At 65.0% G+C, this 55676-nt stretch carries 57 protein-coding genes and 1 pseudogene (1 of these 58 running past the window's edge); 34 read left to right on the forward strand and 24 right to left on the reverse strand.

The annotated features are described in order from the left end of the window. Positions 1-115: pseudogene (locus KM135_RS19895) on the forward strand (IS5/IS1182 family transposase); the annotation flags it as partial. Between the two features lie 513 nt (positions 116-628). On the opposite strand, the gene KM135_RS18300 reads toward KM135_RS19895, so the two are convergent. Continuing rightward, a complete protein-coding gene (locus KM135_RS18300) occupies positions 629-2203 on the reverse strand; it encodes a peptidoglycan DD-metalloendopeptidase family protein (protein WP_221715520.1) in 1575 nt (524 codons plus the stop codon). Between the two features lie 238 nt (positions 2204-2441). On the opposite strand from KM135_RS18300, the gene KM135_RS18305 reads away from it, so the two are divergent. From KM135_RS18305 to KM135_RS18335, 7 genes are all read left to right on the forward strand, one after another. Beyond that, complete coding sequence (locus KM135_RS18305) at positions 2442-5207, forward strand: helicase-related protein (protein WP_221715521.1); 2766 nt, start codon at positions 2442-2444, stop codon at positions 5205-5207. A 42-nt stretch (positions 5208-5249) separates the two neighbouring features. Continuing rightward, positions 5250-5555 (forward strand): RNA-binding S4 domain-containing protein, encoded by a 306-nt coding sequence (locus KM135_RS18310; protein ID WP_221715522.1) that lies wholly within the window; start codon positions 5250-5252, stop codon positions 5553-5555. 84 nt (positions 5556-5639) lie between these two features. Next, complete coding sequence (gene fdxA, locus KM135_RS18315) at positions 5640-5978, forward strand: ferredoxin FdxA (protein ID WP_221715523.1); 339 nt, start codon at positions 5640-5642, stop codon at positions 5976-5978. Positions 5979-6357: 379 nt separating this feature from the next. Then, positions 6358-6888 (forward strand): CarD family transcriptional regulator, encoded by a 531-nt coding sequence (locus KM135_RS18320; RefSeq protein ID WP_221715524.1) that lies wholly within the window; start codon positions 6358-6360, stop codon positions 6886-6888. A gap of 155 nt (positions 6889-7043) precedes the next feature. After that, the gene (locus tag KM135_RS18325) at positions 7044-7808 is read left to right on the forward strand and encodes a head GIN domain-containing protein (protein ID WP_221715525.1); all 765 of its coding nucleotides are present in this window, start codon (positions 7044-7046) and stop codon (positions 7806-7808) included. Continuing rightward, complete coding sequence (locus KM135_RS18330; protein WP_221715526.1) at positions 7796-8506, forward strand: GIN domain-containing protein; 711 nt, start codon at positions 7796-7798, stop codon at positions 8504-8506. Before KM135_RS18325 ends, KM135_RS18330 begins: the two co-directional genes overlap by 13 nt. 66 nt (positions 8507-8572) lie before the next feature. Continuing rightward, positions 8573-9316 carry a hypothetical protein gene (locus KM135_RS18335; RefSeq protein ID WP_221715527.1) on the forward strand — a complete coding sequence of 248 codons (744 nt, stop codon included), beginning with the start codon at positions 8573-8575 and terminating at the stop codon, positions 9314-9316. Between the two features lie 7 nt (positions 9317-9323). Here KM135_RS18335 and KM135_RS18340 read toward each other — a convergent pair whose 3' ends face one another. Both KM135_RS18340 and KM135_RS18345 read right to left on the reverse strand, forming a co-directional pair. Then, complete coding sequence (locus KM135_RS18340; RefSeq protein WP_221715528.1) at positions 9324-11420, reverse strand: RelA/SpoT family protein; 2097 nt, start codon at positions 11418-11420, stop codon at positions 9324-9326. A gap of 88 nt (positions 11421-11508) precedes the next feature. After that, a complete protein-coding gene (locus tag KM135_RS18345; RefSeq protein ID WP_221715529.1) occupies positions 11509-11838 on the reverse strand; it encodes a CC_3452 family protein in 330 nt (109 codons plus the stop codon). Between the two features lie 145 nt (positions 11839-11983). Here KM135_RS18345 and KM135_RS18350 point away from each other — a divergent pair, with 145 nt between their 5' ends. Genes KM135_RS18350 through KM135_RS18360 form a run of 3 tightly spaced genes read left to right on the forward strand, consistent with a single transcriptional unit; the run spans position 11984 to position 14399 of the window. Further along, positions 11984-12490: a winged helix-turn-helix transcriptional regulator gene (locus KM135_RS18350; protein WP_221715530.1), complete on the forward strand. Its 507-nt coding sequence runs from the start codon at positions 11984-11986 to the stop codon at positions 12488-12490. Between the two features lie 11 nt (positions 12491-12501). Next, positions 12502-13602: a sensor histidine kinase gene (locus tag KM135_RS18355; RefSeq protein ID WP_221715531.1), complete on the forward strand. Its 1101-nt coding sequence runs from the start codon at positions 12502-12504 to the stop codon at positions 13600-13602. Then, a complete protein-coding gene (locus KM135_RS18360) occupies positions 13599-14399 on the forward strand; it encodes a LytR/AlgR family response regulator transcription factor (protein WP_221715532.1) in 801 nt (266 codons plus the stop codon). Before KM135_RS18355 ends, KM135_RS18360 begins: the two co-directional genes overlap by 4 nt. Positions 14400-14488: 89 nt before the next feature. Here KM135_RS18360 and KM135_RS18365 read toward each other — a convergent pair whose 3' ends face one another. After that, positions 14489-14878: a glycine zipper 2TM domain-containing protein gene (locus KM135_RS18365; RefSeq protein ID WP_221715533.1), complete on the reverse strand. Its 390-nt coding sequence runs from the start codon at positions 14876-14878 to the stop codon at positions 14489-14491. A 197-nt stretch (positions 14879-15075) separates the two neighbouring features. Here KM135_RS18365 and KM135_RS18370 point away from each other — a divergent pair, with 197 nt between their 5' ends. Then, entirely contained in the window at positions 15076-16077 is a 1002-nt protein-coding gene (locus KM135_RS18370; protein WP_221715534.1) for an esterase-like activity of phytase family protein, read from the forward strand. 76 nt (positions 16078-16153) lie between these two features. On the opposite strand, the gene rpmB is transcribed toward KM135_RS18370, so the two are convergent. Further along, positions 16154-16447 (reverse strand): 50S ribosomal protein L28, encoded by a 294-nt coding sequence (rpmB, locus tag KM135_RS18375; RefSeq protein ID WP_221715535.1) that lies wholly within the window; start codon positions 16445-16447, stop codon positions 16154-16156. A 209-nt stretch (positions 16448-16656) separates the two neighbouring features. Here rpmB and KM135_RS18380 point away from each other — a divergent pair, with 209 nt between their 5' ends. After that, positions 16657-17115: a nucleoside deaminase gene (locus KM135_RS18380; RefSeq protein WP_221715536.1), complete on the forward strand. Its 459-nt coding sequence runs from the start codon at positions 16657-16659 to the stop codon at positions 17113-17115. Here the strand turns inward: KM135_RS18380 and KM135_RS18385 are convergent. Further along, positions 17083-19113, reverse strand: a complete 2031-nt coding sequence (locus KM135_RS18385; protein WP_221715537.1) for a hypothetical protein — start codon at positions 19111-19113, stop codon at positions 17083-17085. The genes KM135_RS18380 and KM135_RS18385 overlap by 33 nt on opposite strands. 84 nt (positions 19114-19197) lie before the next feature. Between KM135_RS18385 and KM135_RS18390 the strand changes: the two genes are divergently transcribed. Further along, positions 19198-19575 carry a GtrA family protein gene (locus tag KM135_RS18390; protein ID WP_221715538.1) on the forward strand — a complete coding sequence of 126 codons (378 nt, stop codon included), beginning with the start codon at positions 19198-19200 and terminating at the stop codon, positions 19573-19575. A gap of 70 nt (positions 19576-19645) precedes the next feature. Here the strand turns inward: KM135_RS18390 and KM135_RS18395 are convergent, their stop codons facing one another. Beyond that, positions 19646-19867 carry a circumsporozoite protein gene (locus KM135_RS18395; RefSeq protein ID WP_221715539.1) on the reverse strand — a complete coding sequence of 74 codons (222 nt, stop codon included), beginning with the start codon at positions 19865-19867 and terminating at the stop codon, positions 19646-19648. A gap of 186 nt (positions 19868-20053) precedes the next feature. Between KM135_RS18395 and KM135_RS18400 the strand changes: the two genes are divergently transcribed. Next, positions 20054-21037, forward strand: coding sequence for an ArsR/SmtB family transcription factor (locus KM135_RS18400; RefSeq protein WP_221715540.1), 984 nt, complete (start codon positions 20054-20056; stop codon positions 21035-21037). Positions 21038-21041: 4 nt separating this feature from the next. Here KM135_RS18400 and KM135_RS18405 read toward each other — a convergent pair whose 3' ends face one another. From KM135_RS18405 to KM135_RS18415, 3 genes are all read right to left on the reverse strand, one after another. After that, positions 21042-21200 carry an HP1242/YdcH family protein gene (locus KM135_RS18405; RefSeq protein ID WP_246606339.1) on the reverse strand — a complete coding sequence of 53 codons (159 nt, stop codon included), beginning with the start codon at positions 21198-21200 and terminating at the stop codon, positions 21042-21044. A 280-nt stretch (positions 21201-21480) separates the two neighbouring features. Further along, the gene (locus KM135_RS18410) at positions 21481-22191 is read right to left on the reverse strand and encodes a hypothetical protein (protein WP_221715542.1); all 711 of its coding nucleotides are present in this window, start codon (positions 22189-22191) and stop codon (positions 21481-21483) included. 10 nt (positions 22192-22201) lie between these two features. Then, positions 22202-23413 carry a toxic anion resistance protein gene (locus KM135_RS18415; RefSeq protein WP_221715543.1) on the reverse strand — a complete coding sequence of 404 codons (1212 nt, stop codon included), beginning with the start codon at positions 23411-23413 and terminating at the stop codon, positions 22202-22204. A gap of 427 nt (positions 23414-23840) precedes the next feature. Here KM135_RS18415 and sthA point away from each other — a divergent pair, with 427 nt between their 5' ends. Next, the gene (gene sthA / locus KM135_RS18420; protein WP_221715544.1) at positions 23841-25238 is read left to right on the forward strand and encodes a Si-specific NAD(P)(+) transhydrogenase; all 1398 of its coding nucleotides are present in this window, start codon (positions 23841-23843) and stop codon (positions 25236-25238) included. Positions 25239-25422: 184 nt separating this feature from the next. Here sthA and KM135_RS18425 read toward each other — a convergent pair whose 3' ends face one another. The 4 genes from KM135_RS18425 to KM135_RS18440 all read right to left on the reverse strand — a co-directional run bounded on the left by KM135_RS18425 (position 25423) and on the right by KM135_RS18440 (position 29474). Further along, entirely contained in the window at positions 25423-26124 is a 702-nt protein-coding gene (locus KM135_RS18425) for a DUF4893 domain-containing protein (RefSeq protein WP_221715545.1), read from the reverse strand. A gap of 153 nt (positions 26125-26277) precedes the next feature. Further along, positions 26278-27135 (reverse strand): class I SAM-dependent methyltransferase, encoded by an 858-nt coding sequence (locus tag KM135_RS18430; RefSeq protein WP_221715546.1) that lies wholly within the window; start codon positions 27133-27135, stop codon positions 26278-26280. Between the two features lie 58 nt (positions 27136-27193). Then, positions 27194-28819 carry a cation:proton antiporter domain-containing protein gene (locus tag KM135_RS18435; protein ID WP_221715547.1) on the reverse strand — a complete coding sequence of 542 codons (1626 nt, stop codon included), beginning with the start codon at positions 28817-28819 and terminating at the stop codon, positions 27194-27196. Between the two features lie 241 nt (positions 28820-29060). Beyond that, on the reverse strand, positions 29061-29474 hold the full coding sequence (locus KM135_RS18440) for a hypothetical protein (RefSeq protein WP_221715548.1): 414 nt from the start codon (positions 29472-29474) through the stop codon (positions 29061-29063). 433 nt (positions 29475-29907) lie between these two features. Between KM135_RS18440 and typA the strand changes: the two genes are divergently transcribed. Together typA and KM135_RS18450 are read left to right on the forward strand one after the other, a co-directional pair. Continuing rightward, entirely contained in the window at positions 29908-31740 is a 1833-nt protein-coding gene (gene typA, locus KM135_RS18445) for a translational GTPase TypA (protein WP_221715549.1), read from the forward strand. A 133-nt stretch (positions 31741-31873) separates the two neighbouring features. Then, positions 31874-32275 (forward strand): hypothetical protein, encoded by a 402-nt coding sequence (locus KM135_RS18450; RefSeq protein WP_221715550.1) that lies wholly within the window; start codon positions 31874-31876, stop codon positions 32273-32275. Positions 32276-32383: 108 nt separating this feature from the next. Here KM135_RS18450 and KM135_RS18455 read toward each other — a convergent pair whose 3' ends face one another. Both KM135_RS18455 and KM135_RS18460 read right to left on the reverse strand, forming a co-directional pair. Continuing rightward, entirely contained in the window at positions 32384-33004 is a 621-nt protein-coding gene (locus tag KM135_RS18455; protein WP_221715551.1) for a PEPxxWA-CTERM sorting domain-containing protein, read from the reverse strand. Positions 33005-33138: 134 nt separating this feature from the next. Beyond that, a complete protein-coding gene (locus KM135_RS18460) occupies positions 33139-33708 on the reverse strand; it encodes an eCIS core domain-containing protein (protein WP_221715552.1) in 570 nt (189 codons plus the stop codon). Positions 33709-33923: 215 nt separating this feature from the next. Between KM135_RS18460 and KM135_RS18465 the strand changes: the two genes are divergently transcribed. After that, complete coding sequence (locus KM135_RS18465; RefSeq protein ID WP_221715553.1) at positions 33924-34295, forward strand: hypothetical protein; 372 nt, start codon at positions 33924-33926, stop codon at positions 34293-34295. A gap of 58 nt (positions 34296-34353) precedes the next feature. After that, the gene (locus tag KM135_RS18470) at positions 34354-34638 is read left to right on the forward strand and encodes a DUF3297 family protein (RefSeq protein ID WP_221715554.1); all 285 of its coding nucleotides are present in this window, start codon (positions 34354-34356) and stop codon (positions 34636-34638) included. A gap of 30 nt (positions 34639-34668) precedes the next feature. Here the strand turns inward: KM135_RS18470 and KM135_RS18475 are convergent, their stop codons facing one another. Further along, positions 34669-35376 carry a phytochelatin synthase family protein gene (locus KM135_RS18475; protein ID WP_221715555.1) on the reverse strand — a complete coding sequence of 236 codons (708 nt, stop codon included), beginning with the start codon at positions 35374-35376 and terminating at the stop codon, positions 34669-34671. A 29-nt stretch (positions 35377-35405) separates the two neighbouring features. Continuing rightward, positions 35406-36473 carry a DNA replication/repair protein RecF gene (gene recF / locus KM135_RS18480; protein ID WP_221715556.1) on the reverse strand — a complete coding sequence of 356 codons (1068 nt, stop codon included), beginning with the start codon at positions 36471-36473 and terminating at the stop codon, positions 35406-35408. A gap of 101 nt (positions 36474-36574) precedes the next feature. On the opposite strand from recF, the gene KM135_RS18485 reads away from it, so the two are divergent. From KM135_RS18485 to KM135_RS18520, 8 genes are all read left to right on the forward strand, one after another. Further along, positions 36575-37138, forward strand: coding sequence for a peroxiredoxin (locus KM135_RS18485; RefSeq protein WP_221715557.1), 564 nt, complete (start codon positions 36575-36577; stop codon positions 37136-37138). Positions 37139-37244: 106 nt separating this feature from the next. Further along, complete coding sequence (locus tag KM135_RS18490; RefSeq protein WP_221715558.1) at positions 37245-37709, forward strand: thermonuclease family protein; 465 nt, start codon at positions 37245-37247, stop codon at positions 37707-37709. Between the two features lie 342 nt (positions 37710-38051). After that, complete coding sequence (locus KM135_RS18495) at positions 38052-38693, forward strand: PEPxxWA-CTERM sorting domain-containing protein (protein WP_246606341.1); 642 nt, start codon at positions 38052-38054, stop codon at positions 38691-38693. Between the two features lie 173 nt (positions 38694-38866). Next, entirely contained in the window at positions 38867-39454 is a 588-nt protein-coding gene (locus tag KM135_RS18500; protein WP_221715559.1) for an RNA polymerase sigma factor, read from the forward strand. 11 nt (positions 39455-39465) lie between these two features. Further along, positions 39466-40119: an anti-sigma factor family protein gene (locus tag KM135_RS18505; protein ID WP_221715560.1), complete on the forward strand. Its 654-nt coding sequence runs from the start codon at positions 39466-39468 to the stop codon at positions 40117-40119. Next, positions 40119-41303: a S8 family peptidase gene (locus KM135_RS18510; protein ID WP_246606342.1), complete on the forward strand. Its 1185-nt coding sequence runs from the start codon at positions 40119-40121 to the stop codon at positions 41301-41303. Before KM135_RS18505 ends, KM135_RS18510 begins: the two co-directional genes overlap by 1 nt. Further along, a complete protein-coding gene (locus tag KM135_RS18515) occupies positions 41300-42004 on the forward strand; it encodes a TorF family putative porin (RefSeq protein WP_221715561.1) in 705 nt (234 codons plus the stop codon). The genes KM135_RS18510 and KM135_RS18515 overlap by 4 nt, the downstream gene beginning before the upstream one ends. Positions 42005-42072: 68 nt before the next feature. Then, positions 42073-42420, forward strand: a complete 348-nt coding sequence (locus KM135_RS18520) for a hypothetical protein (RefSeq protein WP_221715562.1) — start codon at positions 42073-42075, stop codon at positions 42418-42420. A gap of 210 nt (positions 42421-42630) precedes the next feature. On the opposite strand, the gene KM135_RS18525 is transcribed toward KM135_RS18520, so the two are convergent. Then, positions 42631-44400: a DUF885 domain-containing protein gene (locus tag KM135_RS18525; RefSeq protein ID WP_221715563.1), complete on the reverse strand. Its 1770-nt coding sequence runs from the start codon at positions 44398-44400 to the stop codon at positions 42631-42633. A 174-nt stretch (positions 44401-44574) separates the two neighbouring features. Here KM135_RS18525 and KM135_RS18530 point away from each other — a divergent pair, with 174 nt between their 5' ends. Then, on the forward strand, positions 44575-45084 hold the full coding sequence (locus KM135_RS18530; RefSeq protein ID WP_221715564.1) for a nuclear transport factor 2 family protein: 510 nt from the start codon (positions 44575-44577) through the stop codon (positions 45082-45084). 129 nt (positions 45085-45213) lie between these two features. On the opposite strand, the gene KM135_RS18535 is transcribed toward KM135_RS18530, so the two are convergent. Further along, a complete protein-coding gene (locus KM135_RS18535; RefSeq protein ID WP_221715565.1) occupies positions 45214-45717 on the reverse strand; it encodes a nuclear transport factor 2 family protein in 504 nt (167 codons plus the stop codon). 114 nt (positions 45718-45831) lie between these two features. Here KM135_RS18535 and KM135_RS18540 point away from each other — a divergent pair, with 114 nt between their 5' ends. Both KM135_RS18540 and KM135_RS18545 read left to right on the forward strand, forming a co-directional pair. Beyond that, positions 45832-45993 carry a hypothetical protein gene (locus KM135_RS18540; protein WP_221715566.1) on the forward strand — a complete coding sequence of 54 codons (162 nt, stop codon included), beginning with the start codon at positions 45832-45834 and terminating at the stop codon, positions 45991-45993. Positions 45994-46142: 149 nt separating this feature from the next. Continuing rightward, positions 46143-47273, forward strand: a complete 1131-nt coding sequence (locus KM135_RS18545; protein ID WP_221715567.1) for an aminotransferase class V-fold PLP-dependent enzyme — start codon at positions 46143-46145, stop codon at positions 47271-47273. A 317-nt stretch (positions 47274-47590) separates the two neighbouring features. Here KM135_RS18545 and KM135_RS18550 read toward each other — a convergent pair whose 3' ends face one another. Together KM135_RS18550 and KM135_RS18555 are read right to left on the reverse strand one after the other, a co-directional pair. Continuing rightward, entirely contained in the window at positions 47591-48394 is an 804-nt protein-coding gene (locus KM135_RS18550) for an N-acyl amino acid synthase FeeM domain-containing protein (protein WP_246606344.1), read from the reverse strand. A gap of 455 nt (positions 48395-48849) precedes the next feature. Continuing rightward, complete coding sequence (locus KM135_RS18555) at positions 48850-49389, reverse strand: FxDxF family PEP-CTERM protein (protein ID WP_221715568.1); 540 nt, start codon at positions 49387-49389, stop codon at positions 48850-48852. Between the two features lie 621 nt (positions 49390-50010). Here KM135_RS18555 and KM135_RS18560 point away from each other — a divergent pair. After that, on the forward strand, positions 50011-50196 hold the full coding sequence (locus tag KM135_RS18560; RefSeq protein ID WP_221715569.1) for a hypothetical protein: 186 nt from the start codon (positions 50011-50013) through the stop codon (positions 50194-50196). A 129-nt stretch (positions 50197-50325) separates the two neighbouring features. Here the strand turns inward: KM135_RS18560 and KM135_RS18565 are convergent, their stop codons facing one another. Further along, positions 50326-52113 (reverse strand): ATP-binding protein, encoded by a 1788-nt coding sequence (locus tag KM135_RS18565; protein WP_221715570.1) that lies wholly within the window; start codon positions 52111-52113, stop codon positions 50326-50328. 212 nt (positions 52114-52325) lie between these two features. Between KM135_RS18565 and KM135_RS18570 the strand changes: the two genes are divergently transcribed. Next, positions 52326-53030, forward strand: coding sequence for a hypothetical protein (locus tag KM135_RS18570; RefSeq protein WP_221715571.1), 705 nt, complete (start codon positions 52326-52328; stop codon positions 53028-53030). A 108-nt stretch (positions 53031-53138) separates the two neighbouring features. On the opposite strand, the gene KM135_RS18575 is transcribed toward KM135_RS18570, so the two are convergent. Then, entirely contained in the window at positions 53139-54602 is a 1464-nt protein-coding gene (locus KM135_RS18575) for a transferrin-binding protein-like solute binding protein (RefSeq protein ID WP_221715572.1), read from the reverse strand. 390 nt (positions 54603-54992) lie between these two features. Between KM135_RS18575 and KM135_RS18580 the strand changes: the two genes are divergently transcribed. Then, a protein-coding gene (locus tag KM135_RS18580) for an IS256 family transposase (RefSeq protein WP_221715573.1) crosses the window boundary here: on the forward strand, positions 54993-55676 show its 5' portion. 516 nt of this gene lie beyond the right edge of the window; only the first 684 of its 1200 coding nucleotides appear in the window; the start codon lies at positions 54993-54995; its stop codon lies beyond the right edge, outside the window.

The raw sequence follows: 55676 nt of genomic DNA on the forward strand, positions 1-55676 counted from the left end.
GCGCATGTTCTGTCGCTTCAAAGACTGGCGACGCATCGCCACCCGCTTCGATCGCAACCTCAAAAACTTCATGGGAGCCATCTGCATCGCCGCTGCCGTCATCTGGTGGCTGTAGTGAGTCCGGACCCTAGCTTTCCCGATCCGTCGAATAGCCATGCAGTCTCTACCTGAGTCTGCATTCTGTCATTAGCTTTGGCTACCACAGCCAGTCTACTTTGCCCACCTTGGTCCACGCAACCGTCAGCAAAGAAGTGCGCTTCACCGCGCTTGTACCTATTGTCATCACGATGCCAAACACGCCAATGCCTAGCTTTGGCTGCAGCTTCAAATTCGGCAACCGTTGAGCCGAGAGGGACAATTGTTAGCAGCTTTGAAGTCAACTCTGCTTCACTCGGCCAAGAAACCACGGCTCGGCAGCCGACCAGCGCAAGGAGAAGCAGCGAAATTGTGACCAATCTGATCATGGCGACAAAACTAGTGCTGGCGCAACACCCTCGTCAACGTCCGCTTGCCACCCCAAATCAGTCGTCGCGACAGGACCGGATCCGTCCGTGCGGGCAAGACCATGTTCTGCTTGGATCAAACCACGGCAATCCCTCAGGAGTGCCGTTACAACCTGTTCGGGAGCTCAGCGCGTGCGCGCAGTTCCGCCGCCGGCCTGTGTCGGCTCGGCAGCCGCCGTCGCGACCGGTGCCGCCACAGCCTTGCTGAAGCCCACCGGCAGGCGCTTCAAGTCCGCGAGACGCGAGCGGAACGCCGACAGCGCTGCGCCGGAAAGCTGGGCGACCTGCGTGAACTTGATCGAGGTCGGATTGACCGTCGCGCCGCCGCGATAGAGCTCATAGTGGAGGTGGGGGCCGGTCGAGAGTCCGGTCGAGCCGACATAGCCGATCACCTGGCCGCGCCGGACCATCTGGCCGGAGGCGACCGCGATGCGGCTCATATGCGCATAGCCCGAGCCGATGCCCCCAGCATGTTGCAGCCGGACGAATTTGCCATGTCCGCCGTGCCAGCCGGCATAGGTCACGCGGCCGTCCGTCACGGCGTAAATGGGTGAGCCGTAAGCGGCTGCGAAATCGACGCCGGCGTGCATGCGCCGATAACCCAGCACCGGGTGGAAGCGCTGGCCATAGCTGGAACTCATGCGGCCGGAGACAGGCGCCGCCAGCACGCCGCGCGTCTCGCCCACGCCGGATGCTTCGAACCATTGCTGGCGGCCATCCTGCGTCCACTTCAGCATGTTGATGTCCTTGCCCCGCGCGCGGTCGAGGCCGGCGAAGAGCAGCTGCCCGACTTCGGCCTCGCCGGTGGCGGCGCGGCGATGCGCGACGATGATGTCGAACTGGTCGTCGGAGCCGACGTCCGAGCCCACGTTGAGGCGCGTGGCGAGCACCTTGAGATAGGCCTGGATGCTGGAGGGATCGGCGCCGGCCGCGCGGGCCGCGCGATAGAGGCTGCCGCCGACCTGACCGCGAATGCGCAGCGGTGTGTTGTCCACGGCGATCGGGATCCGGGTCAGCGTGAGCGCGTCGCCCTGCCGGTTGATCTCCAGCGCAAGCTCGAGCCGCGCACGTACCGTCAGCCGGTCGAGCGGTCGCGCGACATTGCGATTGGGACGGCGGCCAAGGATCATGTGGACCCGCGTGCCCGCGGCAATGGAATCCGGATCGACCGCTTCGCCGATCAGCGAGAGCACGGCCCTGGCATCGCGATCACTGACGCCGGAGCGGGAGAGGGTGTGTGCAAAGCTGTCACCGGTGCCGAGGCCCGCGTCGAGCTCGATCTGCGGACGCTCGGGGGTTTCGGTAAGCGGCGCGACCGCGTCGGTCGGCCCCATGCGCAGGCCGCTGTCGCCGCCGAGCGCAGAAGCGCTGATCATCTGCGAGCGATACTGGTCGAGTTGATTGCTGGTGAGCGGACCGGGCACGGCTCCTGGGATCGCGACGACGCCCGGCGCGAGCATGACTGTCGTGGCGCACAACGAAAGGCAAGTGAGGAGACCGCGCCACCAGATGCGGCTGCCGATATTATGGGCGAGATCGGGTGTGAGATCGACCGTCTGTGCCCACTCGCCGATGCGCTCGCGCAGCGTGGCGGGCGCGGCGATGGTTCCGCGCGTGCCGAAGGTCGGCACCGGGCTGTTCAGCCACAAGGTTGCCGTGCTGTCCCCATGGGCCGGGTTGAACTCGATCTTCTGGTACACTGAAATTGTCGCCCCCGAAGGCTTCCTTCGCACGGCCGGTCGCGCTTTTCCGCCAGCCTTGGCGCGATTGTTTGTGAAATGAATTGGTTAAAGTCAAACTAACACGGCATGGCGCCTCCCGTGCGTGCGGCGAGATGTGCGTGGGTGTCGGTCGAGCGCGCGCAGAACGGGAAATTTGTGTCGCTTCGGGATTTGCGCCTTGTCCCGGGCGCCGCCGCGCTCCATGTCCTTGCGGACTATGGCGAGCCGTGCTCATGCTGCCCTGAAGGCCGTGCTCGGGCCGACCAACACCGGCAAGACGCATCTCGCGATCGAGCGCATGTGCGGTCACTCCAGCGGCCTCATGGGCTTCCCGCTGCGCCTGCTCGCCCGCGAGGTCTATGACCGGGTCTGCCGCATCAAGGGATCGGATCAGGTCGCGCTGCTGACCGGCGAGGAGCGGATCGCGCCGCCCAATGCCCGCTATGTGATGGCGACGGCGGAGGCGATGCCGGTGCGCGGCGGCTTCGGCGCATTCAGCGATTTCGCCTTCGTCGGCGTGGACGAGATCCAGCTCGCCGCCGATCCGGAGCGTGGTCATATCTTTACCGATCGGCTGCTGCATGCGCGCGGGCGGGAGGAAACCATGCTGCTCGGCTCGGCCAGCATGGCGCCGCTGGTGCGCAGCCTCGTGCCGGATACGGAAGTCATCTCGCGCCCGCGCTTCTCGACCTTGCGTTATGCTGGTTCCGCCAAGCTCTCGCGCCTGCCCAAGCGCTCGGCCGTCGTCGCCTTCTCCGTGGAGGAAGTCTATCGCGTGGCAGAAATGCTGCGGCGGCATCGCGGCGGCGCGGCCGTCGTCATGGGCGCGCTCAGCCCGACGACGCGCAATGCGCAGGTCGCGATGTTCGAAGCAGGCGAGGTCGATTATCTCGTCGCGACCGACGCGATCGGCATGGGGCTCAATCTCAATGTCGATCATGTCGCCTTCGCGTCGCTGCGCAAATTCGACGGGCAGCGCACGCGCCGCCTGACCGTCGCCGAGATGGCGCAGATCGCCGGGCGCGCCGGGCGTCACCAGAAGGACGGCACGTTTGGCGATATCGGCGCGTCGGATGGCCCGCCGGCCTTCACCGCCGAGGAAGTCGAGCGGATCGAGGAGCATAGGTTCGACCGGATCGACCAGATCTTCTGGCGCGAGGCCGATCTGCCGATGGACGATGTCGATACGCTGATCGAGGCGCTGGAGGAGCGGCCGCATGAGCCGGGTCTGCGCGCAGCCCCCGAGGCGATCGATCTTGCCGTGCTCAAATATCTCGCCGATCTGCCGGACGTGCGCGAGCGGGCGCGCGGGCCGTGGCAAGTCGCGCGGCTCTGGGCGGCCTGCTCGGTGCCCGATTTCCAGAAGCTCGGCCTGGAGCATCATGCCCGCACCATTCATCGGCTCTGGACCTGGCTTAGCCAGGGCAATGGCCATATCCCGCAGGACTGGTTCGCGGGCCAGCTGGCCCGGCTCGATAATGTGCAGGGCGATGTCGACGCGCTGGCCGGGCGAATCGCGGCGGTGCGCATCTGGGCCTATGTTGCGCAGCGCGACGACTGGCTTGCCCAGCCCGCCGAAATGGCGGCGCGGGCCCACGCGCTGGAGGAGCGGCTGTCCGATGCACTGCACGGCGCGCTGCGCCAGCGCTTCGTGGATCGGCGAACGTCCGCTTTGCTGCGGCAGGCCGGGGACCAGCATGCGCTTTTGGCAGTGGACGTGGACAGCACCGGCAATGTAACAGTCGACGGATACAAGATCGGAACGCTGAAGGGTTTTCGCTTTGCTGTCGACCCATTGGCGCGCGCGAATGAAAAGCGGCTGCTTCTGGCCGCTGCCGAACGGAGACTGGGTGCACATTTGAACGAGATGGCGCAGGCATTGCTGGCAGTGGACGACAAGGCGTTCAGCTTCGCCAGCCCTCCGGGCGGAGACGCTCAGATCATCTGGAACGGGCATCCGGTGGCGACGCTGAAGGCGGGCCAGCGCCTGCTCGCGCCCGAACTGGTGCTTGATGCCGGACTATCCGGCCTGGCGCCCGAAATCCAGCAGGGCGTGCGCGAGCGGCTCGGCGTCTGGATCAGGGGCCAGTTCGATCGGCACGTTCCGGCCTTGCTCAAGATGGAAGCGGGTGCGACCGATCCGGCGCTGCCCCCGTCCGTGCGTGCCGTGCTGGCGCAACTCGCCGATGCGGGCGGCATCATGCCGCGCACGCAGCTCGACGAGGCGCTCGGCCAGGTCGCCAAGGAAGACCGCGCGCATCTGCGCAGGGCGGGCGTCGTCATCGGCGTCATGGACCTTTATCATCCCGGCCTCATGAAGCCTGCCGCCGCGCAATGGCGCATGGCGCTGCTGTCGCTGAAGCGCGCCAAGCCACTGGTCGCGCTTCCCGCCGCCGGCGCGGTGTTGCTGCCCGCGAGCGAGGAGCTGGACGAGATCGGCGCGGGCATTGCCGGCTTCCGCAAGCTCGGCGAGTCCTGGCTGCGGCTCGACATGGCCGAGCGGCTGGCACGCGGCGCGCATGAGGCGATCGCCGCCGGCAAGCCCTATGGCGCCGACGATGCGACGATCGTGTCGATCGGCCTCAACGAGGCGAGCTTCCTCGATCTCATGCGCCAGGCCGGCTTCCGTCCCGTCGCCGATGCGGCCGAGGGTGCGCCCAACTGGCAATTCCGCGGACGTCCCAAGCAGCGCCCGCCGCGTCCCGAAGGCGAGCAGCGCCGCCGTCGTCCGCAGGGCGACCGGGCCCAGCAGGGCGATCGTCCGCCGCGCGGCGACCGGCCGGAGCGTCAGGGCCGGCCCGACCGGCCGAAAGGCGACCGTCCGCCGCGCGACGACAAGCGCCCGGATCGTAAGGCCGATCGCAAACCGCGCCCGCAGGATCGCGACCGGGATCGGGATCGCGGCCCGCGCGAGCCGCGCCAGATCGTCGCCACCGGCAAGGCACTGGCGGGGCTCGGCGCCCTGTTCGGCCGGGAGGAATAGTCTCTGGCGGGGGGGAGCGGCGCGGCCACACCCGGTAGCGGGATGGGGCACGGGCCGAGCTTGCGGCTCGACAAATATCTCTGGTTCGTGCGCCTCGCGCCCAATCGATCGAGCGCGCAGGCGCTGGCCGAGCGCGGCATCATCCGGCTGAACGGCCGCCGCGTCGAGCGCTCGCACACGCCCGTGCGCATCGGCGATCTCATCACTCTGCCGCAAGGCAATGTCATCCGCGTCATCCGCGTCGAGAAGCTGCCGGACCGGCGCGGCCCGGCCAGCGAGGCGCAGCTCTGCTACAGCGCGATCACGCCCGGCAGTGCGCCCGCGCCACAGGCCGAGGGCGAAAGCTGAGCTAGGCGCGCGCATAGCCCTTGCCTGTTGACGCTCGCGCACGCCGGGCATATCGCGAGCGCGAATTTAACAGGGAAGACTGCCATGACCTATGTCGTGACCGACGCGTGCATCCGCTGCAAATATATGGACTGCGTCGAGGTCTGTCCGGTCGACTGCTTCTATGAAGGCGAGAACATGCTCGTCATCAACCCGAACGAGTGCATCGACTGCGGCGTGTGCGAGCCCGAGTGCCCGGCCGAAGCGATCCTGCCCGATACCGAGGGCGGTCTCGAGCAGTGGATGGAGCTCAACGCCAAATATTCCGCCGAATGGCCGAACATCACCACCAAGGGCGAACAGCCTGCCGATGCCGACGAGCATAAGGGCGAAGAGGGCAAGTTCGACAAATATTTCTCTGCCGAGCCCGGCTCCGGCAACTGACGGTTCGTCGCGTTAACCGCGCGCGTTCACGCGCGGTTCAGCGGCAATTCAATATACTACGGACAAAGGAGTCGCTATCGCATGACGCGGCTCCCTCGGCTCATTGAAGCCGGTCGGAGAGTATGTGTGGGCTGCCATTGCTGTCGCCCAACGCCACCTATGGTGGTCTGAGATGCAAACAAACGCAACATACCAGTGGTTGCACATTTAGCAGGCTGGTAATTTTGTTACGAATCTGTTAACAGACGATGGAAGCGGCATCCCGCGCCGCTCTGGAGTGATTGCGCATGGCCTACGGCTGGCACCGGATCGACACAATAGCGACGAGTGCCCCGCAATTCAGCCATCATAGTCCAAAGATAAAGAAAGGTTCGCAAGCATGGCTGCAAAAGCGCTGTCCTTCGACGTCGGCGATTACGTTGTTTATCCCAAGCACGGCGTAGGTCGGGTCATCGAGCTGCAGAGCCAGAAGATCGCCGGCATTGATCTGGAACTCTATGTGCTCCGCTTTGAAAAGGAGCGCATGACGCTTCGCGTGCCTACCAACAAGGCCGAGAGCGTCGGCATGCGCAAGCTGTCTTCGGACAAGACGCTTGGCGAGGCGCTTGAGACGCTCAAGGGCAAGCCCAAGGTCAAGCGCACCATGTGGTCGCGCCGCGCTCAGGAATATGAAGCGAAGATCAACTCGGGCGACCTCGTGTCGATCGCCGAAGTGACGCGCGACCTGTTCCGTGCCGACGATCAGCCCGAGCAGAGCTATTCGGAGCGCCAGATTTTCGAGGCCGCTTCCAGCCGTCTCGCCCGCGAGCTGGCCGCGATGGAAGAGGTCGATGAGCAGACCGCGCTCAAGAAGATCCTGCACATCCTCAACGAGGCCGCGCCGAAATATGCGAAGCTCGCCGCCGAGTAATCGTCGCTTCCAGAGCTGATACAATGATATAGGGGCGGCGCCGCGAGGTGCCGCCCTTCTCGTTTGTGCGGGCGACGTCGCTGGGTCTGTACATATGGTCTTGGCGACCTTGCCGACCATCTGTATTAGGCCATCAATACAGTTTGGAGTGTGGCATGAAAGACAAGACCCGCCTCGCGATCACCGGCGTCGTTGCCGCCGGGGCGCTTGCCCTGACGGTCGGCGGGCATGGTCTGAATTTCACCTTCGGCGATGATGAAGGCGGCAAGCACGGTGACGACAGCGGCCCGCAGGTCACCCGCACGATCGAGAATCTCAAGGGTTTCGACGGCGTCACGCTGACCGGCCCGGACGATGTCGTTGTCACCCACGGCAAGAGCTTCCTCGTCGAGGCGGAAGGGGCGAAAGGCGTGATTGATCGCCTCAATCTCTTCGTCAAGGATGGCACGCTCCATATCGAACGCAAGCAGAGCGGGAGCTGGCGTGGACGTGACGACGCGACCGTGCGCGTGACCTTGCCCGCGATCCAGCGCGTGAGGCTCACCGGCCCCGGCGACATGCGGGTCGATCGGCTCGACGGCAAACAGGTGAAGGCGGAGATTACCGGCCCGGGCAATCTTGCTATCGGCGCGATGGATGCCGAGACGGCCGAACTGGCGCTCACCGGCCCCGGCGATCTCACCGTCTCCGGCCGAACGAAGACCGCGAAGCTCAGCACGACCGGCCCCGGCGACATCCTCGCGCGCGATCTCGCGACCGAACGCGCTTCGCTCGACCTGATCGGCACCGGCGATATCGATGTGCGCGCCAGCCAGGGCGCCGACATTTCCATCATCGGCACGGGCGATGCGCGCGTCATCGGCACCGACGCCTGCCGGATCACCAAGACCGGCCCGGGCGACGCACGATGCACAAGCTGATCCCCGCCGCGCTTGCCGTATTGACGGCCTTTGCCGCGCCCGCAAGCGCCGCGACGCGGACCTATATCGTCACCGATTTCGACAATCTGCGCCTCGAAGCGCCGATCGAGGTCGTGGTCACCAGCGGCCGCGGCGTATCGGCGCGCGGCGAAGGCGATGCCAACACGCTCTCGCGCATCGATCTCGCTGTCTCGGCCCGCACGCTCACCATCCGGCTCAAGCCCTCACCCTACGAGGCCCGGCGCGATCGAAACGATGGTCCGGCGAAACTGTTCGTCAGCGTCCCCGTGCTGCGCCATCTCCAGCTTGCCGGCGCCGGCTCGCTCAAGGTCAGTGGCGGGCTCGACAAGCTGCAGGCCGAAATACTTGCCTCGGGCAGCGGCAGCGTCGCCGTGAGCGACATCGCGACGGACCGGCTGGGCGTCGTCCAGACCGGCTCGGGCGCCATCGCGATCACCGGCAAAGCCAAGCGGCTGGACATCCATGTCGCGGGCAGCGGCGCGCTTGCCGCCGGCGCGCTGGCATCGAGCGATCTCGGCGTCCTGCTCGAAGGCTCGGCCACGATCGAGGCCGCGGCGGACCGCAGCGCCAAGATCCTGGCGACGGGACCCGGCAGCGTCACCGTAGCCGGCAAGGCCGCCTGCACGGTCAGCCGCACCGGCAGCGGCTCGGTGCTTTGCGGCGGGAAGAGCTACTGAGCGCGTTTGATGAACTCGTCTCCCAACCTGAAGCGTCACGTTCTAGAGCGGCTGCGGGGGAAGATCATGCTCGCCATTCTAGTCACTTTCCAATCTGCGGCGCTACCAGCCACCACGGGCTGGAGAACTGAGCGGGACCAGATCACGTGCCAGATCAATCGTGACGTTCCGGCCTCGGATCGCGCGGAATGGGTTACGATCTTGCGAGATGCCATCTCGACGACGTTTCATGTCACACTGATCGTGCCGCGGACAGTTCCAATCACTGCCCGTAGTCGCCTGACGATGGTGCGCCCTGGTGATGCGGGCAATTCAGCGTTGGCGTTCAAGCGCGGTCGCTTGGCGGATGGTAGGGCGGTGCTGGAATTCGACACGCCGGTTGATCTCGATCCGACGTTCTCCTTTTTTCTTGATGGCCAGCAGCTTGCGATCGTTGGTGACGAACTCCCTGCGCTCCGGTCGCGTCTCGCGCGTTGCCGCGAAGATCAACTGGTCGGACTAGGGGTCGAGGCTGCTTCCGTCAGTGACACGTTGCAGCCGCCTGTCGGGTCCGTTCGCCCTTGGATCACCAATGATGATATTCCGCCTCGGCCTCTTCCGAAAAGTCGTCGGGGCTATATGATGTGGAAGGTCTTGCCCGATGGCAGAATCAATAATTGCCGCTTCGTGATCTCGCTCGATGATGAGAAGCTCGACAGACGCGTCTGCGAACTGCTTACGCGTCGAGGCGCCTATCAGCGCGGCGCGCGCGACGCTGCCGGCCAACCGGTCGAGACTTGGGACAGCCGTTGGATGATAGTCGTCTATTGAGCCGCCGCTAAACCCGCTCCGCCTGCACCACCGGATCGATCGCGCGCAGCGCCGAAAGAATGCGCGCGACATGGCTCGCATCCTCCACTTCCAGGTCGATCAGGTCGGTGTGGAACGGTCCCTCGCGATTGACGAGTTGCAGGTTGAGGATGTTCGCCTTGTTCACGCCGAAAATGTTGGCGACGGTCGCCAGCGCGCCGGGCTGGTTCTTGACGATCACTTGCAGCCGCGTCGTGCCGCCCTTGGCCTCGCTGTCCCAGCTCAGGTCCACCCAGTCGGCGTCCTGACCGGTCTCCAGCGCCAGGCAGTCGATGGTGTGAACCTCGATCGGCTCGTCCGGTCGGCGCAGGCCGACGATGCGGTCGCCGGGCACCGGATGGCAGCATTCCGAGAGCGTGAAGGCAATGCCGGGCGTCAGGCCGAGGATGGAGACGGCCTGATGCTGGGCCGATTTCTTCGACTTCTTGCCCGGCGCTTCCTCGACGCTGCCGGGCACGAGCGCGTTCAGCACCTCGTCGTCGGAGATGCGGTTCATGGCGATCGCGATCATCAGCGCCGCCTTGTCCTCCAGCTTCAGGCGCTTGATCGCGGCCTTCTCCGCCTTGTCGCCGATCTCGACGACGAGGCGCGAGACGATCTCCTCATAGAGCTTTTCGCCAAGCGCGATCGTCTCGGCGCGCTGCTTCTGGCGGATGAAGCGGCGGATGGCGGCGCGCGCCTTGCCGGTCACGGCGAAGCTCAGCCAGCCGGGTTGCGGCTCCTGCGCGTCGGATTTGAGGATTTCGACCTGATCGCCATTTTCTAGGATCGTGCGCAGCGGCATCACGCGGCCGTTGATCTTGGCGCCGACCGCCTGGTTGCCGAGCTTGGTGTGGACCGCATAGGCGAAATCGACCGGCGTCGATCCCTTGGGGAGCTGCTGCAGCTCGCCCTTCGGGGTGAAGGCGAAGATGCGATCCTGATACATCGCCATGCGCGTATGCTCGAGCAGCTCCTCGGCATCCTGGCTCTGCTCCAGGATTTCGACGAGGTCGCGCAGCCATCCGGCCTGACCGTCGGGCCTGGCGTCGTCCTGCTTGTAGGCCCAGTGCGCGGCGAGGCCGAATTCGCTGTCCCGGTGCATCCGCTCGGAGCGGATCTGGATCTCGATGCGGGCATTCTCGTCGTGGATCACGGTCGTGTGCAGCGACTGGTATCCGTTCCGCTTGGGTGTCGAGATGTAATCCTTGAAGCGCCCGGGCACCATTTTGTAGCGCTGATGGATGAGGCCCAGCGCGCGATAGCAGTCATCGGTGCTGTCGGTGATGACACGGAAGGCCATGATATCGGAGAGCTGCTCGAAGCTGATGTGACGCTCCTGCGTCTTGCGCCAGATCGAGTAGGGATGCTTCTCGCGGCCGGAGACGGTGACGCGCATACCGGCGGTGGTCAATATGGTCTGGAGCTGGCTGGCAATGCGCTTGACCTTGTCCTCGCCGCCTTCCTTGAGCAGCGCGAGCCGGCGCGTGACACTGTCATAGGCGTCGGGCTCCAGTTGCTGGAAGGCCAGCAGCTGCATTTCGCGCATGAAATCATACATGCCGATCCGCTCGGCAAGCGGCGCATAAATGTCCATCGTCTCGCGGGCGATGCGGCGCCGCTTCTCCTCGCTCTTGATGAAGTGCAGCGTGCGCATGTTGTGCAGCCGGTCGGCGAGCTTGACGAGCAGCACGCGGATATCGTCGGACATGGCGAGCAGGAATTTGCGCAGATTTTCCGCAGCGCGCTGGTTTTCGCTCTGCGCTTCGATCTTGCTGAGCTTGGTGACGCCATCGACCAGCCGCGCGACATCGTCGCCGAACAGGCGTTGCACTTCCTCGGTCGTGGTCAGCGTGTCCTCGATCGTGTCGTGCAGCAGCGCCGTCACGATGGTGCGATCGTCGAGGAACAAGTCGGTCAATATGCCCGCAACTTCAATCGGATGGCTGAAATATGGGTCGCCGCTGGCGCGCTTCTGGCTGCCATGTTTGGCAACCGAGAACACATAGGCGCGGTTGATCAGCGCCTCATCGGCGTCCGGATCGTAGTTCTTGACCCGCTCAACAAGTTCGTACTGGCGCAGCATCGGGCCACAAGATGCTGTTGCGGCCCCGTGCTGCGCAACAGAAAACTGCACATTTCGATGCGGGCGGGGCGCTGCTGTGGTTCTGTCGTCACTTCGTGGCGATGCGGGCGGCTCCCGGGGCGCCGTTGCAGCGCGCCAGCTGCTCGGCATCGAACAGGGTCTTGCCGCTGCCGAAGCTGGTGACCGGGCCGGCCGTTCGCGCCAGTGCCTGACAGACGACCAGCGGGCGGCTGTTCCCGGTGGGCGCCGTGCATTGGTCGTCGGCGCAGCGCCAGAGCAGGCCGTGCGCGACCAGCCTGTCCGCCTGCACGGGCGCCGCGAGCGTCGCCGTGTGGCCGGCGTTGCTTGCCCGGGCGGACAGGGTGCCGGGCGCCGAGAGGGCTGCCAGTGCCAGAGTCAGTTTCAGGAACGTCGTCATCTGATCCTCCCAATTCAGTAGCGAATCGAAACTATAATATTCGATTGCAATATGCAACTGAATAGACAGGCTGCGGCAGTCCGCTCGCCCACTGTCCGGATTAGGGATTTGGCGACGGGACGATTATGCGCTAGCGTCGATCGCTATGGGTGCTCGCAAGGGTCTCGATGCGTTTGAGGGTTGTGCCCTGCCGTCCGCGCTGGAAGCGATGGGGGAGCGGTGGTCCTTCCTGATCCTGCGCGCGTCGTTCAATGGCATTGTCTATTTCGAGGATTTTCAGGGTTCGCTCGGTATCGCGCGCAACATCCTGTCGAACCGCCTCGCCAGGCTCGTCAATAAGGGCATTCTCACGCGCGAACCGGTCGAGACCGACAAGCGCCGCGTCGCCTATCGCCTGACCGATAAGGGGCGAGGACTCGTGCCGGTCATGATCGCGCTGCGCCAATGGGGCGAGCGCTGGGGCGGTGTATCGCCGTCAGGCCCGATCCTCGCCGACGCGCGTGATCGCCAACCCGTCCGCCCGATCACGATACAGGCGTGGGACGGGCGCGCGCTTGGCCACCATGATCTGTGCTGGCTCGATCGGGACGAGCCGGAGGGCGAGCCGACGCCGTGCGAGGCCGCAACATGCATGAAGACCGGAAAGAACTGACCCGTACGCCCATGTCGACGGTCTTGCCGATCAGAGCGCAGCCCTTTTTCGAGGACAAGAACCGGGCCTTCTGGATGCTCCAGGGCCTCGGCTGGTCCGGCGCGTTCCTGTTGCGCGGCCTCTCTGGCATCGCCAACGGACAGCCGCTCTCCTTCCTCGTGCCGGTACTCATCTCGACCGTGGCGGGCTATTCGATCACCTTGCTGATGGCGGTGGGCTATCGCTTCCTGCTCGCGCAGAAGCCGATCGTCACCTGGACGACCTCGATCGTCGTCGCGATCATCGCCGGCGGCACATCGGCCTTCATCGATGCCTGGGTGTTCACGACGCTCAATCCGGTGGGTGAGGGCGCCAGCCTCAAGCTGTTCCTCGGCGCCTTCTATCTCAATTTCACGCTGCTCGGCGCCTGGTCAGCGCTCTATTATGCGATCAACTTCTACCTGACGGTGGAGGAACAGGCCGACCAGCTGCTGCATCTGGAGAGTCAGGCAAGCGCCGCCCAACTCGCCATGCTGCGCTATCAGCTCAATCCGCATTTCCTGTTCAACACGCTGAACAGCATCTCGACGCTCGTGCTGCTCAAGCAGACCGAGCGGGCGAATGCGATGCTTTCGCGCCTGTCAGCCTTTCTTCGCTACACTTTGATCAACGAACCGACCGCACAGGTGACGCTTGAGCAGGAGGTCGAGACGCTGAAACTGTATCTCGAGATCGAGAAGATGCGGTTCGAGGATCGGCTGCGGCCGATTTTCGACATTCATCCGGCGGTGGCGGCGGCGCGTCTGCCCTCGCTGCTGCTGCAACCGCTGGTCGAGAATGCGATCAAATATGCCGTGACGCCGCTGGAGGAGGGGGCGGATATCGTCGTGACGGCGCAGCCTGTCGGTGAAAACGTTCGGATCGTCGTGTCGGACACCGGTCCCGGGTTGAACGGGGCGGACCACCGCATGACGAAGGGTACGGGAGTGGGCCTGGCCAACATTCGTGACCGGCTGGTCCAGGCATTTGGGGAACGACAAAGCATGGAAACACGTTCTCCGCCCGAGGGGGGCTATAGCGTCATCATCGAGATGCCGCTGATCACTGCCGAACCATCAAGGGTAGCTGCATGACCATAAGAACCATTCTCGTCGACGATGAAAGCCTCGCCATCCAGGGACTGAAGCTCCGGCTCGAGGCGCATCCCGATGTGGAAATCGTGGAGACCTGCACGAATGGCCGCGAGGCCATCCGCGCTATCAAGACGCACAAGCCCGATCTTGTGTTCCTCGACATCCAGATGCCCGGCTTCGACGGTTTCTCCGTCGTGCAGGGCGTGATGGAAGTCGAGCCGCCATTGTTCATCTTCGTGACGGCCTATTCGGACCACGCCCTGCGCGCGTTCGAGGCGCAGGCGATCGACTATCTCATGAAGCCCGTCGACGAGCAGCGCCTCGCCGATGCCCTCGACCGTGCCCGCCAGCGCCTGCACGAGAAGCGCCACGTCGTGGAGGCCGAACGCCTGCGCGAAGTGCTGGCCGAAGTGGCCCCCGACGTCGTTTCGGACATGGGCGCGGACGCGGATACGCCCGCGTCCAGCCGCTACGAGAAGCTCATCAACATCAAGGATCGCGGCCAGATCTTCCGCATCGATGTCGATACGATCGAGCGGATCGATGCGGCCGGCGACTATATGTGCATCTACACGGCCGACAATTCGCTGATCCTGCGCGAGACGATGAAGGATCTGGAGAAGCGGCTCGATCCGCGCAATTTCCAGCGCATTCATCGCTCGACCATCGTGAACCTGAGCCAAGTCCGTCAGGTGAAGCCGCACACCAATGGCGAGTGCTTCCTGGTGCTGGAATCCGGCAGCCAGGTGAAGGTCAGCCGCTCCTATCGCGACGTGGTGGCGCGCTTCGTTCACTGACGCCCCTCGTCGTGGCAAAGAAATTGGCCGGGCCTCGCGAGAGGTCCGGCCTTTCCTTTGCTACGGGAATCGTTGGACGGAGCCGCCGCTCAGCAGCGGCCATTGCCCTTGTCGATCGCGCGGCCGGCAATGGCGCCGACAGCGCCGCCGATGATCACGCCCGCGGTCTTGTCGCCACGGCGACCGGCAACCTCGTGGCCGAGCAGGCCGCCGGCAATGGCGCCGACGATCGTGCCGGTCGTGCCGTCGTTGCTGCAGCGATAGCGATTGCTGGCGTAACGGCTGTCACGATAGCGGGCATCGCGCACATAGCGGCTGTCGCGATAGTCGCGATAATCCCGGTCGTTGTAGCGATAATCCCGGCTGTAGTCGCCGCGATAGTCGCGATAATGGTCGCGGGCCGCTGCCGGTGCCGCGACGCCGAGCGAAGTCACGACCATGGTAGCGGCGGCCGTGAGGCTGATGAAGGTCTTCGTCATGGTCTTGCTCCTTGATCTTCCTGGCGAACGCTTCGTGGCAACTGCGCCTCTGTTCGTCCGCTATGAGAGCCTTCTAGACCTCCGCGCTTGAGCCAATGCTGAACGGTCATTTTAGCGTTCGTTCAGGTTCGGCCGCGCCGGATTGCCGCACAAGGCAGTGGCGTCGTCGCCGCTCGGCCGCTATGCCCCGGCGCCATATGCAGCGTGTCGCGCTTATCCTCATGCTGTTCGTCCTGCTCATGAACGGGCGCCATGGGGGCAACACGCCACCCGCGACGTTCGACAGCCTCTCGGTCCAGGCCCGTGCGCTGGACATTGCCGACAGTGCGCTGAGCAAGGATTATGGACCGCTTCGCCTGACCGCAGCGTGGCAGCTTTCGGGTTCGCACGCCGCTTTCGGCGGTTTTTCCTCGCTCTTTGTGAAGGAGGACGGCGCGCTGGTCGCGTTGAACGATACAGGCGAGCTGTTCGGCTTCCGCGTGAAGGGGCCGCAGGGAGCGGGCTTCGTCGAGCCGTTGCCGCGCATCGGGATCGAGCAAAGCTGGCCCAGCTGGGAGTGGGATTCGGAAAGCATGCAGCGCGATCCGGCGACCGGGCGCATCTGGGTCGGTTTCGAGCTGCTCCAGCGCATCTGTCGCTATGCGCCGGACTTCAAGGCGCTTGAGGGCTGCGTCACCCCGCGCGCCATGCTGCGCTGGCCTGTCACGGGCAGCATCGAATCGCTCGTGCGCTTCGCGGACGGTCGCTTTCTCGCTATCTCGGAAATGGGGACGAACGCTGCCGGCGCCCATGATGTGCTGCTCTGGCAAGGCGATCCGGTCGATCCCGCGACGCCGCCCCCCGTCCATCTGGGCTATCGCCCGCCCACCGGCTATCGCCCCACAGATGCGCTCTGGCTGGGCGGCGACCGGCTGCTGGTGCTCAATCGGCGCCTGACCCTGGCCGACGGGTTCACCACGCGGCTAACGGTCGTCACGCTGCCCAGGCTGGAGGAAGGCGCCGTGCTGACCGGCCGCGTGATCGCCACTTTCGCGCCACCGGGCCTGGCGGACAATTTCGAGGCCATGGCGCTGAGCCGGGAAAAGGGCCGTCCGGTGCTGTGGGTGGCATCGGACGACAACCATCTCTTCCTGCAGCGTTCCTTGCTGCTGCGCTTCGATCTGCCGGCTGACTGGGTCAGCGACCGGCCAGCGCCTTGAGCGCAACGGAAAAGACAGGCAAAGAAAAAGGCGGCCCGGGCGGACCGCCTCTTCGAAATCGGATGATCGCGCCGAATCAGGCCGCCTTGGGAGCAGCCTTCTTCTCGATCTCGCGCTTCAGGCGACGGACGCGCAGCGACAGCTTGGTGTCGTTGGTCTTCAGCAGCCAGTTGTCGAGACCGCCGACATGCTCGACCGAGCGCAAGCCATGCGTCGAAACGCGCAGCTTGATGCCGCGCTCCAGCGTGTCGGAAATCAGCGTCACATTCTGCAGGTTGGGCAGAAAGACTCGCTTGGTCTTGTTGTTGGCGTGCGACACGTTGTGGCCCACTTGGCGGCCCCGGCCGGTCAGTTCGCAGATGCGCGACATGTCTCGTTCCTGATCTGGGTACTTACGGAAAGTGGCGCCGATACAAGGCAAAGCCCGAATCGTCAAGGCGCTTTCCCCTGATTTCTGCCTGGACCAAAGTGATTTCAATCCGGATGGAAACATCTGGCGGCTCGGAAATCACGGCCAACAGGAAATTTTCCAGACTCATTCCTGTTCGATCAGGGCGGGAATGAGTCTAGGGATGAGGCGTGCCTGAACCCTTCCCCCTTCCCGAGCCGATGCGCATCGCCCTTGCCTGTGCGCAAGCGTCGGCGCAAGCCGATGAGGTGCCGATTGGCGCCGTCGTGACGCGGGATGGGCGCGTGATCGCGACCGGCGAGAACCGCAATCGCCGGGATAATGATCCGACGGCCCATGCCGAAATCGTCGCGATTCGGGCGGCTTGCGCGGCGCTCGGGCAGGACCGTCTTACCGGCTGCGATCTCTGGGTGACGCTGGAGCCCTGCGCCATGTGCGCCGGCGCTATCGCGCATGCGCGCATTGCCCGGCTCTATTATGGCGCGCTCGATCCGAAGGGCGGGGGTGTCGATCATGGCGCGCGCGTCTTTGCGCAACCGCAATGCCATCATCGCCCGGAGCTGTTTCCCGGACTCGGCGAGGAAGCGTCGGCAAGCCTATTGCGCGGCTTTTTTGCGGCGCGTCGCTAGCGGCGGGTCTTCCGGCTCACCTTCGATCTTGTAGAGCGTATAGGGCAGTTCGCCGGGGAATTTGAGTTCGACCGGCGTCAGGAAGGGGAAGCCCTCACCGCGCGAGACGCGGGCATAGAAGCCACGCGGGCTCCGCCGCTGATAGATCGTCCCTTCCGGGAAATTGGGGCAGAACAGGAAATAGGTCGCGCCATGCTGCGCGGCGATTTCGCGAAACCGCTCCGGTGAGCCGTCGAAGGCATGATGAATGTCGAGGATCGCCTTGCCGTTGCGATGATAGGGGCCGGCGATGACGCTATGATGCGTGATCGCTATGACGCGCGGCCCCATATCGACGAGCGTGAAGATCGTCGCGGCGGGGACCTGGTCGAGCACCTGCAAGGCGGGCTGCGTGCGGCAGCGTGCCTCGGAGCGGCGGGTGACCTGCCGCCGGGTCTCGTTGCGATTGCCGGAAGCCGCATTCGCCGGTGCGTCGGTTCTTGTCGTGGCAGCGGGCGACGGGGCCGCTTTTGGTGATGGCGCGACGTTCGCATTGCCGGCGGCAGCCGGCCGGGGCTTGGCCGCCGCATTGGACCCGTTACCCATGGCGCGGGCATAAATGGGATAGAGCGAATAGATGCCGATGGCGCAGCCCAGAAGCAGGATTGCCGGCAAGGCGGCGATGCGCTCGGCCCAGCGGCCCGCAAACAGCTTCTCGACGGAGGTCCACAGCGCCCAGGCGACGGGTGCGATGGCCAGCAGTTGCGCTGCCGGGCCGGCGCGAATCTGCCAGAAAGTGAGCGCGATGGCGAAGCCGATCATGAGCGCCACGGTGATCCAGGCCCAAAGCCGGTCCGTGTCCCGGCGGGCAACAATGCAGCCCACGAAAGCGCAGAGCAGTCCGGTCGCGGGCAAGGCCAGGATCGGCACCCAACTGGATTGCGGCTGGGTGTAGATGGGCTTGGCTTCACGAATATAGACCAGCCAGCTCTTCTGGAGCTCCGGTGAAATCTGGTAGGCGCTGGTCAGGCATTGCGGCCACATGGCATAGGCGAAGCCGCCCACGATCGCGCCGCCGATGGCGCCGGCGATCAGCCTTTGCGGCCAGGAGCGCAATGGCAGCATCGTGAGCGCGAAGAGGATGCCCGATGCCAGAACGAGAATGCTCGTCCACACCGGAGAGATGGCGTCGCAGACCGGGAGGCGGTTGGCATTGCTCGCGAACAGGGCGTAGCCGATCGCCGTCGTGCCGCCGAGGCTGAGCGCATAGGGCCGCATCCGCCGCGCCGCGCCATCCTTGAACACCCAGCGCAGCGCGATCAGCGCGCCGGCGCCGGCGAGATAGACCATCATTTCCATGCCAATGACAACGGACGCGGCGCTGGAGACGCCAGCGACGATGCCTCCGCGCGTCCATTTGCGATCGACGAGGCCCGCGAGCGCCGTCGCCGTCAGCGCGAGTTGCCAGCCATGGTGATCGACCCGCAGGGGCATGTACATGGCAAGGCCCATGCTGGCGCCGAGCGGCAGGAGCATGGCGGCGAACCAGGCGTGGCCGCGGCCGTCGTTCGAGAGGCGCCGGGCGATGAAAGCAACAGCGAGCATCAGCACCAGCAGCGGCAGGAACGGCGCGACGCCGAGCGCAAGCTCGTCCGCGCGCGCCGGCCCGGTGAACAGCCGGAAGAAGAGCATGAGCGCGGCGATCGGCAGATCGACCAGCCGGCTCCAGTGGATATTGGCGCCGCCGGGCGGGTCCATCCTATGCTGGCGCAGATCCCACCAGCTCTGGCCGTTCAGCCAGTCGCGCACCTGCAGATAGCGCATATTGTCGTCGGTATCGCCGAGCGAAAGATAATGGATCGCGGAAGCATATTTATCGAGATAGAAGGCCGCGATCAGCAGCCAGGCGATGACGATGATCCACCGCCATTCCCTGGTGGCGAAGCCGTCCAGCACGGCCCACCACCGGCGCAGGCGCATGCCCGTAGCCGGGGCAGCATTGTCTAGGCTTTGCCGCATCGGCTAGGGGCTTAGCTCAGTCGGCCAAAAGCGCAACGGGGCATTTGATTGAGCGAAGCGGGGAAAGAAGCGAAAGCGGACGGCATGCGCTGGCAATTGCTGCGCTATGTGCTGACCGGCGGTTTCGTGACCGCGCTCCAGGCGGCTGTCTACTGGACGCTGGCGCAATGGGCGTCGGTGCATCCCCAGATCGCGAACTTCCTTGGCTATCTCGTCGCCGTGGCAAGCGGTTATGTGCTGCACGGCCGCTTCACCTTCCGCGGCCATGGCAGGCGCGATCAGCCTGTGTCGCGGGCGATCCGGTTCGTCGCGGTTTCCCTGCTCAGCCTCGGCCTCAATGCATTTTGGGTCTGGCTCTGCGTTCAGGCGTTGCACTGGCCGCTCTGGACCCCGATCCCGCTGATGGGCGTCGTGACGCCCGCGCTGGTCTTCGTTCTCAATCGCCAGTGGGTCTTTCGCTGACGCACACATGAAAAGGGCCGCCGGATTGTCCGGCGGCCCTTGCCAAAAGCTATTCGCTCAATGGCGAAGCTTACATCGCGGCGTTGGTTGCGTTCGCGGCAGCATTCGTGGCGTTGCTGGCGGCGTTCATGGCATTGCCAGCGGCATTCATGGCGTTATCGGCAGCATTGGCGACGTCGTTCGTGGCATTTGCAGCGTCGTTGGCGACATTGTTGGTCGCTTCCGGGCTGGAGCAAGCAGCGAGGCCGAGCGATGCGGCCGCGATGAGCGAGAAAGCAATGGTCTTGGTCATGGGCAAACCCCTTCACTGAAATCATAGCGCGCAGAACGTATGGAAGGGGTCCCCCCCCTAAAGCCTGCGGGGGCGAGTCGTATCGGTTTGTCGCGGCCAACGCAATCCCTTGCGGTTGGCTGAAATTAACCATGCGTTCAGTTGCCGCGGCTTGATTGAAGAACGGACTGGCCTAGAATATCGGCCATGCAGGGGCAGCTCGATCTCTTCCGCGCGCTCGCGGATCCCACTCGTCTCCGGATCGTGCATCTGCTGCGCGAGATGGAATTGGCCGTCGGCGAGATCGCGCTTGTGGTCGGGCAGAGCCAGCCGCGCGTGTCGCGCCATGTGCGCATTCTGGTCGAGGCGGGGCTGGTCGATCGCCGCAAGGAGGGGAGCTGGGTGTTCCTGAATCTCCATGGCGGGGCGGGGGCCGACGCGCTGCTGGCCTTCCTGGATGCGGCGGCGCCGGCGGACAGTGAGCGGCTGTGGATCGAGGCGGATCTCGCGCGTCTTGCCGCGGTGCGGGCGGAGCGGGCGCGGGCGGCCGAGGATTATTTCGCCATGCACGCCGAGGAATGGGATGCGCTGCGCTCGCTCTATGTGCCCGAGGCGCAGGTCGAGGCAGCGATGACCGATATTCTGGGCGGCGAGCCGCTCGGTCGCCTGCTCGATATCGGCACCGGCACCGGCCGCATGGCGATGCTGTTCGCGCCGCAGGCTTCCACCGTTGTTGCCATCGATCGTAGCGCCGAGATGCTACGCCTCGCCCGCGGCAACCTGCCGCATGGCATTGCCGACAAGGTCAGGTTCCTGGCGGGCGATTTCAACGAGCTGCCCGTGGCGACGCACTCGGCCGATACGGCCATCCTGCACCAGGTGCTGCATTATGCGCAGGCGCCGGGCCGCGTCATCGTCGAAGTCGCGCGCACGCTCAAGGATGGCGGACGGCTCTTGATCGTCGATTTCGCGCCGCACGATCGCGAAGAGCTGCGCCAGCGCGATGCGCATACGCGCCTCGGCTTTTCGGACCAGCAGATCGTCGCCTGGTATGCCGCTGCCGGCATTGCCATCGAGCGGGTCGAGACGTTGGCCGGCGGCGCGCTGACCGTGAAGCTCTGGCTCGGGCAGCGGCGAGGCTCGCCGGCCATTGCCCGCCTGCGCAGCAGCAAGGCGTCGCAGGCGGGATGAGGGCCTAGCGGCTGGGCGCGCGTTTTGGTCGTGTCATCAGCGCGCTCAGTCGGTCCTTGATCGCGAGCTTCAGCCGCTTGAGGCGTTGAAGGCGCGCAAAATCCGGCCAGCGTCTTTTCTGTTCGACGCGCAAGGCGTCGTCCAGCTGCTGGTGACGGCTCATGAGGCGGAAGATAGTCTGGGACAATGTGCCACTCCGTATGGATTGAAAGGATCCAATTCGGGTGACAGCCGGGCAGCTTTTTGTGTCTGCTTGGGGGTGCCAGACTAGCGCACCGGTGTCACCCGATGCGGTCCGACATCACGAGAGACGAAGGGGGTACGTCAACTCGCCAGAGGGGCCCGGCCCGCGAATCTCAATGTAACAATCGAAGCCGGTATCGCAACCCCCGGCAGAGCGATTTATCTCGCTCCGGATGGCATTCGCCGCCTTGCGCGGCCATTCAGTCGCCCAGCTCTTTCGCTTCCTGATATTTGATCTCGAGATAGCGGTTGTGCGCCGCCAGCTTGTCGAGATCGCCGCTGGCGAGCTGCTGGGTCATCGTCGCGATTTCCTGCTCGATGACACTCAGCCCCTCGACAAGCTGGGCGTCCGGCACGCGGCCGTTGCGCGGCTGTTTGCGCAGCGGCTCGGGAATGGACTGATAGCCGGTGACGAGTTGCGGCAGATGATCCGAAAGCAGGCGACGCACCTCGGTCGCGGCCGGCTCCTTGGGATCGAGCCTGGCGAGCTGCGGCGCCAGCGTTTCCAGCCGATTGCCGATCGCGTCGAGGATCGGCATGGCCGGCGCCGGCAGGGCCTTGCGCTGGCTTTCCAGCCAGATCTCGGTCTTGAGCGGCAGTGCCTTGAGGTCGGTATCGGCCAGCTTCTCGGCCACGACGGTGGGCGTCGCCGGCACGAAGGCGAAGGCGAGGCAGGCCAGCAGCAGCCCCATCACGATCAGAAGCCCCGTGCTGCCGAGCGGCTGGATGAAACCGAACACGGTCGCGCCGACCACCACGAGCACCGCCGCGACGATCATGCGCTTGAGGCGCGACATCAGGTCCTGCCGCTTGTGCGCCCGCCCGCGCGCGCTCGTGGAGCGATAGCGGTCGGTCGTGCGCACCATGATCTCGTTGGCGCGGGCCAGGATGTCGTCGCTCTCGCTCGGCATGCTCAGGCCTTCACTCGATCGCCGTCAGCGGCGAATTGCCGCTGGAAACGGCGGCCTGCGCCCGCGCCTGACCTTCGGCCCGCGCGATATAGCCCTTGGACTTCTCGACCTCGCCGGAGAGCGTGTTGACCGTGGTCTTCATGTTCTCGAGCGCCTTCAGCTTGAAGGTGTCGATATTGTCCATCGTGTCGTAGATGTTCTGGAAGGCGCGCTGCAGCGTCTCCAGCGGGATGGTGCTGGAGGCCGCCTGTTCATGGATCTGCGCGGTCTGTGTCTTGAGCAGTTCGCCCGTGCTGTCGATGATGTTGGCCGTCGTGGTGTTGAGCGCCGTGATCTGCTCCAGCACCAGCCGTTGCCCGGCGAGCGCCTGCGCCACCGTCACCGCCGTGCGCAGCGCCGCGACCGTGGTCGTGGAGGCGCGATCGACGCCCTTCACCAGCTCGACATTGTTCTTCTTGACCAGATCGAGCGCGAGATAGCCCTGCACCGTCACCGCCATCTGCGTCAGCAGATCCTGCGTGCGCTGGCGGACATAGAAAAGCGCGCTCTCGCGGATCGCCTTGGCCTTGGCCGGATCGGTCGAGTCCAGCTCCAGCGCCTTGTCCTCCAGCCGCTGGTCCATCGCCTTGGCGATGTGGATCATCTGCTCGAGGCGGCCCATGGTCGCCCACATATTCTGCCGTTCGACATCGACTGCGGCATTGTCCTTGATCAGCGTGTCCTTGCCCGAGGCAAGGCTGCCGAGGATCGAGTTGATGTGCGTCTGGCTCGACTTGTAGCTGTCGAAATAGTTCCGCATCCTGTTGCCGAACGGGATGATGCCGAACAGCTTCTTCGGCGCGAGCAGATTGCCTTTCTTGCCCGGATCGAGATCCTCGACGACGCGGCGCAACTCGGCGAGATCGTTGCCGACGCTCAGATCGCTGTCCATCGCGCGCACCGGCCGGTCGAGGAAACGGTTGGAATGGCCCGCTGCCTCAGCGATTTCCTTGCGGCCCATATTGGTGATCTGATCGACCTTCGCGCCGAACTCGGGCGAATTGGCATCGAGCGCGGCCAGCTCCTCGACAAAGCCGTGGACCTTCTCGTCCAGCTTGGAGCGCTTTTCGTCCTCGATCGGCACCAGTCCTGCCGCCTTTTCGGGCGTCACGGCGGGCACCACATCGGGCGGGCTCAGGTCCAGCTTCTCTTCGGTCTTGGTCGTCGTCGCGGTCGTCGCCATCGTCATCTCCTGAATGGTGTTATATCACAATAGAACACCATGGGTTCAAGGCCCCAATTTCTATAGGCCGCGCGCGGCCGGGAAGTAAGCCCCGCCGTGGTTGTGGGGCCTCCGCAGCAAGGGTCGGCGTCTCTCTTCGCTAACTTCGCACGTGTGGCGCATGGAGAAATCTCATAAACATTTTGGAATCAGATACTTAGATCGAAAGCGGATGTAAGATGATTGCAGCGCTGTAGGACAGAGGATTTTTGCCGGGTCCACGGGTTTCCGCTTGGTAAACCAATGCTAACCATTGCCCGCTTATGCTGCCCCGTTTCCCGGGAGGATTGCAAAGGCGCGCCGAATGTATCACGCTCATCGCTTCGAGAGGATGTCCCTGAACAGGCGCCTGGACGGACGTCATGTCCGCCATGGAACGGGGGGCGCCGTGGACAATTATGATCTCGTCGTGATCGGCAGCGGCCCCGCCGGGCGCCGTGCCGCTGTGCAGGCGGCGAAGCTCGGCAAGTCGGTCCTGGTCGTCGAGGGGCGCAAGCGCGTCGGCGGCGTGTCCGTCCACACCGGCACGATCCCATCCAAGACGCTGCGCGAGACCGTCCTCAACCTCACCGGCTGGCGCGAGCGCGGCTTTTATGGCCGCTCCTACCGCGTGAAGAAGGATATTGGCGGCAGCGATCTCGATACGCGCCTCAACAAGACGCTGGAACATGAAGTCGATGTGCTGGAGCATCAGTTCCAGCGTAACGGCGTAAAGACCATGGAAGGCTTCGCGCGCTTCGTCGATCCGCACACCGTGATCGTGACTGCGCCGGACGAGAGCGAGCTTCATATTCGCGGCGAACGTTTCGTCATCGCGGTCGGCACGGCGCCGTTCCGGCCGGACTATATCCCGTTCGACGACGATATCGTGCTGGACAGCGACGTGCTGATCGAGAGCCCGCGCGTGCCGCGCAGCCTGGTCGTCATCGGCGCCGGTGTGATCGGCATCGAATATGCGACGATCTTCTCCGCGCTCGACGTGCAGGTCACGCTTGTCGAGCCGCGCGAGACCTTCCTGGATTTCATCGATCGCGAGGTCATCGAGGAATTCGTGCATCAGCTGCGCGATCGCAACATGATGATCCGCCTGGGATCGGAAGTGGCGACCATCGAGAAGGACGGGAACGGCCGCGTCGTCACCACGCTGGAGGACGGTCGCACGATCCGGTCGGAAATGCTGCTGTTCGCGGCGGGTCGCGTCGGCGCGACGGCCACCCTCGGTCTCGAAAATTGTGGTCTCGCCGTCGACAATCGCGGCCGCCTCAAGGTCGATCCCAAGACGTTCCAGACCGACGTTTCGCACATCTATGCTGCCGGCGACGTCATCGGCTTCCCGAGCCTTGCTTCCACCTCGATGGAGCAGGGCCGGATCGCCGCTTGCCACGCCTTCGGCCTGCCGATGCCGCCCGCGCCCGCCTATTTCCCCTATGGCATCTATGCCGTGCCGGAAATCTCGACGGTGGGGATGAGCGAGCAGGACGTGAAGGAGAAGAAGATCCCCTATGAATGCGGGATCGCGCGCTTCCGCGAGACCTCCCGCGGGCACATCATGGGGCTCGACAGCGGCATGATGAAGATGATCTTCTCGATCAAGACGCGGCGGCTGCTCGGCGTCCACATATTGGGCGAAGGCGCAACCGAGCTGATCCACATCGGCCAGGCAGTGCTCAACCTCAAGGGCACGATCGACTATTTCATCGAGAATACGTTCAATTATCCGACGCTGGCCGAGGCCTACAAGATCGCGGCGCTGGATGCCTGGAACCGGATGCCGCGGGCGGATTGAGCGCCGGATCAATCACCGTTCGCTCTGAGCTTGTCGAAGGGCTTTGCTGAGCGAAGGCGAAGCAATTCTCGCTTCGATCAAATGAGGGCTTCGACTTCGGCAAAGCCGAAGTTCATCCTGAGCGCCTGCCGCAGGGGAGCAGTCGAAGGGCTCAGCCCGAATGGGCTGGAAATAGCAGGAACACTTACGGCTGCGCCACTGTCTCAGACGGGGTCTCCGCCGGCGGCTCCACCGCCTGCTGTTTGAGCGGGACGGGAGTCAGTTCGTAGATGTCCAGGCCGTCCTTGCCGTCGCGCCAGGGGAGGACGAGACGCCAGCGGAACGGGCCGATGCGCTCGACGACGCCGACAAGATCGCGCTCCGGCTCGGTGCCGTAGGGCATCGGAACGTCGGTCGCCGCATATTGCTTCGCGCCGGTTAGGACGAGGCGTTGCTCGCCGTCCGTGTGCAGATAGCCGCCGGGCAGTTCCGAGCCGGTCTGTTTGGTGAAGAACAGGCTGTCGGCGCGGTCGCCGCGAATATAGCAGAAGAATTCGGGGAAGCTCTTATAGGCCGGTTCGCGACCGCCGGACGCGCCGATCTTGACCAGCCGGCAATGATAGGAGCCGGGCGGCGGGGCGGGATGATTGCGCGCGGCCTGCGGCGCGAGCAGATCGCCTTCGCGCCGAATCTGCGAGCGGAAGCGCTGCGAGGCAGCGAGCGCGCGATCCCAGATGCCGGGCAAGCCGGTCAGCCGATCGCTGTCCTGCGCCGAGACGATGGCGCGCCATCCGGTCGGCTGCGGCACTTCGGGCACGTCCAGCCTGGGGATGGCGATCATCGCCTGCGGGCGGGGCGCGCAGGCCGCCAGCGCAGCCAGGGCTGCGATCGAAACAATATACTTCATCGGATTAACCCTTGTTCACAAAGAGTTAACTGTGAAATGCGGCAAAGGCGTTAACAAAAGGTAAACGAAGCTTTGCCGCTATTCTTCGATGCGATGAAGCGATGCTCTGCGCCGGTCAATGCCTGGTCGGGACGAACGGTGACTTATTGGCGGTCAGACCGCCCGAGCCGTCACCAGCCACGCCTTGCCACCGAGCAGATTGCCCTTGCCGGGCACGTGATGCGGCTCCAGCGCTGCCGCGAGATCGGCGATCACGGCCTGACGCAGCGCCTCGGGCGCCGCTTCGAGCGCGCGCGCAACGGAAAGCGACTTCGAGACGAATTCCGCGGCCTCTTCCGGCGTCGCGCCTGCGCCGCCGACCGGCATCAGCGTTTCGAAGGGCGTGATCTCGATCGACCCGAATTGCGCCTGCTCCAGCAGTTCGCGGACATAGGCGGTGTCGGCGAGGGCAAAGGGGCCGGGCGCGCGGGGATCGGTCTGCGGCTGACCGAGATGTTTCGCGACGACGCCCATGATCGTCATGATCCAGGCATTTTCGAACGGCGGCGCCCAGACGGCGAGATCGATGCGTCCGCCATCCTTGAGCATCCGGCGCAGGTTGCGGAAGCCTGCCGGTGCATCGGGGAAGAACATGCTGCCGAAGCGGGAGAACAGCCGGTCGAACGGGGCGCCGGTGATGGTCGCGCTCGCCGCATCGGCGCAGACGAAGCGCACGTCCGATTGCGTGCCCTGCGTCGCGCGCGTGCCGGCGGACCAGATGAGATCCGCGGAAATGTCCACGCCCGTCGCGCTGCCGCCCGGTGAGACGGCGCGGCCGATCGCGATCGTCGTGCCGCCGCCACCGCAGCCGATATCGACCACATGTTCGCCCGGCTTGAAGGCGGCATGCTGGAGCAAGGCGGCGCCGATCGGCTGGATCATCGTCTCGAAACGCTGCAGATTGGCGAGCCAGATGCGTCCGGTATCGCCCGCCCAGTCTTCGGCATGCATGCCGTCTTCCGATGTACTCATGACCCACTCTCCTGTTCTTGCCGACAAGTGATGGCAAGTCGCGCGAGGCTTGTCGAGGTCACGCTTTGGTAAGGGCGAGGGTCAACATTTTCGCCGCAAGCTCGCGCTCGCCCATGACGACATCGGAAATGCCGAGCTTGAGCAGATGCTCGACTTCGCCGTCGGAATGGGCACGGGCGATGATGCGCAGGCCGGGTTTCATCGCGCGGGCCTTCTCGCCGATCGCGCCGCCGTCGAAGCCCTCAGGAATGGCGATGAGCAGCCCGGTCGCCCGGTCGATGCCGGCGGCTTCCAGCACGCGCCGGTCCACGGCATTGCCGCAGATCGCCTCGTGCCCGTCCGTAGCCGCCTCCTTCGCGCGCTCGTCGTCATCCTCGATCACGACCAGCGGCTCGCCGCGCGCCTTGAGGCCGCTCGCCAGCATTTTGCCGACGCGCCCATAGCCGACGAGCACGACATGGGTGAGATCGGCCGAAGGGGTCGGTTCGGGCGCGGCCTGCGCCCTGTCCCGGTCGCGCAAGATGAACGAGAAGATGAACGGGTTGAGGAAGATCGAGAAGATCGCGCCGGCGAGGATGAGGTCGCGCGCGTCCTCCGGCATGATCTTGAGGCCCACGCCGAGCGTCGCGAGAATGAAGGAGAATTCGCCGATCTGCGCGAGGCTGGCGGCGATGGTCAGCGCGGTGTCGCTCTTATGGCCGAAGCCGCGCACGAGATAGAAAGCCGCGAGGGACTTGCCGAGCACGATGATCGCGACCGTCGCAATGAGCGGCAGCGGCTGCTCGATGATCACGCGCGGATCGAACAGCATGCCGACCGAGACGAAGAACAGCACGGCGAAGGCATCGCGCAGCGGCAGTGTGTCTTCGGTCGCGCGGCGGCTGAGCGGGGTCTCGCCCAGGATCATGCCGGCGAAGAAGGCGCCGAGCGCGAAGGAGACGTCGAAGATATAGGCCGATCCCGCCGCGACGCCGAGCGCGATGGCGAGGACGGCGAGGCGGAAGAGCTCGCGCGAGCCGGTATGGACGACCCAGTGCAGCGCGGCGGGAATGACGCGGCGGGCGACGATCAGCATGAAGGCGACGAAGCCGCCGACCTTGAGGAAGGTGAGGGCAAGCGGCCAGGCGACCGCAGCGGCACTCGTGCCGGCCGGGTTCTTCGCCATGCCGGCAAGGACGGGCAGCAGCACCAGCGCCAGCACCATCGCCAGATCCTCGACGATGAGCCAGCCGACCGCGATGCGTCCCCGTTCGGTCTCGACCAGATCACGCGCCTGCAGAGCGCGCAGCAGTACGACCGTGGACGCGACGGACAAGGCAAGGCCGAAGACGAAGCCCGCGAGCGGGTTCCAGCCCAGCCACCAGGCGAGGCCCATGCCGAGCAGCGTCGCGGTTGCGATCTGTGCGATGGCGCCCGGCACGGCGATCTTGCGGACGGAGAGCAGGTCCTTCAGCGAGAAATGCAGGCCGACGCCGAACATGAGCAGGATGACGCCGATCTCGGCAAGCTCGTTGGCGAGGTTCGCGTCCGCGACGAAGCCCGGCGTGAACGGGCCGACGATGACGCCGGCGAGCAGATAGCCCGCGATCGGCGAGACGCGCAGGCGCATGGCGATGGCGCCCATGATGAAGGCGACGACGAAGCCGGCGACGATGGTGGCGATGAGCGGCGTATAATGGGGCATCAGGCGGGGGTCTGTCCTTGGTCTGGCGGTCAGGGCAGGGCCGGTCGGGGCGCCGCCACGATTCGACGTGACGGCGCCCGCTTCATCCGGCGAACCCGCCGGCCAGGGCGGCCATGCCGAGCGCTGCGATGCCGAGGGCGGCGCAGACGAAGGGCATGAACCAGCCGGGCGGCCGGGGTTCGTCATCCTGCTCAATCATCTTCTTGGCTCCCTTTTGGGGGATCCGGTCAGTGCGATAACGTCAGAGCGTGGAGAGCGGGGGAGCGCGGGGCTGGGCCTGCGTCGTGTGTCGCGCCAGCCTGCGGGGCGTGGCGTCGGGATAGGAGGTCGCGCGATCGGGGCCGAACGCGGCGCGCGCCGCGTCGGCGTGGGCAATGGTGATGAAGGTGAGCGGATGCGGGTCGCCGGTTGGCCGGGCCTTGCCCGCGCCGGGATCCTGCAGAACGGCCTCGGCGTGAACCAGCGTCTGCATGCGTCCGCGCAGGGCGACGACGCTGGTCGCCGGATCGAAGGCCGATCCGGTCGCGCGGGTGGACGGCAGCCCGGAGGTCAGGACCGCCGGCACCAGCGCACTCGCCAGCGCGAGCAGCAGCGCGACGATGAACCATCGTCCCTGTTTGACGCGCTGCGCGAGAAGGCTGTGCCGGTCGATCATGTCTACGCAGTGTATCGCATGCGGCGTGAACGGGGAATGACCCGCGTAATTTTGCTGCGCGAAGCTGAGCTACTCGCCCGGTGCGACACCCTTCGCGGAAAGGAGGCCGCCGGAGGCACTGAAAATTGCTGTCCTACGGCCTCCAACGCATGGCACCTCGAACCACGCTCTTTCTCATGTCCGAAAATCCCTTGTTTTCCCGCCACCGGTGCGGAGGCGGGAAAACAAGGCTCGATAGTGTGACCCTTGTGTGACCTTTGGCCCCAACCGGCATGGAACATGCTGTCTTTTGGTCCACGGTCCGGCGGGTCGGGCTGGCGCTTCGACCGCCCGATCGCTCGCCATTGCGATCCCCGGTCAATTCCGCTAAGGGCGCGGCGACTTAGGGTGGCCCACAGGCTGCGCCGCCAACATCAAAGCCTAGAGAGAAACCATGAGCAAGCCCAACGCGCTGCGCAATGTGGCCATCATCGCGCACGTCGATCATGGCAAGACCACCCTCGTCGATCAGCTCTTCCGCCAGTCCGGCACCTTCCGCGAGAATCAGCGCGTCGAAGAAAGGGCGATGGATTCCAACGACCTGGAGAAAGAGCGCGGCATCACCATCCTGGCGAAGCCGACCTCGATCGAGTGGAACGGCACGCGCATCAACATCGTCGATACGCCCGGCCACGCCGACTTCGGCGGTGAAGTTGAGCGCATTCTCTCGATGGTCGACGGCGTCGTCCTGCTCGTGGACAGCTCGGAAGGCGCGATGCCGCAGACCAAGTTCGTCACCGGCAAGGCGCTGGCGCTGGGCCTCCGCCCCATCGTCGTCGTCAACAAGATCGACCGCCCGGACGAGCGCATTCAGGAAGTGCTGGACGAGGTGTTCGACCTGTTCGTGACGCTCGACGCGACCGACGAGCAGCTCGATTTCCCGGTGCTCTACGCTTCGGGCCGCAATGGCTATGCCAATGAGGACCCGAGCCTGCGCGCGGGCACGCTGGAGCCGCTGTTCCAGAAGATCGTCGACCATGTGCCGCCGCCGGCGCTGGACATCGATGCGCCGTTCAGCTTCCTCGTGACGCTGCTCGACCGCGACAACTTCCTCGGCCGCGTGCTCACGGGCCGCGTCCAGTCCGGCACCGTCAAGGTCAACCAGCCGATCCACGCGCTCGATGCGACCGGCAAGGTGATCGAGAGCGGCCGTGCCTCCAAGCTGATGGCTTTCCGTGGCCTGGAGCGCGTCCCCGTGGACGAGGCGAAGGCGGGCGACATCATCAGCCTCGCCGGTCTCACCGTCGCGACCGTGGCCAACACCATTGCCGACACCAGCGTCTCGGAGCCGATCCAGGCACAGCCGATCGATCCGCCGACGCTCTCGATGCGTTTCGCCGTCAATGACAGCCCGATGGCCGGCCGCGAGGGTGACAAGGTGACGAGCCGCATGATCCGCGACCGTCTCTTCCGCGAAGCGGAGAGCAATGTCGCGATCAAGGTGACCGAGAGCGCCGACAAGGACAGCTTCGAAGTGGCCGGCCGCGGCGAGCTCCAGCTCGGCGTGCTCATCGAGACGATGCGCCGCGAGGGCTTCGAGCTTGGCATCAGCCGCCCGCGCGTCCTTTTCGGCGAGGATGAGAATGGCGACCGTACCGAGCCCTACGAGACGGTCGTCATTGACGTCGACGACGAGTTCACCGGCACGGTGGTCGACAAGATGAACATCCGCAAGGGCGAGATGACCGACATGCGCCCCTCCGGCGGTGGCAAGACGCGCATCACCTTCTCGGCGCCGAGCCGCGGTCTCATCGGCTATCATGGCGAGTTTCTGAGCGACACGCGCGGCACCGGCATCATGAACCGACTGTTCGAGAAATATGGCCCGTACAAAGGCAGGATCGAGGGCCGCAAGAATGGCGTGCTGATCTCGAACGGCGCGGGCGAGGCGGTCGCCTATGCGCTCGGCCCGCTCGAGGAGCGCGGCATCCTCTTCGTGGGCGTGGGCGAAGCGCTCTATGAAGGCATGGTGATCGGCGAGAATGCCAAGCCAGAGGACCTCGAGGTCAACCCGATGAAGTCCAAGGCGCTGACCAACTTCCGCGCGAGCGGCAAGGACGACAGCATCCGCCTGACCCCGCCGAAGAAGATGACGCTGGAGCAGGCCATCGCCTATATCGACGATGACGAGATGGTCGAGGTAACCCCCAAGAACATCCGCCTGCGCAAGCGCTTCCTCGATCCGCACGATCGCAAGCGCTTCAAGCGGAGCGCCGAAGCGGCCTGAGGGCGACGCCAGTTTGAATTGCGATGGGAGCGGGGGGCGTCTGAGGCGCCTCCGCTCTCGTCATATGCGCGAATCAGTTGCGAGGCGCGTGATCCTCGCAGCAGGATCGGCTATGCACCTGCGGGGAGATGGCATGCTGAAACTGTCCGCCACCGTCATGATTGCTCTGACCCTGTCCGGCGCATCGGCCGCGCAGGAGCGCAAGCCGTTCGAAATCCCGCGCGCCTACTGGGGCGAGTATAACGAGCGCGCCGAAGACTGTGGAACGGAGAGCAGCGCAGGCTATTTGCGCATTTCCGAGACCAGCTTTCGGTTCTCCGAAAGCACGTCGGACATCAACAGCATGATCCACCACAAGGACGGCAGCGTGACGATCTTCGCCAGCACTTCCGGCGAAGGCGAGCAATGGCTGAGCATCTTCCACGTGGCGCTGTCGGCGGACGGGCGGTTGCTGACGTTGACCACGCCTCAGGCGAGGGAAGAGGAGCAGCGGAGTGTGGCGAGGGTGCGGTGTGTGGGGCAGGCGGTAGAATAGACGTTGGCCGTCCTCGGAGATCCGACCGGATTCAGCCGGACTCTACGAAGCGGACACAAAAAGGGCGCCGGTCGTCCCGGCGCCCCTCTTCATTGGCCGAAGCCGCGATCAGGCGAAGCTGACGGCGACCTTCTTGCGGCGCATGGCGCTGCCGACCAGCGCGAATCCGCCGAGCATCATCGCCCAGGTAGCCGGCTCGGGAACGCCGCCAGGCGTCAGACTGCCGAACGTCACGTCGTCCCAGCCGAACTGCGCGACGCCGCCCGAGATCACGATCGAGTGCGCAACGCCGGCGAAGGGCACGACGATGAAATCGAACGAGGCGGGATTATTGGCCGGAATCAGCACGCTGGCGAGCAGTGCGCCGGTGCCGCCGAGGCCCGAATAGACGTTGAACGTCGTGTCGGTGAAGCCGCCATAGCTGAAGTTGAAGCCGGTGGTCGTGCCGTTCAGGAAATTGATCCAGCCCGCGCCGCTGGCGGAATAGGCCAGGTTGGGCTCAGAAGTCTCGCCGAAGCCGGTCGTGGTGATCCAGTCACCGGCCTGGAACACGATGCCGTAGTTCGGGCCGACGTCACCGGCGCTGCTGGTGCCGCCGTTGTAATAATTGTCGACCGAGGCGAAGGACGTGATGCCGTCGAAATCGAGCAGCTGGGCGGAGGCCGGTGCCGAGGCGAGCGCGACGGAAACCAGAGCCGCCGAAGCGAGAAGCTTCGTCATCTTCATCATGATTCTCCCACATACGGCATAATGCCGTAGCGTCTTGCTATCCCATAGCGGGACACTCGTCGATGCCTTTGATGCAGTTCTGTCCGATTTCGAAACAGTTGTCGGGCCGGGCTGCTGCTTCGATCGGGAGCCGTTCAGCGCGCCGCCCGCGCCGCCGCATAACGCGCCTCGCCGGCCTCGGCTTCGCGCTCGATGCCCAGATGATCCAGCGTGTAGCGTCGGGCGAAGCCGCGGACACCCCAGCGGGTATATTGCTGGACGTGGGTGAGTTCGTGGGCCCAGAGGCGGGCATCGACCTCACCTTTCGCATTGGGACGGAAGAGGATGACTTCGTTGAGGGTGATCGCGGCGGTATTGCCCTTGAAGGCATTGTTCTGCAGCGTGAAGTCGCGGCCGGTGCCGACGCGGTAGCGCACGCGGGAAAGCAGGTCCTCGGGGAAATGGCCCTTGAGGCGGGCGCGGATGTCCGCCGGGATGGGCTGGACGCCGGCCTTGAGCGCATCGTCGCGGGAGGCGAGGATCCACTGAGCGAGCGCCTCGCTCGCCATATCCTGCCCGGCGCGGGTGAGATCGGCGAGGAGCGCGCGGCCGACCTGATCGACGCTCGGGCGCGCCTGCTGCGCCAGCGCGAGCGGCGAGGGCGTCAGCACGAGCATGAGCACGGGTGCGACGATCAGGGGAAAGGCGAGGACAGTGCGCGACATGGGGCGGTGCATAGAGGCGATGCGCTGAATAGCCGTTTAACGTCCGGATATCCTGCGCTTCGCCGCGCGGATGGCGCGGCCCGCCGTTGCTTTCCCGCATCTGGCGCCTGGCTGAACGGCTCATTCGAGGGAGGTTCAGGCGCGACTCGCTAGTCCCGGCCCTGCCAGTCGAGCGGAAGGCCGCGCTCTCCTGGCCCTCGTAAGGGAGAAGTGAGATGAACCTGACCAAGCGTATCCTGACGGCGGCTCTCGCCATCAGCGCGACGCTGGGGGTCCTGCCGGCCAGCGCCGCGCAGGCGGCAACCAGCGTCAGCATCAGTTACCGCGATTATGACGGCCGCCATGGCCGCGACAATCGTGACTACCGCCGCGACGGATATCGCGATCACGGGCGGGACTATCGCCGCGACGGCCGCCGCAATTGGGACCGCGATCGCGACGGCATCCCCAATCGCTACGATCGCTACGATAATCGCCGCTACAGCTGGAATGGCGGCTATGGTTATCGCGACCATCGCCGCTGCTGGACGGAGTGGCAGTGGAGCCGCTGGCGCGGCGAGCGCGTCCCCGTGCGGGTCTGCCGCTAACTGAGTGATGCTGGAGAGGCGTTGACGGCGCGGACCTTTGGCGGCAGAGCGTGCCGCCATGTCCGACACACCGCCCGATCGCCTCTCCACCAATCCACGCAGCCCCCATTTCGACATGGAGACGCTGCAGCGCGGCATCGGCATCCGCTTCAAGGGGCGGGTGCGCACCGATGTCGAGGAATACAGCATCTCCGAAGGCTGGATCCGCGTCGCCGCCGGCAAGACCCGCGACCGCCATGGTCAGCCGCTGACGATCAAGCTGAACGGCGAGGTTGAGGCGTGGTTCGAGAATGCCAAGGGCGACGATGCTGGCGACGAGGCCGCGCCCGACGCCGAGGCTTGAGCCGGCAGTCAAACTCACCGTTCGCCCCGCTCACTCGGCATGCAGCAGAAGCATGCCGCGCAGGTCCCCGGTTTCCCCATCGACGGTGTTCACCGAGCGCTGCAGCCGGTCGGCGCGGACCAGATAGGGCTGGTAGTCGGCATTGACGTCGCCGATCAGCACCAGGTCCTGATCCGGCAGATAGCCCAGTATCGGCGAATGATGGCCGTGACCGCGGCCGAACAGCGGGCCGCGATGGAAATTGATGATGTAGCGCCGCTTCGGATCGTTGGTGGCGGCCATATGGCGGCGGAAATCGGCGATGGGCAGATTGCGCAGTACCTCGACCCGCTTGCCGGTGCGCTGGCGCAGCAGGTCACCCAGCGCGTCGAGTGTCAGGCCGCCCAGGAGTACACCGAACCAGGGTTCGTAATCCGTTCCGTCCAGCACGGCATCTTGTGGCATGGAGCGGCCGAGCGAGCTCAGAACGGTGGCGATACTGGCCGGGCCGCAGAAGCTCGCATTGCTCTGATGGACGATGCCCTTCGCGCGGTAGAGCTTCGCGACCGGGAGCGACCAGGCTTCGGTCATCCGCGCGCGATCGCGATAGGCCGGCTCCCGCTCGATGGAGCTGATATGGTCATATTCATTGGGCGCGAGGAGCAGGGGGCCGACGGTGAACCCGGCCGCGGCGACAAGCAGGGTCGCCAGGCCGAGGAGGATTCGCCGGATGGTCTTCGTGCCCAGCGCGCGCAACATGGGCGCTCCCTAGCACAGAACAGGCGCGGTTACACGCTGTCCACATGTCCATTGTCGACGATCAGCCGCGTCGCGGCGCCCAGGCCCTCGAACAGGCTGGCTTCGGTGCCGGTCATCCACACCTGCCCTCCGGTCGCGCGCAGCCGATCGAACAGGACGCCGCGCCGGATGGGGTCGAGATGCGCCGCCACCTCGTCGAGCAGGATGACGAGCGGACGGCCGCTGCGCGCGCGGACCAGCTCGGCATGGGCGAGGATCATGCTGAGCAGCAGCGCCTTCTGCTCGCCGGTCGAGCAGAGCGCGGCATCCTGTTCCTTGCCGAGATGGCGCACGAGGAGGTCGGCGCGATGCGGCCCGGAGAGAGTGCGTCCCGCCGCCTTGTCGCGGGACCGGCCCGAGGCGAGCGCGGCGATGAGGTCGCTCTCGCGCCCCTCCCAGCCGGACAAGGCAAGACCCGGCCGCGCGAAGAGATGCTGCGCGCTCACTGCGATCTGCGCGGCCAGTTCGGCGATGAGCGCGCGCCGCGCCGTGTCGATCGCCGCGCCATGCTCGGCCATCTGCGCTTCGAGCGCGGCAAGCCAGGCGGGATCGGCGGGCGCCTCGTCGCCGAGCAGTGCATTGCGGGCGCGCATCGCCGCCTCGTATCGCAGGCTGTGATGGGCATGCGCCGGGTCGCGCGCCAGCACCAGCCGGTCGAGGAAACGGCGACGCCCGCCGGGGCTTTCGAGAAATAGCCGGTCCATGGCCGGGGTCAGCCAGCTGATCGCCAGCTGCCCCGAGAGCGCATTGGCCGAGGCCGTCCTGCCGTCGATGCGGACCTGCCTTTTGTCCGGCGTGGCGGCGTCCGTGCCGGTGCCGACCTGTCCGTCGCCGATATGCGCAGAGATGGCGAAGCCGCCCGGCCCGCCCTGCCGCGCCATGTCACGCAAGGCCGCGCCGCGCAGGCCGCGCCCCGGCGCCAGCAGCGAAATCGCCTCGAGAATGTTGGTCTTGCCCGCGCCATTCTCGCCCGCGAGCACGATCATCGGCTCGTCCGGCGCGATGACGGCATCGGCATGATTGCGGAAATTCGTGAGGGCAAGCCGGCCGATCGCCATGGCCCGCTGGTAACCATCAACGGATGACAGGCCAAGGGCTTCTGTGGCAGAGAGGGTTGCAAGGGGAAACGGACCAACCTTCGGACATGAGGACCAGGAGCATGATGCGGATCGGAAAGACGATGTGGACAGCGGCTGCCCTCTGCGGCGTGATGATCGCGACCAGTACGCAGGCGGCACTGCCGGTCGGTGCGCAGGCGCCCGATTTCGAGACGCGCGGCGCGCTCGGCGGCAAGGTGTTCACGCTCAAGCTCTCGCAGGAGCTGAAGAAGGGGCCGGTCGTGCTCTATTTCTTCCCCGCCGCCTTCACCCCCGGCTGCACGGCCGAGGCCAAGGAATTCGCGGACATGTCCGACGAGTTCAAGAAGCATGGCGCGACCGTCATCGGCATGTCGGCCGACCCGGTCGACAAGCTCGCGCAATTCTCGACCGAGGCCTGCCGCAGCAAGTTCGCCGTCGCTTCCGCGGGCCCCAAGGTCGTCTCGGGCTATGATGTCGCACTCAAGAGCACCAATCCCGCCTTCGCCGGCAAGACCGACCGCACCTCCTATGTGATCAGCAAAGCCGGCCGCGTGGTCTATGTCCACAGCGCCATGGGCTATCAGGAGCATGTGAAGAACACGCTCGACGCGGTGAAGTCGCTGGAAGCGCCCAAGAAGAAGTAAGCGAAGGGGCGGCTGGACGTTGGTGCGGCCGCTTTTGAGCTTCCTTGGGTTGGTGATCGCGTTCGGGGCGGCGATCTGGGTTGCCAGTGTCGGGCAGCCAGCGCGGTTGACCGACAGTGATGGCGAGCGCGTCTATGTCGTCGATGGCGACACGCTGCGCATCGGCGACAGGACGCTTCGCCTGAACGGCATGGATGCCGTCGAGCTTCGCCAGCTTTGCCGCAATGCAGATGGTAGTTCATGGGCGTGCGGTCTGGAGGCGCGTGATGCGTTGACCGAGATGGTCGCTGCTGAAGGACTCGTTTGTAATGCGCGCGGATCGGCTGGATATGGCCGGGCGAGCGGCGATTGCCGGACAAACGCCTCGACATCGCTTGCCGCCGATCTCGTGACGCAAGGCTGGGCGGTCGGGGACAAGCACCAGTCGCTCGTGCGCCGGCTGGTTTCCGATGGAAAGTTTGCGGCCGAAGAAGCCGAAGCAAAGGCTGCGAAACGCGGTATCTGGCGCGGTACCTTCGACCATCCCGTGGTCTGGCGCTCCACGCATCCCCGAGAGCAGGAAGCGGACTAGCCAATTCAGCGGGGACATTTGACGGGATCACCCAATCGTGACTGCTAGCCTCTCCCGCTTGCGGGAGAGGGAGGGGCCCGCCGCGTAGCGGTGGGAGGGTGAGGGTCTTCACCGACATCTCGCCCAAAGCAGAAAAAGAAAGACCCTCACCCAACCCTCTCCCGCAAACGGGAGAGGGCTATTGCTCGTCCGCACTGCCTGAGCTCTCCTGCGCCCAATCGTGGCATCCGCCCGTCGAGCCGCGCGAAAATCGTTAACCATCTTTGAACGCCCGGCGCCATGCGCGCCACTAACCCGGTGACGCCATCGTGGGATCGGCGTCTTCCAATGGGAGATTGAAGCATGCGCAAATCGCTGATGGCCGCCGGTATCGCCGGCCTTATCCTCACTTGCACCCCAGCCCAGGCGGCCAGTGTGATCGACGCCACCGGAGATTTCCTGCCCGGCTATATCGGGCCGCATCAGGCCGATCTCGACGTCACTGCCTTCTCGGTGGGCTATGATTCGGCGAACAGCCGCTTCCTGCTCAGCGCCACGATGGCCGGGCCGATCGATCTCAATCTGGGCGGCTTCTACGTCATCGGCGTCAACACCGGACCGGCGGTCGCCCCCGGCCCGTTTGCCGGCATCGGCCAGCCGAACGTGATCTTCAACACCGTCATCATCCTGCGCAAGACCGGCGCGAGCACCGCCAACGGCAATCCGGTGACGCCATTCTTCAATGGCGCAACGGTGAGCGTCGTCGTGCCGCTGTCGCTGCTGCCTGCCGCGGCTAACGGTTTCACGCCGATGGACTTCGGCTTCAACATCTGGCCGCGCAGCGGCGCGGGCGGCGTCAACGTGATCAGCGATTTCGCGCCCGAGAACGCCAATTTGACGGCCGTGCCCGAGCCGGCGAGCTGGGCGCTCCTGCTGGCGGGCTTTGGTGCGGCAGGCGCCGCGTTGCGGTCGCGCCGTCGCATGACGACGCTTCGCTACGCCTGACCCCAGAGCCCCTGAACCGGGGGAGACCGACAACTCATCCCCGGTTCGCCCGGTCCCCTCCCACAAGGGGACCGGGCACGCGGGGATTCTCGATAAATTTCGATGCCGCTTGAACCTTCCGGAGTCGGAGGCGCACTAAGGAGGGACGAAGCAAGGGAGCGCGGCGGATCAGCGTGTCGGGCGATCGGCAAGCACGCTTTGAGCAAGGGACGTGGAGCGATGAGCCCGCGCTGCTGGTGCGCGTGCGCGCGCATGATCTGGCTGCGTTCGAGCGGCTCTACCGGCGCTATCATCCCCGCCTCAGCCGCTTCGTGACGAGCCTCGTGCGACGGCACGGGCTGGTGGAGGAAGTGGTGAACGACACGATGATGGTGCTGTGGGACAAGCCGGAAAGCTTCGGCGGCAACAGCAAGCTCTCGACCTGGCTGTTCGCCATTGCCTATCGCAAGGCGGTGAAGGCGCGGATGCGCGACGACGAGCCGGTGGCGGACGAGGAGGCGGCCGAGCGCGCCGACGACGATGCCGCCCCGCCGGACCGGGACTTCGGTCGCCAGCGCACCGCCGCGATCCTGCAGGGCGCGATCGGGGAACTCTCGCCCGATCATCGCGCGGTCGTGCATCTCACCTACTTCCAGGAGATCGGTTATCGGGAGATCGCCGACATTCTCGGTTGCCCGGTCGATACGGTGAAGACACGGATGTTTCATGCGCGCCGGCATTTGCGGCGCAAGCTTTCGGGCGAACTGGCGGACTGGATATAGGCAGAAGACGAATGAGCAATGTCATTCCCCTGCATGGCGATCCGCACGAGACGGCGCAGCGGCTGCTGCCCTGGTATGTGACGGGCACGCTGGATGCGGCCGAGCATCGGCTGGTCGAGGATCATCTCGCGCATTGCGCCGAGTGCGCCGCGGACCTTGCGGGAGAGGAGCGGCTGCGCGCCGAAGTGGCGGCGCTGCCGGATGCGCCGCCAGAAAGACCTGCTGCTCAGTGGGAGTTGCTGCGCGAGCGCGCGCTGGCCTCCGCCGCGTCGTCGCGGCGCGGGACGAGCTGGTGGTCCGCCTTGCCGACCGGCCGGCGCATTGCTCTCGCGGCCGCGAGCCAGGCGGCGCTCGTTCTGCTCGGCATCGGCGTCTATGACCGGCTGCGCCAGCCCGCCGGAGGCGACTATCACACGCTGAGCGCGCCATCGGCCAAGGGGGAGCAAGGCGGCAACATCATCGTGATCTTCCGTCCCGACAGCCCGGAACAGGCCTTCCGTGCGACGATCGATGCGGTCGGCGCGCGGCTGGTCGATGGACCGACGGCGGCAGGCGCCTATGTGCTCGCCGTGCCGAACGGACGGCGCGAGGCGGCGCTGGCGACGCTGCGCAAGCGCGCCGACATCGTGCTCGCCCAGCCGATCGACGGCGAGCGCGCGGAGTGATGACGATGCGCCGGCTTGGCCTGCTCTTGGCCGGTCTGCTGGCGCTCCTGGCGATGCCCGTTCGTGCGGAGACACCGGAGCCCGCCGAGCGGCAGATCATGGTCATGCTACGCCTCGCCCCGCCGCATCTGCGCGCCGGGCCGGACTATGGCGGCGGCTATGGCGACGATGCAGCGCAGGGCGGCCGCACGCGCATCGCCGCGCGGCTCGCCAGGGCGCACGGGCTGACCCTGGAGCAGAACTGGCCGATGCCGATGCTCGGCGTCGACTGCTTCATCATGACAGTGCGCGATGCGCGCTCGACACAGGATGCCGCCGATGCGGTCGCCAAAGACCCGGCCGTCGCCTGGTCGGAGCCGGTCGCGCTCTATGAGGCGCAAGCGGCGGCGAGCCATGACGATGCATTGTTCGCTGCCCAGCCTGCGGCGCGGGCGTGGCAACTTGAAGCGCTGCACGGCCGGTTGACCGGGCGCGGCGTGCCGGTCGCGGTGATCGACAGCGGCGTGGACGCGGCGCATCCCGATCTCGCCGGGCAAGTCGCCCTCTCGCGCAATTTCGCGCCGGGCGCCGCGGCGGCCGAGGCGCATGGCACGGCGGTCGCGGGCGTGATCGCGGCGCGGGCGGGCAACAAGGTCGGCATTGCCGGGGTGGCGCCGGGCGCCCGCATCCTCGCCTTGCGCGCCTGCTGGCAGCGTGGCGAGCGGACGGTCTGCGACAGCCTCAGCCTCGCCAAGGCGATCCAGTTCGCGATCGAGCGCAAGGCGCCGGTCATCAACATGAGCCTCGCGGGGCCACCCGGTCGCCTGCTCGCGACCTTGCTGCGCATGGGGCTGGACAAGGGGCTGACCGTCGTCGCGGCCTATGACCCGGTGCTGGCGGACGGAGGCTTTCCCGCTTCGTTGCCCGGTGTGATCGCCGTGACCGACAAGGATGGCAGCGGCGGCGCGCGCTCTGTATACAGCGCCCCGGGACGCGACATACCCGCGCCTCAACCGGGGGGGAGATGGTCTCTCGTCGATGGCAGCTCCTTCTCGGCGGCGCATGTGAGCGGCCTGTTCGCGCTTATGCGCGAGGGGCGGGCGACCAGGCTGCGTCTGGCCTCGAGCCGGCCGGACGGCGGGGTGATCGATATCTGCGCGACATTCGGCGTCGAAGGCTGTGGTGCGACCGGGTCCGCCCGGTGAGTCTGCGCCTTCGCGGCCTCGTGGCCGGGATGATCCTCCTCGCGGGAGCGCCCGCCACGGCGCAGCTCAATCTCGGTGCCAGCCTCACCAGCGATTATCGCCTGCGCGGCTATTCGCTGAGCCATGGCCGTCCGGCGGCGAGCGCCCGCATCGGCTATGACGATGCCTCCGGGCTGTTCGCGGACGGCACGGCCATCGTCTTTCTCGCGCCGGACGACAGCCTCAAATGGATGGGCGGTATCGTCGCGCTTGGCTATGCGCGGCGCTTGCGTGGTGGGCTGTCGGTCGATGCGGGCGTGCTGCGCGCGCAATTCTCCCCGCAATCGAGCTTGGGTCGCGATGGCGGCTACACGGAAATCTTCGCCGGGCTGAGCGGCCGCTCGCTGGCGGCGCGCATCGCCTATTCGCCCGATTATTTCCGCCCCGGCATCGCCACACTCTATGGCCGGGTCGAGGCGATGGCACGTCCGCTGCCTGGCTGGCGCCTCTCCGGCCATGTCGGGGCGCTCACCCGCCTGTCAGGCACCCCCGCCTTCCCGATCGCGCGCACGCAATATGACTGGCGTGCGGGCGTCATCCATCTGCTTGGCCCGGTCGAACTGGATGCCAGCCTCTCCGGCGGCGGCCCCAATTGGGACTATTACGGCGCGCAAACCCATAGCAAGACTGCGCTAGTCGGAACTGTGCGGGTGAGTTTCTAGCGATGGCGGCCCGGCTCAGCCCGCTGCTTCTGCTATCCGCTGTCGGACTGGCGACGACAGGATGCGCTATGTCTCGCACCGAGGAGGTCGACGCGGAAATCAATCACGACATCCTGCCTTATGCCTGTGACGACGTGGTCGTCATCGGCCGTATCAAGAGCCGCACCTATCGTCCTATCGAGGATCCCGACGACATTCTTGGCCATGGCTGGATCGACGCCGATATCATCGTGAGGAGGGTAGTCAAGGGATCGAAGCTGCCGTTCCGCTTGCCGGTGAAATATATAGCGCACGTCAATATACGCAGCGATCGCGACTTCATGTTCGTCCTCACTGGCGACAGGAAAGAAGGCTTCGAGATACAAATCGCTCAACTCATGGACGCGCGGCCGCGGCTTGCTGCGACGTGTGAGTGATCGGAGACAAGCCGGGGTAGGAACCGCGGGACATCGACAAAAATCGCTGTCCTACAGCCCCCGACCCTTGGCACTCTGGACCAAGCTCTTTCTCAGGTCCGAAAATCCCTTCCCCGGCCACCAATGCCGAAGCAGAACTATGCTCGATAGTGTGACCTTCGTGTGACTTTTGGCCCTGCGTCGAGCTTCGCTGGGCGATGTCGATCCGCCCTAAGCCTTCGCCTTCTCCGCCGCGATCCAGTCGTCGATCTGGCGCTCCAGTACATCGAGCGGCAGGGCGCCCTGACCGAGTATGGCGTCGTGGAAGCCCTTGATGTCGAACCGGTCGCCGAGCGCTTTCTCGGCGCGGGCGCGCAGTTCGCGAATCTTGAGCTCGCCGAGCTTGTAGCCGAGCGCCTGGCCCGGCCAGCTGATGTAGCGATTGACCTCGGCATCGATGTTCGCGGCGCTGAGCGCGGTGTGCTCGGTCATGAAGGCGACGGCCTGTTCCTTGGTCCAGCCCTTGGCGTGGATGCCGGTGTCGACGACCAGCCGCGAGGCGCGCCACATCTCGTAGGAGAGGCGGCCGAACTGCTTCTCGGGCGTGTCGTACAGCCCCATCTCGATGCCGATCCGCTCGCTGTAGAGTCCCCAGCCTTCGACGAAGGCGGTGAAGCCGGCGAGATATTTGCGTTGCGGAGAGAGCGTCAGCTCCTGCTGGAGTGCGATCTGGTTGTGATGGCCCGGCACTGCCTCATGCGCGGTGAGCGCGGGCAGCTCCCAGAGCGGGCGCTGATCGAGCTTCGAGGTGTTCACATAATAATTGCCGGCAATGCCAGTGTCCGGGCTGCCCGAACTGTAATAGGCCGTGGTCGTGCCCTCGGCGATCTCGGCCGGGATTTCGCGCAGGCCATAGGGCAGGCGCGGCAGCCGGCCGAAATAGCCCGGCATCTTGCCATCGATCGTCTTGGCGACGCGCGCGGCGGCCTGCATCAGCTCCTCGGGCGTCTTGGCATAATATTTGGGATCGGTGCGCAGCAGCTTCACGAAGGACGCCTTGTCCGCATAGCCGGCGCTCTTCGCGACCTGCGCCATCTCCGCCTCGATCCGCGCGACCTCGTCGAGGCCGATCTTGTGGATCTGGTCCGGCGTCAGGCTGGTCGTCGTCTCGACGCGCACGCGATAGGCATAATAAGCCGGGCCGCCCGGCTGGGCCGAGACGCTCGCCACTTTCACGCAATGCGGCAGATAGTCCTTCACGAGGAAGTCCGCCGCCTTGGTGTAGGCCGGGTTGAGCTTGCCGGTGATGACCGCCTTCGCCTCGGCCTGCATGGCGGACCAGTCGGCTTCGCTGACGGCATTGGGGCGATTGGCGGCGAAGGGCGCATAGAAGCGCGACTTGACCGGGTCTGCGACGATGACGCCGCGCACCGAGCGCTCGAGCCCGCCGAGCGTCATGCAGGGCTGGACATATTTCTGCGCGATGGCTTGCTTCGTGATCGCGATCAGCTCGTCGCTATAGGCGGGGATCAGGGCAAGGCGCTTGAGATAATTCTGATAGTCGAGCTTCGTCGTGAAAGCGACATCCTCGCCCATCCCGGCAAAGCCCTGCCAGGGCGAATAGTAGCTGGTGAACAGGATGACGCGCTGGCCGAAGCCATTGCCTTCGATGTCCTCGCTCAGCATGCGGCGCAGGATCAGCCGGTCGACCTTCTCGGCCGCGCTGAGGTCGGTCTCCGGGATCGCATCCAGCCGCGCGAGGAAGCGCTTCTCGTCCTCCGCACGCGCATCGGCGCCACGCAGCGTCGGGTCGCCGAGCTTATCGTCATAGCGCTTGTCGCCCACCGAACTGGCGAGCCGGGGCGATTGCGCCAGCGACCATTGCCAGTGATCGTCCATCAATGACTTGAGGTCGCTCGACGGCGTCGCGAGGGCAGGGGCGGTGATCGGCGCTGCGAGCAGGGCCAGTGTCGTCGCGAGCCTGCGGATCATATGGGGCATGGGTCCTCCCGAGAATGAGTCGTGCCGGAACCTTAGCGTTCTGAGCCGGAAATGCGACGCGCCACATAAATCCTCCACTGCCCTTGCAGGGGAGGATTTTGCGCGCGCGATCCATCTTGCCAGTCCCGCAAATCCGGCTAAACTGATACTAAACATGTTAAGGAGTGGATGGCGATGAGCGATACGTTGGAAGCCGACAACACGCAGGCGATGCTGCAAATGGTGCTCGACCGCATGGCGATCGAGGAGTTGTTCGTCCGCTATTATTCCGGCCTCGGCACGGGCGATCATGAAGGGTTTGGCGGCTTCTTCACCGATGACGATCCGGAGCTGGACGTGAACGGCGTCATCTGCCGCAGCGCGGACGACATCACCAGGCTTTACCGTGACGTGGCGCAGGACAAGCCCAATCTCACCGGCACGTTCCGCATGATCCTCAGCAACCTCATCATCGACGTGCAGGGCGACACCGCCAAGGCGCAGATGCTCTGGACGCAGACCTTGAACGACACGGTCAAGGCGCCGCCGCGCCTGATCGAGCAGGGTCGCGAATATGATCTGCTGGTCAAGAAAGCCGGCCGCTGGAAGATCAAGAAGCGCGTCGTCATCGCCGACTCGAACCTGCCGGACATGATGGACACGACCTATACGCCGCGGGCGGATTATTCGCTGGCGTCGCTGTAAGGGCACTCATTAGCCCCTCTCCTTCAGGGGAGGGGTTTGGGTGGGGCTGAACGGTCCAGTTATTCGCTGCGCGAGCGATGCTGGCGCATCGCCCCCCCCCTCCCCTGAAGGGGAGGGGTTAGAAGGAGGTCAAGCCATCTCCGCTTTCTGTCCCCAGGCGCGCTTCTCGCCCTGCCAGGGCACCTGTCCGTTGATCCACAGGTCCACATAGACGCTCTTGAAGCGCCATTCCCCGTCGCTTTCCTTCACGGCCAGCGTGTCCCAGGTGCCCATGCCGAAGACGCGGTTCTCGAAGGTGACGACGTCATGCTGGAGGATCGACCAGAAGCATTTGATGCGCACGCCCGGCCGGTCGCCCTGGCCCTCGGCGCCGGTCTCCGGCGACATCAGGATCTGGCTCATGCGGTGCTGGCGGCCGAGATAATGATCCGGCTTGTCGTACCAGAGCGAGTCCGTCGCGCGCCGGAGGCCCTCGCGGCCATGGCAGCGACCCTGCGGCCAGTGCTCCAGCCAGCCATCCTCGGCGAACGTGCCCGCATAGCCCTCGAAATCGCCGGTATCGAGCGCCCAGGCGTAACGCGCCATCAGTTCCTCGATCTCGACGCGGTCTTCCAGCGATACCTTGAGCGCCATCCTCTCTCTCCTGCTGATGCTGCTATCGGGTGACATAGTCCGCGCCCGGATCGTCGCGGTCAAGCGGCCCGCTCAGCTGAACGCAAGCTAACCAACAAATTAAGGATTCGGTAAGTGGCCGCGCGTTACTCTTCCTTCATTGTCTGGAAGGAACTGGCGATGCTGGATCGGATGCTGGGCGAACCCCGTGGTGCGAAGATGGTGGAACTGGGCCTGATGATGGCCCTCGTCTCGCTGGCCACGCTCATCGCCGTCATTTCCGTCGCTTTGGTCTGAGGCCCGCGACGTTCCCTGCCGCCTCAGCGCGAGGCCGGCCCGGTCGCATCCGGCGGCCCTATGAAGAAAAGCTTGCCCCCGCTCGCGCCATCTTGGGTTTGACTGCGCCGCCCTAACGTGAAAACGGGCCTCCGACAGAGGAGATGCCCATGCCCGCGCTGCGCAACGATATCGATCCCGACGGCCTGCTCGAATATTCGGTCGTGTTCACCGATCGCTCGCTCAATCATATGAGCCAGTCGTTCCAGGGCGTGATGCGCGACATTCATGGTATGCTGTGCGCGGTCTATCATGCCGAGCGCGCCGTGGTCGTGCCCGGTGGCGGCACCTATGCAATGGAAGCGGTCGCCCGCCAGTTCGCGACGGATGCCAAGGTGATGGTCATCCGCAACGGCTTCTTCTCCTATCGCTGGACGCAGATCTTCGAGGTCGGGTCGATCCCCGCTCAGGAGATCGTGATGAAGGCGCGCCGCATCGGCAATGGCGCGGCCGACGCGCCGTTCGCGCCCGCGCCGATCGACGAGGTCGTTGCCGCCATCCGCGCCGAGCGCCCGGCGCTGGTCTTCGCGCCGCATGTGGAGACCGCTTCGGGCATGATCCTGCCGGAGGACTATCTCCGCGCCGTCGCCGATGCCGTCCATGAGGTCGGCGGCTTGTTCGTGCTGGATTGCGTGGCCTCGGGCTGCGTCTGGGTCGATATGGAGAAGACCGGCGTCGACGTCCTCATCTCCGCGCCGCAAAAGGGCTGGTCCGCGCCGCCCTCGGCCGGTCTGGTGATGCTCAATGCGGCAGCGCTGGAAAAGACGCGCGCGACCAGATCGACCAGCTTCGCGGCCGATCTCGGCAAATGGAACAGCATCATGGAAGCCTATCTGGGCGGCGGCCATGCCTATCATGCGACGATGCCGACCGATGCGCTGCGCGTGTTACGCAATGCGATGATCGAGACGAAGGAAATCGGCTTCGAGACGCTCGCTGCCGCGCAATGGGAACAGGGCAATCAAGTGCGCGCGATGCTCGCGTCGCGTGGGGTGCGCTCCGTCGCGGCCGATGGCTTCGGCGCGCCCGGCGTGGTCGTGGTGTTCACCGACGATCCCGAGCTGCAGACTGGCCGGAAGTTCGCCGCGCTCGGGCTGCAGATCGCCGCCGGTGTACCGCTTATGGTCGATGAAGGGCCGGACTATAAGAGCTTCCGCATCGGGCTTTTCGGGCTCGACAAGCTCAGGGACGTGCCGGGCAGCCTGGCGCGCCTGCAAGCTGCCTTCGACCAGCTGTTCTGATCAGTATAGTTGCGGAAAATGCAGGCGGGATCGTTCTGCGTGCAGCATAGATCGTCAGCACGACACTATGCAGCACATACAATCATGATGGCGCAAATTCTTCTCTAGATGAGCATGAACAAGGCTCATGCATAGATGGGTTATCTTGCTGGGAACTTTCGAGCTGTCCTTGCGTTATATCAACGTCATGTGACCCACTCGGGCAATCTCCCACAGCCCGACAAGCGGACCGTGACATGTTGGCGGGAGCGACTTTTCCCGAAGTGAGTCGCTCCCGCTCTTCTTTTCGAAAGCAGGAAATCCGCCGGTTCGTCGGCTCAGGCGCGCGCCTCGAAGGGCTGCGGGCCGAGCGCGTGGCTGGCCATCATCGCGACGGAGAGCCGCTCGACGACATCGCGCTGGTCCGAATGCGAGAGGAAGAGGGGATAGAGCGAACGGCTGCTGGCGCTGTCCTCGCGCCCCGCGAACTCGCTGATGCGCGCCGCGATGTCCGCGACCTTGAGCCACATGAGCTGCGACGGCGCATCCACGCTCTTGTTGGTCTTGAGCGGGCCGATCGGCGTGAAGCCCAGCATCGCCTCGTAGAAGCGGCGGTGGCGCGGATTGACCTCGATGAACAGGTCCGTGCAGCGGTGGCGGCGCTTTCCGTAGAGAAAGACGATGTGGAAGAGCGAAGCCATGAGCTTGCGCGAGGGCATCTCGGTGTCGAAGGCAAGCTTGGTCAGCTCGCAGACGCTGGCGCCGGGCACGCGGCGGAAGGTGTTGATCTCGTCACGGAAGATCCCGTCGGCGGCGAGGCCCGCGGGCGAATCCACCGCCAGGGTGATCGTGCCGACCACCTGGTCGTCCAGCGCGGCGAGGAATGTGGAGTGGCGATCGCTCGCCGGAATGCTGTGCTCGCATCCATAGCCGCGCCAGTCGTACATCTTGTTGATGAGCAGCCGCGCAAGATCGCGCTCGGCGTCGCACGTCGCGAGGCGGACCTCGAGTTGCTTCACCTCGCCGTCATGGCCGGCATTGATCACCGGCGTCGAATAGACGGGGCTGTGACCGGTCCCGCAATAATGGCTTGAAAATGTCTCGCCGACGAAATCCGGGCGAAGCGGCTGCATGAACGACATGGGCGACCCTATCTTTGCCTCGACGGTCGGCGCACGATGTCGCCCTGCAAAGCGCTGCGCTTTGCAAGCCGGATCATCCTGAAGGTGAACGAAGCCCCCGTCCCCCGACTGTCTGTAAATATGCCGAAGACGCCTTTGACGCCCGATCGGCCATGCCGGATTGTGACCTGTACTACCCGCCCGGATAAGGCTTTTTGTTTTTAGCGAGCAGAGAGGTCCCGCCCCTGCACGAGAGGCAAGTAAGCAGGGAAAAAGTTAATTTTCTATTTCCAAGTGACCGCCGGGCGGCGAAGCGTTGTCGTGATGAGACGAGTAATTTGCCGCATCAACGCTATGTTCACTAGTGGACAAAAATGGCGAAAATCAGCCCTCTGGGCGCGGCGGGGCGATGCCGAATCCCTGAACGGGAGGAAGGCGGGATATGAGCCGCCGTGCGCGGCGGCTCACCCGGTCCCTTAAGAGAACGATACTCGCATCGGGCGGCGACGCACGGCAGCGCCGACGGCCGCGAAGCCTGCAATCATCAGCGCCCAGGAGGCCGGCTCCGGAATTGCGACGGCCGTGAAGGTCGCCGTACCGGAATAGAGGCCCGAGCCGGTAACTTCACCGATCACGCGGATCGTGTTCAGCACGCCGTTGATGATCGGAATGCCGCCCACGGAGCGCGACTGGCCGTTCGGCTCGTCGATCAGGGCATAGGACACGCCGTTGATGATGAGGTCCGTGATCACCAGCTTGTTCGCCGAACCGCTGGAGAAGCTCGTCGAGATCGAGCCGCTGCCGAAGCCGTCCTGCGGAATGGTGAATTCGAACGTGTCATCGAACGCGCCGCTCGAGCTGAACGAATTGTAGAAGAACGCCGTGATTGACGGCGTGAAAGGCGTTCCGTTGGTGATCTGGAAATTCGGATCACCCACATTGAACGTTGTGGCTTGTGCCGCCGGGGCAATAGCCAGGGCGAGAGCGAAGGCGCTCGCCGCGAAAAACTTATTCATATCGTAGTCTCCCATCGTTCTCCCACGGAGCGGCCCATCGTGCGACGGATGTTGCTCGCTCCCACTCGATACGAAGTTCCCGCGGAAACGATCCCGCACCGCGGAAAATATTTTTAACCTCTCCCGTTTACCACATCGGCCGAGCCGCGTTTGACTTGCCTTCTCAAACCGTTGAGGTCTGTCGGGCGGCCGATTTCCGGCCTTTCCGGCGTTCATTGCATTTGTGCAATCGCAACATGAAAGGGCTGGTCCGCTCTTGCCCGGCACATGTCGGACACCCTCGAGATCGAGGCTCCGACAGCCTAGCCCGGGATCGCCCCGGTCAGTTGCAGTTGCACTTGCGAACCCTTGAAACCGTCAAGCGGGCCATCATGCCTCGCTTCCGGTTCTTGCACGGAATCGGCGTCGTTGCGTCGAGTCTCGTGCTTGCTACAGCTTTATCACGAGCCGCCCGGCGACCCAAATACATCCTGCCTGTTTAATCTAACCGTTTGTCGATATTCGTTAATCCGGTCACTATCGCACATAGTTGCCGATGCGTCTGGTTGCGCACCAACCGCCGGGCTGGCACAATTTCGCGAAGGCGCTAGGCTCTGTGCAAACACAGCAGGAGAGCGATGCATGTTCGTGAAGTTCACCAGCCCGGACCGCGTGCCGGTTGCCGTCAACGCCACGCAGATTTCCTTCATTTCCAGCGTCGAGGAAGGCACGCGCATCCGCTTTGGCGAGGGGCGCAGCGTGACCGTGGTCGAGCCGCTCGACGAGATCATGGACCGGCTGAACCGGACGAACGCGCTGCCGGGATAGCGAGCGCACGCTTTCAAGCGGGGGGGCCGACGAACATACGCCGGTCCCTCGCGTGCCCCGGGCTGCGCCGAAAAACGACCGGAAGGCAAAGGCAGTCACCGCGCAAAGCCGCCCGCTTCGCCGCCCCGATCAGCCGATCAGCGACTGCATCTTCTCGACCAGCGCCTGCTTGCGGAACGGCTTGCTGATGAACGGCAGCGGCTCGCCGGCGTCGTCGCCGGCGGGCGCGGCGCCGGACATCAGCAGCACCGGCATGTCCGGATAACGGCTGCGCAGCTCGGTCGCGAGCTGCTGTCCGCTCATCTGGCCCGGCATGTCGACATCGGTCACCGCTATGTCGAACTGTCGGCCATCGGCAGCCTCCAGCGCCGCGTTCGCGCCTTCCGCTCCGACCACATCCCAGCCGTCGCTTGCCAGGCCCTCCATGACGGCGCGGAGCACTGCCGGATTGTCGTCGATCAGCAGCACCGAATAGGATCGGCCGGGCGCGGCCTGCATCCTGTCGTCCCCGGCGGCGGCGAGCGCGGCATCGGCGGCGGGCAGGAAGATGGTCACGCAGGTGCCTTCGCCAACCCTGCTGTCAATCCGCCCGAAGCCGCCGGACTGGCGCGCGAAGCCATAGACTTGCGAGAGGCCGAGGCCCGTGCCGCCGCGATCCGCCCTGGTCGTGAAGAACGGTTCGAAGGCGCGCTCCAGCGTCTCGGGCGCCATGCCTGTGCCGGTATCGCGCACCGCGACCGCGATATAGTCGCCCGGCGGCGTATCGGTGCCCTTGAGCGCGTCGCCCGCCAGCGGCACGACCGAGACCGACACGCTGATGACGCCGCCCCGGGGCATCGCATCGCGCGCATTGACGATGAGATTGAGCAAGGCCGCCTGGAACTGCGGCACATCGATGCTGGCGACGGCGGACGGCGCGGCGAGGGCGAACTCGACCCGCGTCGAGCCGCTGACCGCATGCAGCAGCAGGTCGCGGAAATTGCTGACCGTCTCGGTGATGTTGACGTGCTGCGGCTCCAGCGTCCGCTTGCGGGCGAAGGCGAGCAGCCGGGCCAGCAGATCGGCCCCCGATTCCGCCGCGCCCATGGCCGAGAGCGCGAGCGCCTTGACGCGCCTCTCCCGGCTGCTTGCGGCAATCATGTCGAGATCGTTGATGATGACGGTCAGGATGTTGTTGAAATCATGCGCGAGCCCGCCGGTCAGATTGCCGAGTGCGTCCATCTTCTGCGACTGGAGCAGCGCTTCGGACGTGTCGCGATGATCCGCGATCTCGCGCGAGAGGCGCTGGTTGGTGGCATCGAGCTCGCCGGCGCGCATCTCCACCGCGATCGCCAGCGCCTGCGCGCGGGCGAATTCGCGGCTGAACAGGGCGCCGGTGAACGTCATGGTCGCGATGAACGCCAGCGTCATGATCGCGGCGGCATATCCCTGCAGCGTGTCCTGCATCAGCAGCGCGATGGCGAGCGGCATCGAGGCGGGCACGGTGAAGGCGAGGGCGGTTGGCAGATGCGCGGCATGGAGCGAGGTTGCGCCGGCCGTCATGCCGCCGATGACGAACGCCCAGAACCAGAGATAGGACGAGAAGTCGCTGAACGGCAGAACCGGCCCCAGGCCCCAGAGCAGGCCTGCGCCGAAGGACCCGGCGACCGAGAGGATCTCCCACCGTTTTATGCGGTCCTTTCGGGCGGGATCGCGGCGGAACCGGACATAGAGCATGATCCGCGCGGCCGAGAGCGCCACGACCAGCCCCAGCCATTCGAGCGCGCCATGCGCCATGCCCCGGTCGGTGATGACGGCGACCAGCAGCCCTGCATTGAGGACATTGACGACGGAGGTGCCGAGCAGCCGCGAATAGATGGTGGAGACCGCTTCGAAGCGGGCCGCTTCCCGGACGTCGGGTGACAGGATCTGGGCCATCGCTCGCTCCGCACAACATCTGCCAGGCGGACCCATTTTCTGTTCTGTGAGAAATCCTACTCTGCTTCCGGCCGGAAGCAACGGAAATCCGCGCCGATTCCGGGTCGAGCGCAAGAAGGGCCTTGGCAACCGATGGCGCGATCAAATCGCCTTGCTGCCGGAAATTCACTTTCTTCTGTCCTATATAGTACCAAATAGGTTAAATGGATCACATGCAACCACGTCGCCACATCCCGCCGGTCTCGCTGCCGGCGTTTCGCCCCGTCCCTCGCAAGTGCAGCCGTCACGACGGCTGGACCGCCCAGCGCCAGCGCGATTTCATCGCCGCCCTCGCCGATACCGGATCGGTCACGCACGCCGCCGCCCGCGTCGGCATGTCGACCGAGGGCGCCTATATGCTGCGGCGCGCGAAAGGCGCCGAGGAGTTCGCCGCCGCCTGGCTCGCCGCGCTGGATCACGGCATCGCCCGGCTCGAGGATATCGCCCTGGAGCGCGCGATCCACGGCATCGAAGTTCCGGTCTACAGCTATGGCAAGCTCATCGGCACGCGCATCGTCTATAATGATCGCCTCATCATGTTCATGCTGCGCAACCGCGCCATGGACCGCTTCCCCGCCGGCGCCACGAAGGCCGGGCTGGGCCACGCCGCCCAATTGCGCGCCGAGGCCGAGGCGGCCAACCGGCCGGACATGGACGAGATCAAGAAGGGCATCCTCAGGAAAATCGAGGCCATCGCCGCACAGGATCGTCGCATGGGCAAGATCGGCGTCGGTCTCGAAGGTCAGGAAGCCATCGACTTCGAGAATTGGCGCGCGGAGCGAGCGGAGCGGCTGGGCCTGCCGCCGCCCGAGCGGCTATTGCCGCCGCTGGACCGGATCGGCTGGCGGGGCAGGTCAAAGCTGTACAAGGACGAATAGAAACCCAACGCCCCGTCACCCCGGGCCTGACCCGGGGTCCCGCTTCTTCTGCCGTGATCTGGCAAGACCAAGAAGCTTATGAGCCGACGCTCGGCGCCCGCATTGGGTTCACGGAGTTATCTGTTTTGCCAGTGCGACGCCTGCGACCCAGAGCGTGCCAGGCAACGGCTTTCCGTCCGTTCCAATTCCGCCAATTGGCGCGATTATGAATTGCGCGGCAAGCTCCTCGGACTTGGGGCCGAAAAACACGGGTTGGATTCCCCCGCCGCTGATAAAGCTGGTCGGTCCGGTAAGGCTGCCTCCATAAGGAATGCCTCCAGGCATGATGCCGTCGATAACCCAGCGCCCAAGCGATGAAGCCACGGAACCGTCCGGGTTGAGCCGGTCGAGATCAAGCGCACCCGTATATTTCAGCATCGTGAAGTCGAAATTGAACATCGATTTTCCGCCAACTTCGAAGGGGTTGGCGTCGCTAAGGGCACCCGCCCCAACCACGATTCCTTCATATCGAGCGCTGCCGGTGCGTGTTGCCAGCATGTTGACCGGCGTCGGCAAGCCATACAGGAAATATTGGCGATCGAACCGTTCCTCGCCGCCCGGCTCGGAGACGGACGTCGTCCAATGGCCGAAGCTCGCATATGAGAGCGCTATCTCGGTATTGCCCGAACCCGGTCGATACATGGCCAGGGTTGTCGGCAAATTGTCGATCGTCTTGCGATAGGTCGTAAAGCGCGAAGTCTGCTCAACGCGCTCCAGGTCCGTGAATGTGCTGTTGAGGCCGGGGCGACCGGATGCCGAGAAACTGATCTGCCCGTTCTTGGCGATCGTCACGGTCTGATCGAAGCCTTCGAATATCGCGTTGGCACCCAGGCTGAAGAAGGTGCCGGGGCTCTTGCCTGCTGCGAAGTGGACCGTCTTCCCGGTGCTCGTCAGGTCCTGCTGCAGCTTCGTCAGATTGAGGTTCACGGGTGCCACGGATGGATCGCGCGTGCCGGTTATGGCGCCCACGAAGCCGTTGCTCTCATTGGGGCCTGGGTTCATGTGCTGCGGGTAAGCGACGATCGTCGCACCGATTTCTTCCGCATTCGGACCGAAAAAACGACCGTCGATTGTCCCCGACATGCCGCCGGCCGGCCCAATCACGAGCGCTGTGCCTGAAAATGCATTGCCGCTGCCAAGGCGGCCGACCGCCGTGAAGGGATAGACGGTCGGTTGATACTCATAAGTCGTAAGATTGAGCATCTTCGTGTCGGCAAGCGCCGCGAATTCGCCCGTCATGAAGTCGACGTTGAAATCCCCGGTACCTTCGAGGCCATAGGGTGCGTAGCCGCTGATCAGCGCGATGCCGAACAGGTCGATGTCCCAGCCGGCCGTGCCGGTTCTCGGAACATTCGCGGTTGGGGTGGGAAAGCCATAGGTGAAGACGTTGAAGGATGCGTTCTGTATTTGCGCAGTAAGCGTGTCATGCTGCCAATAGCCGTAGCCGACATATTGGTTGGGCTGGCTCTGGGAAGCGCGCTGCGTGAACAGCTTCAACACGTCTCGCGTGTCGCTGGAGCCGCCGCCGATCACGAAGGATTCGGACCCCGCCCTCGTGGTGCTGATGCGATCGGCCGGGTTGAAGCGCTGTGATCGTTCGTTCGTCGCAAGCGTATAGCTGTTGGTTGCCGCGTCGTAGCTGATGCTGAGCGCCTGGCTTTCATGCTTGCCGAAGGAGGTCTGCAGGCTGAACCGATCGAATTTGACCGCGCTCGCCGCCGATGTGCCGCTGAACGTCTGGCTGGCGCGCAGATCGCTGATGGTCGTATTGGGCGACGGTGTGGGCGTCGGAGTAGGCGTTGGAGTAGGCGTCGGTGTCGGCGAGGGCGTCGGCGTCGCAGTTGGCGTGGGAGTCGGCGCAGGCGGGGCCTGTCGGTAATTTTGTGCGCGGGGCCATAGAGATGGATAGGAAGGACCATCGATATGGCGATCGACAAGGAAGTGCTGGATCAGCTGCTGGCAGGGCGTGATCCACAGGAGCTGTTTGCGAAGGACGGTCTGCTCGACGAGCTGAAGAAGGCGCTTTCAGAACGGATGCTGGCAGCCGAGCTGGATGAGCATCTGGAGGTTGAAGGCGCCGAAGGCGCAATGAACCGGCGCAACGGCACGTCGAGGAAGACGATGCTGACGGGCACATCGAAAGTGACGCTGGATATTCCGCGCGATCGGGCCGGTACGTTCGACCCGAAGCTGATCGCCAAATACCAGCGCCGGTTTCCCGACTTCGATGACAAGATCGTGTCGATGTACGCGCGCGGGATGACGGTGCGCGAGATCCGCGGGCATCTCGAGGAACTGTACGGCATCGACGTGTCGCCGGACCTGATCTCGACGATCACCGACGCGGTGCTCGAGACGGTCGCGGAATGGCAGGGGCGGCCGCTCGACGCCTGCTATCCGCTGGTGTTCTTTGACGCGATCCGCGTCAAAATCCGCGATGAGGGCTTCGTGCGCAACAAGGCGGTGTACATCGCGCTCGGCCTCCTGCCCGACGGCACGAAGGACATCCTGGGCATCTGGATCGAGCAGACCGAGGGCGCGAAGTTCTGGCTGCGGGTGATGAACGAACTCAAGAACCGCGGCGTCGGCGATATCCTGATCGCCGTC

The sequence above is a fragment of the Sphingobium xanthum genome (assembly GCF_019737615.1).
Lineage (GTDB): Bacteria > Pseudomonadota > Alphaproteobacteria > Sphingomonadales > Sphingomonadaceae > Sphingobium > Sphingobium xanthum.

Coding starts and splice junctions, on each gene's coding strand:
- KM135_RS18505 (WP_221715560.1), top strand. CDS start 39,466: ATGAGCAATGTCATTCCCCTGCATGGCGATCCGCACGAGACGGCGCAG.
- KM135_RS18520 (WP_221715562.1), top strand. CDS start 42,073: ATGTCTCGCACCGAGGAGGTCGACGCGGAAATCAATCACGACATCCTG.
- KM135_RS18555 (WP_221715568.1), bottom strand. CDS start 49,389: ATGAATAAGTTTTTCGCGGCGAGCGCCTTCGCTCTCGCCCTGGCTATT.
- KM135_RS18485 (WP_221715557.1), top strand. CDS start 36,575: ATGATGCGGATCGGAAAGACGATGTGGACAGCGGCTGCCCTCTGCGGC.
- KM135_RS18385 (WP_221715537.1), bottom strand. CDS start 19,113: ATGCGGCAAAGCCTAGACAATGCTGCCCCGGCTACGGGCATGCGCCTG.
- KM135_RS18570 (WP_221715571.1), top strand. CDS start 52,326: ATGCAACCACGTCGCCACATCCCGCCGGTCTCGCTGCCGGCGTTTCGC.
- KM135_RS18460 (WP_221715552.1), bottom strand. CDS start 33,708: ATGTCGCGCACTGTCCTCGCCTTTCCCCTGATCGTCGCACCCGTGCTC.
- fdxA (WP_221715523.1), top strand. CDS start 5,640: ATGACCTATGTCGTGACCGACGCGTGCATCCGCTGCAAATATATGGAC.
- KM135_RS18565 (WP_221715570.1), bottom strand. CDS start 52,113: ATGGCCCAGATCCTGTCACCCGACGTCCGGGAAGCGGCCCGCTTCGAA.
- KM135_RS18440 (WP_221715548.1), bottom strand. CDS start 29,474: ATGATCGACCGGCACAGCCTTCTCGCGCAGCGCGTCAAACAGGGACGA.
- KM135_RS18465 (WP_221715553.1), top strand. CDS start 33,924: ATGAACCTGACCAAGCGTATCCTGACGGCGGCTCTCGCCATCAGCGCG.
- KM135_RS18355 (WP_221715531.1), top strand. CDS start 12,502: ATGTCGACGGTCTTGCCGATCAGAGCGCAGCCCTTTTTCGAGGACAAG.
- KM135_RS18535 (WP_221715565.1), bottom strand. CDS start 45,717: ATGGCGCTCAAGGTATCGCTGGAAGACCGCGTCGAGATCGAGGAACTG.
- KM135_RS18325 (WP_221715525.1), top strand. CDS start 7,044: ATGAAAGACAAGACCCGCCTCGCGATCACCGGCGTCGTTGCCGCCGGG.
- KM135_RS18545 (WP_221715567.1), top strand. CDS start 46,143: ATGCCCGCGCTGCGCAACGATATCGATCCCGACGGCCTGCTCGAATAT.
- KM135_RS18330 (WP_221715526.1), top strand. CDS start 7,796: ATGCACAAGCTGATCCCCGCCGCGCTTGCCGTATTGACGGCCTTTGCC.
- KM135_RS18510 (WP_246606342.1), top strand. CDS start 40,119: ATGACGATGCGCCGGCTTGGCCTGCTCTTGGCCGGTCTGCTGGCGCTC.
- KM135_RS18495 (WP_246606341.1), top strand. CDS start 38,052: ATGCGCAAATCGCTGATGGCCGCCGGTATCGCCGGCCTTATCCTCACT.
- KM135_RS18475 (WP_221715555.1), bottom strand. CDS start 35,376: ATGTTGCGCGCGCTGGGCACGAAGACCATCCGGCGAATCCTCCTCGGC.
- typA (WP_221715549.1), top strand. CDS start 29,908: ATGAGCAAGCCCAACGCGCTGCGCAATGTGGCCATCATCGCGCACGTC.
- KM135_RS18345 (WP_221715529.1), bottom strand. CDS start 11,838: ATGACGACGTTCCTGAAACTGACTCTGGCACTGGCAGCCCTCTCGGCG.
- KM135_RS18455 (WP_221715551.1), bottom strand. CDS start 33,004: ATGATGAAGATGACGAAGCTTCTCGCTTCGGCGGCTCTGGTTTCCGTC.
- KM135_RS18365 (WP_221715533.1), bottom strand. CDS start 14,878: ATGACGAAGACCTTCATCAGCCTCACGGCCGCCGCTACCATGGTCGTG.
- KM135_RS18425 (WP_221715545.1), bottom strand. CDS start 26,124: ATGAAGTATATTGTTTCGATCGCAGCCCTGGCTGCGCTGGCGGCCTGC.
- KM135_RS18530 (WP_221715564.1), top strand. CDS start 44,575: ATGAGCGATACGTTGGAAGCCGACAACACGCAGGCGATGCTGCAAATG.
- KM135_RS18435 (WP_221715547.1), bottom strand. CDS start 28,819: ATGCCCCATTATACGCCGCTCATCGCCACCATCGTCGCCGGCTTCGTC.
- KM135_RS18340 (WP_221715528.1), bottom strand. CDS start 11,420: ATGCTGCGCCAGTACGAACTTGTTGAGCGGGTCAAGAACTACGATCCG.
- KM135_RS18410 (WP_221715542.1), bottom strand. CDS start 22,191: ATGCCGAGCGAGAGCGACGACATCCTGGCCCGCGCCAACGAGATCATG.
- KM135_RS18305 (WP_221715521.1), top strand. CDS start 2,442: ATGGCGAGCCGTGCTCATGCTGCCCTGAAGGCCGTGCTCGGGCCGACC.
- KM135_RS18400 (WP_221715540.1), top strand. CDS start 20,054: ATGCAGGGGCAGCTCGATCTCTTCCGCGCGCTCGCGGATCCCACTCGT.
- rpmB (WP_221715535.1), bottom strand. CDS start 16,447: ATGTCGCGCATCTGCGAACTGACCGGCCGGGGCCGCCAAGTGGGCCAC.
- KM135_RS18405 (WP_246606339.1), bottom strand. CDS start 21,200: ATGAGCCGTCACCAGCAGCTGGACGACGCCTTGCGCGTCGAACAGAAA.
- KM135_RS18550 (WP_246606344.1), bottom strand. CDS start 48,394: ATGTCGTTCATGCAGCCGCTTCGCCCGGATTTCGTCGGCGAGACATTT.
- KM135_RS18360 (WP_221715532.1), top strand. CDS start 13,599: ATGACCATAAGAACCATTCTCGTCGACGATGAAAGCCTCGCCATCCAG.
- KM135_RS18415 (WP_221715543.1), bottom strand. CDS start 23,413: ATGGCGACGACCGCGACGACGACCAAGACCGAAGAGAAGCTGGACCTG.
- KM135_RS18470 (WP_221715554.1), top strand. CDS start 34,354: ATGTCCGACACACCGCCCGATCGCCTCTCCACCAATCCACGCAGCCCC.
- KM135_RS18350 (WP_221715530.1), top strand. CDS start 11,984: ATGGGTGCTCGCAAGGGTCTCGATGCGTTTGAGGGTTGTGCCCTGCCG.
- KM135_RS18430 (WP_221715546.1), bottom strand. CDS start 27,135: ATGAGTACATCGGAAGACGGCATGCATGCCGAAGACTGGGCGGGCGAT.
- KM135_RS18395 (WP_221715539.1), bottom strand. CDS start 19,867: ATGACCAAGACCATTGCTTTCTCGCTCATCGCGGCCGCATCGCTCGGC.
- KM135_RS18370 (WP_221715534.1), top strand. CDS start 15,076: ATGCAGCGTGTCGCGCTTATCCTCATGCTGTTCGTCCTGCTCATGAAC.
- recF (WP_221715556.1), bottom strand. CDS start 36,473: ATGGCGATCGGCCGGCTTGCCCTCACGAATTTCCGCAATCATGCCGAT.
- KM135_RS18560 (WP_221715569.1), top strand. CDS start 50,011: ATGTTCGTGAAGTTCACCAGCCCGGACCGCGTGCCGGTTGCCGTCAAC.
- KM135_RS18390 (WP_221715538.1), top strand. CDS start 19,198: ATGCGCTGGCAATTGCTGCGCTATGTGCTGACCGGCGGTTTCGTGACC.
- KM135_RS18450 (WP_221715550.1), top strand. CDS start 31,874: ATGCTGAAACTGTCCGCCACCGTCATGATTGCTCTGACCCTGTCCGGC.
- KM135_RS18335 (WP_221715527.1), top strand. CDS start 8,573: ATGCTCGCCATTCTAGTCACTTTCCAATCTGCGGCGCTACCAGCCACC.
- KM135_RS18525 (WP_221715563.1), bottom strand. CDS start 44,400: ATGCCCCATATGATCCGCAGGCTCGCGACGACACTGGCCCTGCTCGCA.
- KM135_RS18320 (WP_221715524.1), top strand. CDS start 6,358: ATGGCTGCAAAAGCGCTGTCCTTCGACGTCGGCGATTACGTTGTTTAT.
- KM135_RS18310 (WP_221715522.1), top strand. CDS start 5,250: ATGGGGCACGGGCCGAGCTTGCGGCTCGACAAATATCTCTGGTTCGTG.